Here is a 56292-nt window from a genome sequence, read left to right on the forward strand (position 1 = left end):
GGCGAGGACGTCGCGGACCGCGTCGTACGGGGAGAACAACGCGCCGGTGAGGGCGCACAGCACCAGGACGGCGGCGGTGGCGGCGGTCGCGGAGCGGACCGGGACCGTGGCGGCGACGATCGCGCCGAGGCCCTCGGGCCGGGCGGCCGGGACACCGTGGCGGGAGGCGTGGGTGAGGGCGAGCCGGGCGACGGTCGCGGCGAGGACCGCGCCGGCCGCGCCGTGCGCCCAGCCCTCCTGGTACAGCGCGTACAGGGCGGCGACCTGGGCCAGCAGGACGAGGACCAGGGAGATGACGCCGAAGGGGCCGATGTCGGACTGCTTCATGATGCGCAGCGCGTCCTCGGCGGGCTTGGCGCTGCCGAGGCCGTCGGCGGTGTCCGCGAGGCCGTCCAGGTGGAGGCCGCGGGTCAGCAGGGCCGGGACGGCGGTGGTGACGACGGCCGCGAGGAGGGGGCCCGAGCCGAGCAGCAGGAGCAGGCCGCCGGGCGCGGCGGCGGCGAGACCGACGACCAGTCCCGCGAGGGGCGCGCAGAGCATGCCCGCCCGCGCCGCGTCCCGGTCCCAGCGGGTGATGCGGGCGGGGAGCACGGTGAGGGTGCCGAAGGCGAAGCGCAGGCCGTCCATCCGGGCAGGGTAATCGCCGCCCCCGGGGGGATAGATTGCCCGTACGGTGCATTCGGCGCGAATCGGAACGGGGTGGCATGGGTCACTGGTTCTCCCGCAACATCCTGGAGCCGGGGAAGCTCCCCCTGCTCCTCGCGCTGACCTCGTTCGTCGCGACCTTCCTGGTCACGCGGACGGTGACCCGGCTCATCCGGGCGGGCAAGGGCCCCTTCCGGAACGTCTCCTCCGGAGGCCTCCACATCCATCACGTCGTGCCCGGCGTGGTCCTCACCGTCCTCGGCGGATTCGGCGCGGTCGCCAGTGGCCGCCACGGCGTGGGCGCCGCCGTCCTCGCCGTCGTCTTCGGGGTCGGGGCGGGGCTCGTCCTGGACGAGTTCGCGCTCATCCTCCACCTGGACGACGTGTACTGGACGGACGCGGGCCGCAAGAGCGTCGAGGCGGTCGTCCTCACCGCCTCCCTGGCCCTGCTGGTCCTCGCCGGCTTCTCCCCGCTGGGCGTGGACGACATGACCGCCGAGGAACGGCAGGACCGGGTGGGCTTCGTCCTCACCCTGGTCCTGAACTTCCTCCTGGTCCTGATCACCCTGGTCAAGGGGAAGCTCCGGATGGCGGTCCTCGGGATCCTGGTACCCCTGGTCGCGATCGTCGGCGCGGTCCGCCTCGCCCGCCCCGGCTCCTGGTGGTCCCGCCACTTCTACCGCCGACGCCACCGTGCCCGGGCCCGCTCCCGCGTCCGTACCTACCGGCACGACCGGCGCTGGACCAGGGTGCGGCGGCGGGTTCAGGACCTGATCGGCGGCTTCCAGGAACGCGTCCCGGGCCGGGGCCCCTCCTCCTGACCGCCCGTCCGCGACCGCCTCCGCCACGCCTCGGCGGCCATGAGGGCGAGGACGGCGGCGATGGCCGCGAGGTGCTCCTTGCCGGCCAGGTTCGGCTTGACGACGGCCTCGATCACCATCGCGAGCACCACGGCCGCCCCGGTCCAGAAGGCCCCGTGGCGGTGGCAGACGTACACGGCGAGGCCGACCACCGCCGCCGACGGCCCGGTGTCGACGACCAGCGCGTCCGAGGCGGGCAGGCCGAGCGGGGTGCCGGGTCCGAGCGCGATGCCCAGGCGCGCGTACAGGGTGCCGCCGAGGGTCGCGAGCAGGGCGACGCCGAGCGTCCGCCGGCGCCCCAGGCAGATCTCGGCGATCCCGAACACCAGCAGGATCTGCACGAGCGCGCCCCACACGGGCAGGTCGAGCGCCGGTACGAAGAGGGAGAGCGGGGTCCGCAGCAGCGCGAGCCACCAGGGGTCCTCGGCCCGCACGGAACCGATCTCCTGCACCGGCCGGTAGCCCCAGTCCTGGTTCTGCACCACCTGGAACAGCGAGGTCAGACAGACCGCGGTCAGGGTCAGCGGGACGGCCCGCCACCCCCGGGCGACGAGAGCGGCCCGCACCGTCCCGTACAGCGAGCCCCACTCGCGCCGGGCGAACGCCCGGACAGCCGGGCTCAACGCCCGCTCTCCAGATGCCCGCCGCGCAGCCTCCCGCGCACGGCGCCCCACAGGCCCGGGGCTTCGAGGAAACCCTCGGCGCGGGCGGCGGCCAGGCCGATCCGCGGCAGGTCGGCACTCTTCTCGAACAGCATGAACCGTGGCTCCCAGATCGGCCGGTACTTGGCGTTGGCGCGGTACAGCGACTCGATCTGCCACCAGCGGGAGAAGAAGCCGAGCAGTGAACGCCACAGGCGCAGCACCGGCCCCGCCCCGAGCTTCGAGCCACGTTCGAAGACGGAGCGGAACATGGCGAAGTTCAGCGAGACCTGAGTGATCCCGATCTCGTCGGCGCGCCGCAGGAGTTCGATCACCATGAACTCCACGAGGCCGTTCTCCGAGTCCCGGTCGCGGCGCATCAGGTCCAGCGACAGGCCCTTCGGCCCCCACGGCACGAAGGAGAGCAGCGCGCGCAGTTCACCGGCCGCGTCCGCGCACTCCAGCATCACGCAGCGGCCGTCGCCCGGGTCGCCGAGCCGCCCGAGCGCCATGGAGAAGCCGCGCTCGGTGGCCCCGTCCCGCCACTCGTCGGCCTTGCGCAGCAGCGCCGCCATCTCCCCGGGCGGGATGTCCTCGTGGCGGCGGATGCGGACCTCGTACCCGGCCCGCTTCACCCGGTTGTACGCCTGCCGGACCGTGCGCATGGCCCGGCCGTCCAGGGTGAACTCGCCGGTGTCGACGATCGCCTCGTCGCCCAGCTCCAGGGCGTCCAGACCGTGCCGGGCGTAGACCGTCCCGGCCTCCTCGCCCGCGCCCATCACGGCCGGGATCCAGCCGTGTTCGCGCGCCTCGGCCAGCCACGGCTCGATCGCGCCCGGCCAGGCCTCCGGGTCGCCGATCGGATCGCCCGAGGCGAGCGAGACCCCGCCGAGCACGCGGTAGGTGACGGCGGCCTTCCCGCTCGGCGACCAGACGACGCTCTTCTCCCGGCGCAGCGCGAAGTAGCCGAGCGAGTCGCGGTCCCCGTGCCGGTCCAGCAGGGCCCGCAGCCGCTCCTCGTCCGCGGGGGTCAGCGGGTCCACGGCCCGCCGCGAGCGGAAGGCGGCGAAGAGGACGGCGAAGAGCAGCAGGGTGGACAGGACGTTGATCGTGACGTCCACCCAGCCCGGTGTGGCGATGTCCGGGAAGCGGGAGTCGTCCGCCAGGGTGACCAGCCGCATCAGCCCGTACCGCCAGCGCTCGGGGAAGGACGGGGAGCCGGGGGCGGTGTTGGTGAGGGTGACGAGGCCGGCGGCGAGGAGCGAGGTGACGAGCAGGCCGCCGGCCGCCACGCAGGCGGCCAGGACCGGATTGGAACGGTCGCCCTTCGCGTAGAACTCCCTTCGCCCCAGCAGCAGCGCGAGGACGAAGGCGGCGGTGAGGACCAGCGAGATCCAGTTCTGGGCGTGCCCCCGCACCTCGGGGAAGAGCATGACGAGCGCGAACAGCAGCAGGAACAGGCCGCCGAGCACCAGGTTGAGGATCCAGGCGGCACGCTTCCTGCGGCGCATGGTGACCGCCAGGAAGAGGGTGAAGACCCCCGAGGCGAATCCGGCGGTGAGCAGGTACGGGGTGAAGAAGTCGTCCTCGTTGTGCCGGCGCAGGTCCTGTCCGAACGAGACCCACACGGCGCTCAGGAAGTTGACGAACGTGACGGCGCGCAGGTACCAGACGGCGAACGCGGCGGCGCGCCGTGAACGGGTGGTGGTGCCCCGGGGTGTTCCTTCGGCGGACAAACGGACCTCTCCCATGAAAAGCGATCATATGGGGCATCGCTGGTCATGAAGCGGCTCCGGAAACGGCCCCGCGCGCGTCGCGGGCACGGTGGGTCCCCACCTGCCCGGCCGCGTCACGGGAGCCGTCCCCGGAGCCGGTCGTTCCGCAGGTCCTCCCCGTCAGGCGCCGCTGCCGTCGCCCGCCGCGTCCGGGGTGGTCGGGTCCGGACGCTCGGGCAGCTCCGCGGCGAACGCCGCCGCGGCGCGGACGAGGGGAAGCGCGAGCAGTGCCCCGGTTCCCTCACCCACATGGACGCCGTGGTCCAGCAGAGGGTTGAGCGCCATCCGGTCCAGCGCCTTCGCCTGCGCAGGCTCGCCGCTCACCTGGCCCGCCAGCCACCAGTCCGGCGCCCGGAACGCCGCCCGCTGCGCCACCAGCCCGCAGGCCGCCCCCACCACACCGTCCAGGATCACCGGCAGCCGCCGGACCGAGGCCTGGAGCAGGAAACCGGTCGTCGCCGCGAGGTCCGCGCCGCCGACCGCCGCCAGCAGCTCCAGCTGGTCGCCCAGGACCGGCCGGGCCCGCCGCAGCGCGTCCCGGACCGCCGCGCACTTGCGCATCCACGCCAGGTCGTCGATCCCGGCCCCGCCGCGCCCGGTCACCACCGAGGCGTCCGTGCCGCACAGGGCGGCGATCAGGGTCGACGCCGGCGTGGTGCCGCCCACGCTGAGATCGCCCAGGACCACCAGATCGGTGCCCGAGTCGGCCTCCTCGTCGGCGATCGCCATGCCGAGCCGGACCGCCGCCTCGGCCTCCTCGGCCGTCAGCGCGTTCTCGATGTCGATCCGGCCGCTGCCGCGCCGCACCCGGTGCCGGGTCACCTCCGCCGGCAGCAGCTCCGGATCGCAGTCCAGGCCCGCGTCCACGACCCGTACCGGCACGCCCATCGACCGGGCGAGCACGGCCACCGGGCTCGCGCCCTCCAGGACCGCCCGCACCAGCTCGTGCGCCGTACCCGCCGCCCGGCCCGACACCCCGAGCGCGGCCACCCCGTGGTCGCCCGCGAACAGCACCGCCTTCGGGTGCTCGACCGGCCGGACCTTCACCTCGCCCTGCGCCGCCGACAGCCACTCGCCCAGCTCGTCCAGGCGCCCGAGGGCACCCGGCGGCACGACCAGCCGCTCACGGCGCTCCTCGGCGTCCCGCCGTGTCCCGCCGTCGGCGCGCGCGATCAGATCGGAGAAGTCGTCCAGGTTCACGGTTCCGCCTTGTGACATCAGCGAGGGTCATCGTCCGTACGTGTCGGTCGACCGCACCCTACCCGCGCAGCACCAGCGGCTGACCCGCGGCCACCCACACCACCTGCTCGCACTCGTCCGCGAAGGCCGCGTTCAGCCGCCCCAGCTCGTCCCGGAACCGGCGCCCCGCCGCCGTCCCCGGCACCACCCCCGAACCGACCTCGTTCGTCACCGCCACGACCGTACGGCGGGTGGCCCGCACCGCCGCCACCAGCTCCGCCGTCCGCTCCCGCAGCGCCGCCTGCCCGCCGTCCGCCCACCGCTCGTCGTCCCACGCGCCCACCCGGTCCATGGCGTCCGTCAGCCACAGCGACAGACAGTCGACGAGCAGGGCCGGACCGTCCTCGGCGAGCAGCGGCACGAGGTCGCAGGTCTCGGCGGTACGCCAGGAGCCCGGCCGCCGCTCCCGGTGCAGGCTCACCCGCTCCGCCCACTCCGGATCGCCCTCCCGGGTGCCGCCGGTCGCCACGTACAGCACCTCGGGGAACGACTCCAGCCGCCGCTCGGCCTCCACCGACTTCCCCGACCGGGCGCCACCGGTCACCAGCGTCCGCCGCGGCACCTCCGGCACCTCGTGGTACTCGCCCGCGTACAGCGTCGTGCCGTCCGGCACCGCCCGCGCGCCCGCCGCCGCCAGCCGCCGGTCCAGCTCGGCCCCGGTCGGCGCGTCGTGGTCCAGGTGCGCCGCGATCACCACCGTCGCCGGCCCCACGCCGCCGGCCGCCCGCAGCCGCGCCAGCCCGTCCGGCCGCCCGGTGACGTCGGCGATCACCACGTCGTACGGCCCCCGGTGGTCGTCGGCCAGCCCCGCGGGCGCCCCGCCGGGCGGCAGGTAGAGCAGCCGCTCCCCGTCGGCCGAGGTCACCTCGTACCCCGTCCCGGGGGAGTCCATCGGCACCGCCCGCACCCGGTGCCCGCTGATCAGCGTCAGCTCCCGGCCGTCCGGTACGCGCCCGGCGGCGGGCAGCCCGGCGGGCAGCTCCACCGCGGGACCGTCGTGCGGATGGGACAGCAGCACCTGGCGCACCCCCACGAGCGAGTGCCCCGACCTGGCCGCCGCGAGGGCGGCGCCGGGGGTGAGGTCCAGGAGCAGGGCCCCGTCGACGAGCAGCGCGGTCGCGGCCCGCGCACGGGACCCTCGGGAGAGCGCGCACACGGCGCAGGGGCAGTCGGGGCGGGGCAGCCCCAGGGGGGCGCCGGTGCCGAGCAGAGTCAGTTCCACGCTCAGATCCTCCCGCGCCACCGCGAGGCGTGCGCGCCCGGCTACTCTGCGGGCAGGAAACCGATCATCCGGCGAGCACCAGGAGGCGGACATGGCATGGACGTGGCGGTTCGAGAAGTCCGACGGCACGGAGGTCCAGCCGGTGGTGACCCCTGAGGAGTTCACCACCCAGGGCGACGCCGAGAGCTGGATCGGGGAGCACTGGCGCGACCTCCTCGCGGGCGGCGCCGATCAGGTGACGCTCTCCGAGGACGGCACGAAGATCTACGGCCCGATGCCGCTGGACGCGGAGGGCTGAGAAGCCCGGCGGCCGGTACGGGGGCGGCGGCCCCGCTCCCGTACCGGCCGGTCACATCTCGCCGAGCGTGACCTCCGCGCGGCGCGTCTGCGCGCCCCGCACGTACGTCACCGTCACCTTCTCGCCCGGCCGCCGCGAGGCGAGGGCCTCGGCGAGGGAGGTGATGGTGGTGATCTCGTCGTCACCGATCCGGGTGATGACATCGCCGGGGCGCAGGCCCGCCGCGCCCGCCGCGCCGTCCGCGGGCGCCTCGACGACGGCCACGCCCGCCGGGTCGTAGTCGTCGCTGAGGACCGTCCGCCCGGAGATGTTCAGGGCCGCGCGGCCCGAGTCGGTCACCTTGCCGTCGCGGATGATCTGGTCCGCGATCGTCCGCACCATGGACGCCGGGATCGCGAAGCCGATGCCGGGCGCCGCACCCCCGCCCATCTGGGGGTCGCTCGCCGCGAGCGTCGGGATGCCGATGACCTCGCTCCGCAGGTTCACCAGGGCGCCCCCGCTGTTGCCGGGGTTGATCGCGGCCGAGGTCTGCACCATGTTCCCGATGGTCGCGCCCGTGCCGCCGCCCGCGCGCCCCTCGCTGACCGTCCGGCCGGTCGCCGAGACGATGCCCTGCGTGACGCTGCCGGACAGACCGAGCGGCGACCCCATCGCGAGCACGATCTGCCCCATGTCGACCTTCGCGGAGTCACCGAACCGGGCCGGCTTGAGCCCCTGCGGCACCGAGTCCAGCTTGATCACCGCGAGATCCTGCTCGGGGTACGCGGAGACGAGCCGCGCCGTCACCGGCTGCCCGCCGGTCGCCGCGGTCACCTTGAAGCTCCGCTCCCGGCCCACCACGTGCGCGTTGGTGACGATGTGTCCCTTGCCGTCGTAGACGACCCCGGAACCGAGACCGTTCGTCGCGTCGATCTGCACGACCGAGGGCAGCACGTCCCGGATCACCTGCCGGTAGTCGTCCTCCAGGTCACGGGCGGCGACCGGCGCCGCCGCCTGCGTGGAGCGCTCCGGGGCGGCCGTACCGGAGCCGGCGGGGGAACAGCCGCCGAGCAGCGCGGCGGCGCACACCCCGGCGGCGAGCGGGGGCAGAAGGCGTCGTGCAGCGGATGCGTCCATGTCCGGAGTATCCGATTCCGGAGTCTGCCCGGCTCGGTGGGCGCATCCGATCAGGTGTGGAACGGGCGGGCGGGGGCAAGGCTACGGGCCGGGAGACCGGCCGCCGCCGCCCGCGCGGTGATCAGCCGCGGACGCCGCACAGGTGCAGCAGTCCGGCAACCCGCCGGTAGGGATCCGTTCTTCCGGCCCGGTCCTCGGCGGTCAGCAGCCGGTCCAGATCGTCCGCCGCCGGCAGGCCCCGCTCGGGCGGGATGCCGTCGGTGAAGACCCGCACCCCGTACCAGGCGTGCAGCGGCGCCGCGATCCCGGCGAGCGTCGCCGTCAGCGCCTCCAGCCGGTCCGCCCGCACCTTCACGCCGTCGTCGTTCGTGTAGACGTCCGACTCGAAGCCGGCGAGCGCGCCCGGCCAGTCGCCGGCCAGCCCCGGCCGCATGGCCAGGGCGTCGGCGTTCCGTACGACCAGGGAGAGCAGACCCCCGGGCGCCAGCATCCGGGCCAGCCCGGCGAGCAGCGCGTCCGGCTCGTCGGCGTACATGAGCACCCCGTGGCACAGGACCACGTCGAAGCTCCCCGGCATGAAGTGGACGCCGGTCTCGCGTCCGTCCCCCTCGATCAGCCGGACCCGCTCGCGGATCCCGGCCGGCTCCGTCGCCAGTGACTCACGCGCCGCCTTCAGCAGATCCGGATCGGCCTCCAGGCCGGTCACCGTGTGGCCGGCCCGGGCGAGCCGCAGCGCCTGCGTGCCCGGCCCCATGCCGGCGTCGAGAATCCGCAGCCGCTGCCCCACCGGGTAGCGGGCGGCTATCTGCTCGTCGACCTGGCGGGCGACCAGCTCCTGCCGGACGGTGTCGCGCAGCCCGCCGTGGCCGGACGGCCAGTGTCCGGCGGGCAGCACGGGGCCGCCCCCCTCGGGCGCGCCCCCGTCCGGGGTGACGTGCTCCGGGGCCGACCGGTCGGCGCTCAGGGCCGCTCTCCGCGCTTGACCTGCGGTTTCGGAAGCCGCAGGCGCCGCATCTGGAGCGTACGCATCAGGCCGTACGCCACGGCACCGCGCTTCGGCTCGTTCGGGAAGCGCTCGTTCAGCTGCTTCCGCAGCCGGATCGAGATGCCGATCGAGTCGATGACGATCAGGATGATCACGCCGAGCCAGAGCAGCAGCGAGATGTTCTGCAGCGACCGGTTGGCGTTGCCGAACAGCGACAGCACCAGGATGACGACCGCCATCGGCAGGAAGAACTCGGCGATCGCGAAGCGCGAGTCGACGAAGTCGCGCACGAATCGGCGGACCGGTCCCTTGTCACGGACCGGCAGGTAACGCTCGTCGCCGCTCGCCAGCGCCTCGCGCTGGCGGGCCAGATCGGCCCGGCGCGCCTCGCGCTGACGCTTGGCGGCCTCCTTGCGGTCGAGCGGCGTGGACTGCGCGCGGCGGCGCTGCGACTGGGCCTCACTCCGCTTCGGGGTCGGGCGGCCCTTGGGGGCCTGGGGGTCGCGGGGCTGCTGGGGGGAAAGGTCCGCCGTCACCTTCTCGGTGGGGGCCTTCTCGTCCTTCGAACGGCTACGGAACACAAAACCCAAGGGTACGGGGTGGCGGGCATGGACCCCAGCCCGGGCGGGAACGATCGGCTAACGGAGTGCGTCCTCCTCTCCGCCGGGGACGGCACGGACGCGGGTCCACCCCGAGATCCGTCTACTCCCTGGGCCGGAGGGAGGAGCCGCGCAGTCGTCCTTGGGGAGGAGCGCATCCGGCTCCGAACAGTGCGGTAATGGAGACAGGGCCCGTACTGTGGATCCTGTCGATAGAGCTGGTGCCGAGTCCGTCAGAAGGGGGCGCGCGAAGCCCATGAGCGGTGTCATGAAGCGTATGGGGATGATCTTCCGCGCGAAGGCGAACAAGGCCCTTGACCGGGCCGAGGACCCGCGCGAGACGCTCGACTACTCCTACCAGAAGCAGCTGGAGCTGCTGCAGAAGGTGCGCCGGGGCGTCGCCGACGTCGCGACCTCCCGCAAGCGGCTCGAACTCCAGCTGAACCAGCTGCAGAACCAGTCGGCCAAGCTGGAGGACCAGGGCCGCAAGGCGCTGGCGCTCGGCCGCGAGGACCTGGCACGTGAGGCGCTGTCCCGCAGGGCGGCGCTCCAGCAGCAGGTCGGCGACCTTCAGGTGCAGCACCAGACGCTGCAGGGGGAGGAGGAGAAGCTCACCCTCGCCTCCCAGCGGCTCCAGGCCAAGGTCGACGCCTTCCGCACCCGGAAGGAGACCATCAAGGCCACTTACACCGCCGCCCAGGCGCAGACCCGGATCGCGGAGTCCTTCTCCGGCATCTCGGAGGAGATGAGCGACGTCGGCCTCGCGATCCAGCGGGCCGAGGACAAGACGGCGCAGCTCCAGGCGCGGGCCGGCGCGATCGACGAGCTTCTCGCCTCGGGCGCGCTCGACGACCAGTCGGGCCTGGCCAAGGACGACATCCAGGCCGAGCTGGACCGCCTCTCCGGCGGTACGGACGTCGAGCTGGAGCTCCAGCGCATGAAGGCCGAGCTGGCCGGCGGCTCCTCCGCGCAGCAGCAGGCGATCGAGGGCGGCGCGGCCGGTGCGCAGCAGGCCCCGCAGTCCCAGTCCCACCCGCGGTTCGACAAGCAGTAGCCCCGAGACCGGCCGAGGGCGGGCATCCGCACCGGCGGTGACCGGCCGCTCGGCCACCCGAAGGACGCGACATGATCGTACGGATCATGGGGGAGGGCCAGTGGAAGCTGGCCGACAGCCACGTCGCCGAGCTGAACGCGCTCGACGACGAGCTGCTCGCAGAGATGGAGTCGGGGGACGAGGACGGCTTCCGCCGCACCTTGGGCGCCCTGCTCGACGGGGTCCGCAGGATCGGGGTGCCGCTGCCCGACGACTCCCTCGAACCGTCGGAGCTGATCCTTCCGGCGGCGGGCGCGAGCCTGGACGAGGTCCGCGGGATGCTCACGGACGACGGCCTCTTCCCGGGCTGAACGACCTGTACGGCGGGGCCCCGCCACCCGACGCGGTGGCGGGGCCCCGGGCCGTTCCCCGTACCGTTTCCCGATGTGACCCTCGCCGACCCCGCCCCGACCGGCCCGGCCCCCGACGACCGGTCCGCCCCGGCCCCGACCGCGCCGCCCCGTACGCCCGTGCCCGGCGCCGGGCCCGTACGCCCGCCGCAGACTCCCGCCGGCCGGCTGCGCGCGTGGTTCGCGGCGCATCCGCTCGCCTTCGACGCCGTCCTCGCGTTGGGCGTCTTCGCGTGCATGGTCGCCGCCTCCTTCACCGACCCGCACGGCAGCGCCGTGGCCCCCGCCCCCGAGCGCGCCCCCACCGGCGGGGGCGTGCTCGTCATGGGGGCCGGGGCCGCCGCCCTGGTGCTGCGCCGCCGCAGGCCCTTCGCCGTGCTCGCGTTCACGGTGGCGAGCAGCCTCGTGGAGCTCGCCGCCGACACCCGGCCCGTGCCCGTCACCATGAGCGCCGTCCTCGCGCTCTACACCGTCGCCTCCCGCACCGACCGCCCCACCACCTGGCGCTTCGGCCTGGCCACCATGACCGTGCTCACCGCCGCCGCCATGGCCTTCGGCCCGACACCCTGGTACGCGCAGCAGAACCTCGGCGTGTTCGCCTGGACCGGTATGGCCGCCGCCGCCGGGGACGCCGTCCGCAGCCGCCGCGCCTTCGTGGACGCCATCCGGGAGCGCGCCGAGCGGGCCGAACGCACCCGCGAGGAGGAGGCCCGCCGCCGCGTCGCCGAGGAGCGGCTGCGGATAGCCCGCGACCTCCACGACGTCGTCGCCCACCACATCGCCCTGGTGAACGTCCAGGCGGGCGTCGCCGCGCACGTCATGGACCGGCGCCCCGACCAGGCCAAGGAGGCCCTCGCCCACGTCCGCGAGGCGAGCCGTTCCGCCCTGGACGAGCTGCGCGCCACCGTCGGCCTGCTGCGGCAGTCCGGCGACCCGGCGGCCCCCACCGAGCCCGCGCCCGGCCTCGCCGACCTCGACGGACTGCTCGACGGCTTCCGCAAGGCCGGCCTCCCGGTCACCCTGGCCCGCGCCGGCGGCGAGGTCCCGCTGCCCGCGACCGTGGACCTGGCCGCGTACCGGATCGTCCAGGAGGCCCTCACCAACGTGCGCAAGCACGCCGGGCCCGTCGCCCGCGCGGAGGTGAGCGTGGTCCGGGTGGGCCGTACGGTCGAGATCACCGTCCTGGACGACGGCGCGCCGCCCGCCGGGGGACCCGCCGAGGACGGCGGCGGCCACGGCCTCCTCGGCATGCGCGAGCGGGTCACCGCCCTCGGTGGCACCCTCACCGCCGCACCCCGCTACGGGGGCGGCTTCCGGGTGCAGGCGATACTTCCGGTGACGTCCCGCACGGGGGAGGACACATGACGATCCGGGTACTCCTCGCCGACGACCAGGCCCTGCTGCGCAGCGCCTTCAAGGTCCTGGTGAACTCCGAGCCCGACATGGAGGTGGTCGGCGAGGCCGCCGACGGCGCCGAGGCCCTCGCCCTCGCCCGTGCCGAGCGGCCCGACGTCGTCCTCATGGACATCCGCATGCCCGGCACCGACGGGCTCGCCGCCACCCGCGCCATCACCGCCGACCCCGGCCTTGCGGACGTGCGGATCGTCATGCTGACCACCTTCGAGGTCGACGAGTACGTGGTGCAGTCGCTGCGCGCCGGGGCCTCCGGCTTCCTCGGCAAGGGGGCCGAACCGGAGGAACTGCTCGGCGCCATCCGGATCGCCCACGCCGGCGAGGCGCTGCTCTCCCCGGCCGCCACCAAGGGCCTCATCGCGACCTTCCTCGCCCAGGGCGCCGCCACGGCCGACGACCCCTCCGGCGGCGGCCCGGGCCGCTCCGAACGGCTCGGCGCCCTCACCGCCCGCGAACGCGAGGTGCTCGTCCTGGTCGCGGGCGGACTGTCCAACGACGAGATCGCCGCACGCCTCGACGTCAGCCCGCTCACGGTGAAGACCCATGTGAACCGGACCATGGCGAAGATCGGCGCCCGCGACCGCGCCCAACTGGTGGTCACCGCCTACGAGTCCGGTCTGGTGCGACCCCGGGCCGGGCAGGGCCGGGACTGAGGGACGCCCCGGGGCCGGGTGGTCGTTCCGGCGGAGGCCCGCGTACTCCAGGCGCGGTATGCGCGGCCCGGTGAAGTGGACCCGGGGGGCGAGGAATTCGCGCGGCGGATCCCCGAAGGTGGAGCCGGGGGGTACCGAGGTCGTGCCCGCCCGCCGACGAGTACGCCACGGAAGTGAGTCCCCATGTCCTGGCTGTCCAGATTCAGCCTCGCGCAAAGGGCCCTGATCGGTCTGATGTCCCTCGTCGCGATCGTGTTCGGCGCGATCGCGATACCGCAGCTGAAACAGCAGCTCCTGCCCTCGATCGAGCTCCCCGTGGTCTCGGTCCTCGCCCCCTATCAGGGCGCTTCCCCCGAGGTGGTGGAGAAGCAGGTCGTCGAGCCGCTGGAGAGCGGGCTCAAGGCCGTCGACGGCCTGAAGTCGGTCACCTCCACCGCCTCCGAGGGCAGCGCCGTCGTCATGGCCTCCTTCGACTACGGCGACGAGTCCACCGAGCAGCTCGTCGCCGACGTCCAGCAGGCCGTCAACCGCGCCCGGGCGCAGCTCCCCGACGGCGTGGACCCGCAGGTCGTGGCCGGCTCCACCGACGACATCCCGACCGTCGTCCTCGCCGCGACCTCCGGCAAGGACCAGCAGGCGCTGGCCGACCAGCTGGAGCGGACGGTGGTCCCCGCCCTGGAGGACATCGAGGGCGTCGGCCAGGTCACCGTCGACGGCGTCCAGGACCTCCAGGTCTCGGTCACCCCGGACGAGCGCCGGCTCGCCGCGGCCGGCCTCAGCACCATGAAGCTGGCCGAGGCCCTCCGCGCCGGCGGCGGCACCGTCCCGGCCGGCTCCTTCGCCGAGGACGGCATGAGCCGCACCGTCCAGGTCGGCGGGGGCTACACCTCCCTGCGCCAGATCGAGGACCTGCGCATCCCGCCGGCCGTGCCCGGCAAGGGCAAGGCGGTCCGGCTCGGTGACGTGGCCACCGTGACGCAGGAGGAGGCGCCGCGCGTCTCCCTGACCCGTACCAACGGCAGGCCGAGCCTCGCCGTGGCGGCCACCATGGACAAGGACGGCAGCGCCGTCGCCATCTCCGAGGCCGTCGCCGAGCAGCTGCCCGACCTGCGCCGCGCGCTGGGTCCGGGCGCCGAGCTGACCGTGGTCTCCGACCAGGGCCCGGCCGTCGCCAAGTCCGTCTCCGGCCTGACCACCGAGGGCGCGCTCGGCCTCGTCATGGCCGTCCTGGTGATCCTGGTCTTCCTCACCTCGATCCGCTCGACCCTGGTGACCGCCGTCTCGATCCCGCTCTCGGTCGTGCTCGCGCTGCTGGTGCTGTGGAGCCGGGACCTCTCGCTCAACATGCTCACCCTCGGCGCGCTCACCATCGCCATCGGCCGGGTCGTCGACGACTCGATCGTGGTCCTGGAGAACATCAAGCGGCACCTCGGGTACGGCGAGGAGCGCAAGGCCGCGATCCTCACCGCCGTGCGCGAGGTGGCCGGCGCGGTCACCTCCTCCACCCTCACCACCGTCGCCGTCTTCCTGCCGATCGCCTTCGTGGGCGGCATGGTCGGTGAGCTGTTCGGCTCCTTCTCGCTGACGGTCACCGCCGCCCTGCTCGCCTCGCTGCTGGTCTCCCTGACGGTGATCCCGGTCCTGTCGTACTGGTTCCTGCGCGCCCCCAAGGGCACCTCGCAGGACCCGGAGGAGGCCCGCAGGCTGGCCGAGGAGAAGGAGGCGAAGGGCCGGCTCCAGCGTTTGTACGTACGGGTGCTGCGGTTCGCGACCCGCCGCCGCCTCACCAGCGTGGCCATCGCCCTCGTCGTCCTGGTGGGCACCTTCGGCATGACGCCGCTCCTCAAGACGAACTTCTTCGACCCGGGCGAGCAGGAGGTCCTCACCGTCCGCCAGGAGCTGGCGCCCGGCACCTCCCTGGCCTCCGCCGACGCGGCGGCGAAGAAGGTCGAGCAGGTCCTCGCCCGCACCGAGGGCGTCCGGGACTACCAGGTCACGGTCGGCTCCTCGGGCCTCATGGCCGCCTTCGGCGGCGGCACCGGCGCGAACCAGGCCTCGTACCGGGTCGCCCTGGAGGACTCCGCCTCGTACGAGGCGACGCGGGACGCCCTCGACACGGCGCTCGGCGCCCTCGACGGCATCGGTGACACCACCATCTCGGCGGGCGACGGCTTCGGCAGCCAGGACATCGGCGTCACGGTGAAGGCGGGCGACCCGGAGGTCCTGAAGAAGGCCGCCGAGCAGGTCCGGGCCGCCGTCACCGGCCTGAAGGACGTCACCGACGTGCAGAGCGACCTGGCCCGGTCCGTCCCGCGGATCTCCGTACGGGCCGATCGGCGGGCGGCCGAGGCCGGCTTCGACAACACCTCCCTCGGCATGGCCGTGGCCCACGCCGTCCGCGGCACCCCGGCCGCCAAGGCGGTTCTCGGCGACACCGAGCGGGACGTCGTCATCACCACGGCGAAGCCGGCCACCACCCTCGCCGAGTTGCGGGCCCTGCCGCTCGGCCCGGTCAAACTCGGCGACGTCGCCTCGGTGGAACTCGCCCCCGGCCCGGTCTCCATGACCCGGATCGACGGCGCCCGCGCGGCGACCGTCACCGCCAGGCCGACCGGCGACAACACCGGCGCCGTCAGCGCCGCGCTGCAGGCGAAGCTGAAGGAGCTGGACCTGCCCGAGGGCGCCACCGCCACCATCGGCGGGGTGACCGAGGACCAGTCGGACGCCTTCGCCAACCTGTTCCTGGCGATGCTCGCGGCGGTCGCGCTGGTGTTCATGCTCCTGGTCGCGACCTTCCGGTCACTGATCCAGCCGCTGATCCTGCTGGTGTCCATCCCGTTCGCGGCCACCGGCGCCCTCGGCCTGCTGGTGCTCACCGACACCGCGATGGGCGTCCCGGCGATGATCGGCATGCTGATGCTCATCGGCATCGTCGTGACGAACGCGATCGTCCTGATCGACCTGGTCAACCAGTACCGCGCCCAGGGCCTCGGCGTCGTCGAAGCGGTGGTCGAGGGCGGGCGGCACCGGCTCCGGCCGATCCTGATGACCGCCCTGGCGACGATCTTCGCTCTGCTGCCGATGGCCCTCGGCATCACCGGCGAGGGCGGTTTCATCGCCAAGCCGCTGGCCGTCGTGGTGATCGGCGGACTGATCTCCTCGACGCTGCTGACCCTCCTGCTCGTGCCGACGCTCTACGCGATGGTGGAGCTCCGCAAGGAGCGCCGCGCGAAGAAGAAGGCGGCGAAGAGGGGCGCGAAGGTGACCCTGAAGAAGGACGGCAGGAAGCGGAAGGACGGCGACCGGACGGACGACCCGGAGCAGCCGGACGTCACCCCGGTGGACGCGACCCTGCTGGACCTCCTGGACTGAGCCCGGGAGCCGGTACGCGAAGAGGGGCGCCCCGCGAGTCTCGCGGGGCGCCCCTCGGCGTCGTACGGGGTGGAGAACCGTTACGGCAGCGCCAGCATCCGCTCCAGGGCGAGCTTGGCGAAGCTCTCCGTCTCCTTGTCGACCTGGATCTGGTTGACCAGCTTGCCCTCGGCCAGCGACTCCAGGGCCCACACCAGGTGCGGCAGGTCGATCCGGTTCATGGTCGAGCAGAAGCAGACCGTCTTGTCGAGGAAGACGATCTCCTTGCCCTGGTCGGCGTAACGGTTCGCCAGCCGGCGGACCAGGTTCAGCTCGGTGCCGATCGCCCACTTCGAGCCGGCCGGAGCCGCCTCCAGGGTGTTGATGATGTACTCCGTCGAGCCCACGTAGTCCGCCGCGGCGACGACCTCGTGCTTGCACTCGGGGTGCACCAGGACGTTGACGCCGGGGATGCGCTCGCGCACGTCGTTGACCGAGTCCAGCGAGAAGCGGCCGTGCACCGAGCAGTGCCCCCGCCACAGGATCATCCTGGCGGCCCGCAGCTGCTCGGCGGTCAGCCCGCCGTTCGGCTTGTGCGGGTTGTAGACCACGCAGTCGTCCAGCGACATGCCCATGTCGCGGACGGCGGTGTTGCGTCCCAGGTGCTGGTCCGGCAGGAACAGGACCTTCTCGCCCTGCTCGAAGGCCCACTTCAGGGCCCGCTCGGCGTTGGACGAGGTGCAGATGGTGCCCCCGTGCTTGCCGGTGAAGGCCTTGATGTCGGCCGAGGAGTTCATGTACGAGACGGGCACGACCTGCTCGGCGATGCCCGCCTCGGTCAGCACGTCCCAGCACTCGGCGACCTGCTCGGCGGTGGCCATGTCGGCCATCGAGCAGCCGGCCGCCAGGTCCGGCAGCACGACCTTCTGGTCGTCGCCGGTCAGGATGTCCGCCGACTCGGCCATGAAGTGCACGCCGCAGAAGACGATGTACTCGGCCTCCGGCTTCGCGGCGGCGTCACGGGCGAGCTTGAAGGAGTCACCGGTGACGTCAGCGAACTGGATGACCTCGTCGCGCTGGTAGTGGTGGCCGAGCACGAAGACCTTGTCCCCGAGCTTCTCCTTGGCCGCGCGGGCGCGCTCCACCAGGTCCGGGTCGGAGGGCGACGGCAGGTCGCCCGGGCACTCCACGCCGCGCTCGCTCTTGGGGTCGGCCTCACGGCCGAGCAGCAGCAGGGCGAGCGGCGTCGGCTGGACGTCCAGGGGGGTCTGGGCGGTGGTCACGTCACGCACCCTTTCTAGGGGGAACCTTTTCGTCTAAATGACGCTATCTATCATAACCGGTTCACGTCAGATTGACGATGTCCATAGTGTCGATGTGACGCATTCGCCTTCCGCTCCTCTGGACAGGGTGTGCGAGCATGAAAGGAGAAAGACCCCGCTCGCCCCGGAATGAATCCGGGACACCGCCGGTTGCAACCGTCGGCAAGCAGTCTCCGTACAACCCGGGAGAGAAGCAGATGTCCGTATCGGACGAGAAGACCACTGTCAGCGACGGCATCCTCCTGTCCGACGCCGCCGCGGCAAAGGTCAAGGCCCTGCTCGACCAGGAAGGCCGCGACGACCTGGCCCTGCGCGTCGCCGTTCAGCCCGGCGGCTGCTCGGGCCTGCGTTACCAGCTGTTCTTCGACGAGCGCTCGCTCGACGGGGACGTCGTCAAGGACTTCGGTGGCGTCAAGGTCGTCACCGACCGCATGAGCGCCCCGTACCTGGGCGGCGCGTCGATCGACTTCGTCGACACCATCGAGAAGCAGGGCTTCACGATCGACAACCCGAACGCCACGGGCTCCTGCGCCTGCGGCGACTCGTTCAGCTAAAGCGTGCGTGCGTGAGGGCGGCGGCCCGGGACCTCCCGGGCCGCCGCCCTCACGCGTGCTCCGCCACAGCTCAGCGGCGCGGCACGGCCTGACCGCTCTCCGCGTCCACCACGGCCCGGCCGCCCAGCGGCGCGTCCAGGGTCACCGTCAGGCTGATCTCCTTGGCGACCATGACGCACATCCGGTCCGGGTCGATCGGCTTCTCGGAGATCCGCACCGCGACCTTCCCGCCGGTCTCCTCGGCCGTCGCCGTGTAGGTGCTGCACACCCCGCCCCAGAAGGTGACGGTCAGCTTCCGGCCGCCGGCGTCCGTCCGGTACGACTCCACCTTCCGCACCGGCGCCGTGCCCTCCTCCGGCGCACCCGTCGCGGGCGGCTCCGCCCGCTCCGGGACCACGGCCGACCGCGTGACGGTGTACGGCGCCGCGTCCGCCGGGTCCGCCGTGAACAGCCAGGTCGGCACCAGCAGCCGCTCGCCCGCCTCGTCCTGCGCCGCCAGGCCCAGCACCGCACCCGTCACCGGCACCTCCCGGGGTGCGACGGGCTCCGAGGGCGGACACGGCACGGCCGGCTCGGCCCGCCCGTCGTCCGCCACGGCCGGCGGGTCGGTCGCGCAGCCCCCGATGCCGACCGGACCGGACCCCTTCGACGCCTCGTTCAGCTGGGCCAGGGCCTTCTCCGCCGGCACCACCGGCCGCGTCTCGCCCCGCACCGGTTCCTTGAGCGTCCCGCTGCCCGCGACCGGCCGTCCGTCCGGCCCGATGTGCAGGCCCGTCGACCAGCCGTACGTCGGCAGCCCGCCCACCACCGGATCGGCGTTCACCACGCGCACCGAGCCGTCCATCACCTGCGTCGCCCGCACCTTGGCGTCGTCCTGCCCGAGCGCCTTCAGGACCGGGGCCGCCGCGGCCTTCGCCGCCGCCTCGCTCACCGGCTTGCCCCGGCCGATCGGCGCATGTCCCTCGCCCGGCGGCGGGCAGGCCGGGCCCTTCAGGCAGGCGTCGCCGACCGGACCGCCGTGCTGCCAGGAGTACGTCCAGCTGCCGGGGGCCTCCCGGGTCACGTCCAGGCGCGGCCCCGTGGCGTCCTTCTCCGGGCGTACCGTCCAGACCTTCCCCTCCAGGACGGGGGTGCCGGGCACGCCGAGTGCCGCGGCCAGCCTGGTCACCTCCGCCGAGGTGACCAGGCCCTCGGGCCGGTGGACCGCGGCCGAGGAGGGCCCCTGGGGGAGTGGGCCCTTGGCTGTGTAGACGGTGCCCGCGGGGCCGCCGCCCGGGTCGGGCTCACCGGGGGCGATCCCGGACGCGCCGTCCGAACCTCCCGGCGTACCGCCGCCGCCCGCCGTCCCCGGTGCCGGGGACGCGGCCGGACGGGAGTCCTCACCGGCGGCGGAACCCGCCAGGTACACGCCACCGCCACCGGCCAGCAGCACACCCGCCGCCACCGAGGCGGTGAGCAGCGTCCGCCGCCTCCGCCCGTTCTCCGTATCGCTCACCGCAACGCTCCCTCGTGTCGATCGGACACCGGTGGGACGGAGCGGCCGCGCCGGCGGTTCCGTCAGTCGCCGTACTCGGCGGTCGCGCCGATGAGCCGCGCCGAGGCCGCCGGCACGTCCACGCCGTGAATGAGGGCGGGGGAGACCGGCGCGGGCGCGGGCGCGGCGGGGGTCACCCAGTGCGGGGCCATCCGGGCGCCGGCTCCGCGCAGCTCGGCGAGGCTCAGCTCGGACTCGTGACGCTCACGGGAAGCGGGGTACGTCGTCATGGCCGCACCGTATGCACCACGACTGCCCGGAGAAAAGACCTACTCTGGGGTAGTTTCCACTGTTCGGCAGGACCGTTCCCACCCGGTAGCGTGAACTGTCATTACCGCCTTCCCGCAGGAGCACCCCGCCGTGCGTATCGCAGTCACCGGCTCCATCGCCACCGACCACCTCATGACCTTCCCCGGCCGGTTCGCCGACCAGCTCGTGGCCGACCAGCTCCACACGGTGTCGCTCTCCTTCCTCGTCGACAACCTCGACGTCCGCCGCGGCGGCGTCGGGCCGAACATCTGCTTCGGCATGGGCCAGCTCGGCGGCCGCCCGATCCTCGTGGGCGCCGCCGGCTACGACTTCGACGAGTACCGCGCCTGGCTCGACCGCCACGGCGTCGACACCGACTCGGTGCGCATCTCCGAGGTCCTGCACACCGCCCGCTTCGTCTGCACCACCGACAAGGACCACAACCAGATCGGCTCCTTCTACACGGGCGCCATGAGCGAGGCCCGGCTGATCGAGCTCAAGGCCGTCGCCGACCGCGTCGGCGGCCTCGACCTCGTCCTCATCGGCGCCGACGACCCCGAGGCGATGCTCCGCCACACCGAGGAGTGCCGGGCCCGCGCGATCCCCTTCGCCGCCGACTTCTCGCAGCAGATCGCGCGGATGAACGGCGACGAGATCCGCATCCTCCTCGACGGCGCCACCTACCTCTTCTCCAACGAGTACGAGAAGGGCCTCATCGAGTCGAAGACCGGCTGGACCGACGAGGAGATCCTCTCCCGCGTCGGCCACCGCGTGACCACCCTCGGCTCCCGCGGCGTCCGCATCGAGCGCGCCGGTCAGACCCCCATCGAGGTCGGCTGCCCGGAGGAGAAGGCCAAGGTCGACCCCACCGGCGTCGGCGACGCCTTCCGCGCCGGCTTCCTCACCGGCCTGTCCTGGGGCGTCGGCCTGGAGCGCGCCGCACAGGTCGGCTGCATGCTCGCCACCCTGGTGATCGAGACCCTCGGCACCCAGGAGTACACGCTCCAGCGCGCCCACTTCATGGAGCGCTTCACCAAGGCGTACGGCGACGAGGCCGCCGCCGAGGTCCGGGCGCACCTGGCCTGACGGAGGGGTTCCCCCTCTCGCCCGCACCGGTCCCCCCAGGGCGAAACCCCGGGGGGACACGGGACGGCGGCCTTCGCGGCGCCTCCGCCCCCGGTGCCCGCCCGCACCACGAGCGCGGCGCCCTGCCCGGCGGTCACGTCAGGCGGCGCACCACGTAGGCCGCGCCGCCCCGGGGGGACGGCTCCTCGCCCACGTACTCCTGGCCCCGCATCTCGCACCACGCCGGGATGTCCAGCCGCGCCGCCTCGTCGTCCGCGAGCACGGTGACCGTACCGCCCACGGGCACGTCACCGATCACCTTGGCCAGCTCGATCACCGGGATCGGGCAGCGCTTCCCGAGCGAGTCCACGACCAGCGGGCCGGGCCCGGCCACCGGGGCCGGGGCGGCGGCCGGGGCGCCCAGCCGCTCCCGTACCCCCGCGACCACCCCCGGCAGCACCGCCAGGAACCGGTCCACGTCCTCCTCCGCCGTCCCGGCCGGCAGCGACACCCGTACGTTGCCCTCGCTCAGCACCCCCATCGCCCGCAGCACATGGCTGGGCGTCAGCGTCGAACTCGTGCACGACGAACCGGACGAAACGGAGAAACCCTCCCGGTCCAGCTCGTGCAGCAGCGTCTCCCCGTCCACGTAGAGACAGGAGAAGGTGACGAGATGGGGAAGCCGGCGCACCGGGTCGCCGACCACCTCCACGTCCGGCACCAGCTCCGGCACCCGCGCCCGGATCCGGTCCACCAGCGCCCGCAGCCGCGCCCCCTCGGCCGCCGCCTCCGCCCGCACCGCCCGCAGCGAGGCCGCCGCCGCCACGATCGCCGGCAGGTTCTCGAAGCCCGGTGCCCGGCCCGACTCACGCTCGTCCGAGGGGCCTTGCGGGGCGAACCGGACACCCTTGCGGACCGCGAGCAGGCCCACACCCGCCGGCCCGCCCCACTTGTGCGCGCTCGCCGCGAGCAGCGACCAGCCCGCCGCCACCGGCCCCCAGGCCAGCGACTGGGCCGCGTCCACCAGCAGCGGCACCCCCGCCACCCGGCACGCCTCCGCCACCTCGGCCACCGGCTGCTCGGTGCCCACCTCGTGGTTCGCCGACTGGAGACAGGCCAGCGCCGTCCCGCCGTCCAGGGCCGCCGCGAACGCGCCCGCGTCCACCGCCCCCGACCGGTCCACCGGCACCTCGGTCACCGACCCGCCGGCCGCCGCGTGCGCCTCGGCCGCGTGCAGGACGGAGGAGTGCTCCACGGCCGAGACCACGAGCCGGTTCCCGACCCGCCGACGCCCGGCCAGCGCCCCCGACACGCCCGTGTGCACCGCGCGGGTACCCGAAGGAGTGAACACGAGCTCGTCCGGGCGGCACCCGACCGCCTCCGCCGCCGCCTCCCGCGCCGCGTCCAGCAGCATCCGGGCCCGCCGCCCCTCCCGGTACAACCGGGCCGGATCGGCCCACCCCTCGTCCAGGGAGGCCAGCAGGGCCTGGCGGGCGACGGGGTGCAGCGGGGCGGCCGAGGCGGCGTCGAAGTACGGCATCCGCCCACCGTAGAGCCTAGGCGCCCCCGGCCCCGCCCCACCCGGTGAGTCCGCGTCAGGCCGCCCCCGCGCGGCGTCGGCAGGGGCCCGGCGGACGTGCGGGACCCCCTCCCGGAACCCCGGAGTCCACCCCTTCGGGGAGTCGGACGGCGCGTTGGGCACCCTCCCCGCGCGACCCCAAATAGCGTCCAGTAGGGTTTGGTCCGCATAAACATCCAAACCCCTGCCCGCGGCACGGGGCGGCGACCGACCAGCGAGACGGACGGCCGTGGCCGACCAACGCGGGCCGAGACTCTCGGGAAGGCGCTACGTGAGTCCCAACGGCTCCGACCGCTCGTCGCGGCGCCCGATGCGGCGGAAGCTGCCGCAGGTGCTGACTGCGGGCCTGATCCTGGCGACAGCCACCGGCTGCTCGTACAACTGGGAAGACTTCCCCCGCCTTGGCATGCCCACCCCCGTCACGGAAGAGGCGCCTCGGATCCTCTCCCTGTGGCAGGGCTCCTGGGCGGCCGCGCTGCTCACCGGAATCCTGGTGTGGGGCCTGATCCTCTGGGCCACCATCTTCCACCGGCGCAGCCGCACCAAGGTCGAGGTACCTCCGCAGACCCGTTACAACATGCCCATCGAGGCGCTGTACACGGTCACTCCGCTCATCATCGTCTCGGTGCTGTTCTACTTCACCGCACGCGACGAGTCGAAGCTCCTCGAGCTCTCCCCCAAGCCGGCCCACACCATCAACGTGGTCGGCTACCAGTGGAGCTGGGGCTTCAACTACATCGAGAACGTGCCCGGTGTGAAGGGCGACGCCAAGAAGGACAAGAACCTCGCCTCGATCCCGGACAAGTTCCTCAACGACTTCCCGGAGAACGCGGGAGGCGTCTACGACGCGGGCATCCCGGGCGACCGGAACCCGCAGACCGGCAACCCGGGTCCGACCCTGTGGCTGCCCAAGGGCGAGAAGGTCCGGTTCGTCCTGACCTCCCGTGACGTCATCCACTCCTTCTGGGTGGTCCCCTTCCTCATGAAGCAGGACGTCATCCCGGGTCACACCAACGCCTTCGAGGTGACCGCGACCCAGGAGGGCACCTTCCTCGGCAAGTGCGCCGAGCTGTGCGGTGTCGACCACTCCCGGATGCTCTTCAACGTCAAGGTGGTCTCCCCGGAGCGCTACCAGCAGCACCTGAAGGAGCTGGCCGAGAAGGGGCAGACCGGCTACATCCCGTCCGGCATCGAGCAGACGGACCCGGCCAGGAATGCGGAGAAGAACCAACTGTGAGCATCCCCAACGAAACCCAGGGTGCCGCCGCAGCTGAGGACTCGTACGAGAACGAGCTGCCCGTACGGCGCAAGCAGCCCGGCAATGTCGTGGTGAAGTGGCTGACCACCACCGACCACAAGACGATCGGCACGCTCTACCTGGTCACGTCGTTCGTCTTCTTCTGCATCGGCGGTCTCATGGCGCTCTTCATGCGCGCCGAGCTGGCCCGTCCGGGTACGCAGATCATGTCGAACGAGCAGTTCAACCAGGCGTTCACGATGCACGGCACGATCATGCTGCTGATGTTCGCGACGCCGCTGTTCGCCGGCTTCGCGAACTGGATCATGCCGCTGCAGATCGGCGCGCCCGACGTGGCGTTCCCGCGGCTGAACATGTTCGCGTACTGGCTGTACCTCTTCGGCTCGATCATCGCGGTGGCCGGCTTCCTCACCCCGCAGGGTGCGGCCGACTTCGGCTGGTTCGCCTACTCCCCGCTGTCGGACGCCGTCCGCTCGCCGGGTGTCGGCGCCGACATGTGGATCATGGGTCTGGCCTTCTCCGGCTTCGGCACGATCCTCGGCTCGGTCAACTTCATCACCACGATCATCTGCATGCGCGCTCCGGGCATGACGATGTTCCGCATGCCGATCTTCACCTGGAACGTGCTGCTGACCGGTGTCCTGGTCCTGCTCGCCTTCCCGGTCCTGGCGGCCGCGCTGTTCGCCCTGGAGGCGGACCGCAAGTTCGGCGCGCACATCTTCGACGCGGCCAACGGTGGAGCGCTGCTCTGGCAGCACCTCTTCTGGTTCTTCGGCCATCCCGAGGTGTACATCATCGCGCTGCCGTTCTTCGGCATCATCTCCGAGGTCATCCCGGTCTTCAGCCGCAAGCCGATGTTCGGCTACATCGGTCTGGTGGCCGCGACCATCGCGATCGCCGGTCTGTCCGTGACCGTGTGGGCGCACCACATGTACGTCACCGGTGGCGTGCTCCTCCCGTTCTTCTCCTTCATGACGTTCCTCATCGCCGTACCGACCGGCGTGAAGTTCTTCAACTGGATCGGAACGATGTGGAAGGGCTCCCTGTCCTTCGAGACACCGATGCTCTGGGCCGTCGGCTTCCTGATCACCTTCACCTTCGGTGGTCTGACCGGCGTCATCCTGGCCTCGCCCCCGATGGACTTCCACGTCTCGGACTCGTACTTCGTCGTGGCGCACTTCCACTACGTGATCTTCGGCACCGTCGTCTTCGCGATGTTCTCCGGCTTCCACTTCTGGTGGCCGAAGTTCACCGGCAAGATGCTCGACGAGCGCCTCGGCAAGATCACCTTCTGGACGCTGTTCGTGGGCTTCCACGGCACCTTCCTGGTGCAGCACTGGCTCGGTGCCGAGGGCATGCCGCGACGTTACGCGGACTACCTGGACGCCGACGGCTTCACCGCCCTGAACACGATCTCGACGATCTCCTCGTTCCTGCTCGGCCTGTCGATCCTGCCGTTCTTCTACAACGTCTGGAAGACCGCCAAGTACGGCAAGAAGATCGAGGTCGACGACCCGTGGGGCTACGGCCGCTCGCTGGAGTGGGCGACCTCCTGCCCGCCGCCGCGGCACAACTTCCTCACGCTGCCGCGGATCCGTTCGGAATCCCCGGCGTTCGACCTGCACCACCCTGAGATCGCGGCTGTCGACCAGCTCGAGAACAGGCCTCACGAGGCTGAGGCCCTCACCGGCGGCAAGGAGGCCGGCAAGTGAAGATCCAGGGCAAGATGTTCATCTGGCTGAGCATCTTCATCCTCGCCATGGCGATCCTCTACGGCGTGTGGTCGAAGGAGCCGGTCGGTACGACGGCGCTGTTCCTGGCCTTCGGCCTGGCGATCATGATCGGCTACTACCTGGCCTTCACGGCCAAGCGGGTCGACGCCATGGCGCAGGACGACAAGGAGGCCGACGTCGCGGACGAGGCCGGCGAGCTGGGCTTCTTCGCCCCGCACAGCTGGCAGCCGCTCTCGCTGGCCGTCGGCGGCTCGTTCGCCTTCCTCGCCGTCGCGATGGGCTGGTGGCTGCTGTACTTCTCGGCGCCGCTGATCCTGGTCGGTCTCTTCGGCTGGGTGTTCGAGTTCTACCGCGGTGAGAACCAGAACCAGTAACACCGGCGGTACCCCGCACCACCCCGAGGGGCCCGGACGCTTCGTCACCGAAGCGTCCGGGCCCCTCGTTTGCAGCACTCGGCGCGCCCGGCCCGGAGATTGTCCTTAGCGTGAGGTCATGAACGACACGCCGCGCATCCGGACTGTTCTGAGCTGCACGCTTCTGGTCCTCGCCGTCACCGCCGGCGCCACGTCCTGCGCGGGCCCCGACCGGCATCCGCTGTCGGCGAGGCCCTTCGACGCGGCGGAGCAGGTCGTGTTCAACACGCCCTCCGGCAGCGCCAAGGCGAACCCCGACAAGCCCCTGGAGATCACCGCCAAGGGCGAGGACGGCCGGATCACCGATGTCACCGCCACCGACGAGGCGGGCCGCCACCTGGCGGGCGAGCTCTCCGCCGACGGCCGCCGCTGGCGCTCCACGGCCGCCCTGGCGGCCGGGGCCCGCTACACCGTCCGCGTGGCCACCGAGGACGGGGACGGCGCTCCAGGAGCCCGTACGTTCACGTTCGGGACGGCCCCGGCGAAACGGGCCCTCACCGTCACCTTCGGGCCGGAGGCGGGCACCTACGGCGTCGGGCAGCCCATCACGGCGGACCTCAGCCTGCCCGTCAAGGACCGGGCCGCCCGCGCGGTCGTCGAGCGGGCCCTGAAGGTCCGCTCCACCCCCGCCGTGGAAGGCTCCTGGTACTGGGTGGACGACAAGAAGCTCCACTTCCGGCCCAAGGAGTACTGGCCCGCCGGCGCCCTCGTCTCCGTCAGCGGCAACCTGAACGGCCTCAAGGTCGGCGACAAGCTGTACGGCGGCGCGTCCAAGCCGCTCCGGCTGAAGATCGGCGACCGCGTCGAGGCGATCGCCGACGCCGGCAGCCACTACATGACCGTCAAGCGCAACGGAGAAGTGATCAACACCATTCCGGTGACCACCGGAAAACCGGGCTTCTCCACCCGTAACGGGATCAAAGTGGTCCTCGGCAAGCAGTACTACGTCCGTATGCGCGGCACCAGCATCGGCATCGCCGAAGGCAGCTCAGAGTCGTACGACCTGCCCGTCTACTACGCCACCCGGGTGACATGGAGCGGCGAATACGTCCACGCCGCCCCCTGGTCCGTCGGCTCCCATGGCGTGGCGAACGTCAGCCACGGCTGCGTCGGCATGTCCACCGGAAACGCGGCGTGGTTCTACGAGACCGTCCGCGCCGGCGACATCGTGAAGACCGTCAACAGCTACGGCGACACGATGGACCTCTTCGGCAACGGCTTCGGCGACTGGAACCTGCCCTGGGAGAAATGGCGCCAGGGCAGCGCCCTGGTGGCCGCCAAGGGCGATCCGACGGCCACCGAGGACGCCAAGGCCCGCCTGCGGCCGACGCTCCCGTAGGGGCCCGGGCCGGGCCCCCGCCTTCGCCGGAGGAGCCCCTGCGGGCGCCTGCGGCGCGCGGCGCCCCTCGGCCGGCTCGCCGGTGCGGAGCGCTACGCTCCGATCGCGAGGCGGGAGCGGAGCAGGGCCGCCAGGGAGGCCGCGAACTCGACAGGTTCCACCGGAAGGGTGACGGCCGCGTCCGCGCGGCTCCAGGTGGCCAGCCAGGCGTCCTGCGGGCGCCCGATCAGCAGCAGGACCGGAGGGCAGTGGAAGACCTCGTCCTTGATCTGCCGGCACACCCCCATGCCGCCAGCCGGCACCGCCTCGCCGTCCAGCACGCAGACGTCGATCCCGCCCTCCTCCAGGGCCTTCAGGACCGCGGGCAGCGTGGCGCACTCCACGAACTCCACCGGGGGAACGTCGGCGGCGGGCCTGCGCCCTGCCGCCAGCCGGACCTGCGCGCGGGTGTTCGCGTCGTCGCTGTAGACCAGGACCGTGGCACTCGACTGCATCGTTCCTCCGTCTGGAAGGCGGGGTGGTCGTCGTCGACCGGTGCGCCGGATGCTACTCCGCTCCACTGCCCGTCAACACCCGTTCAACACCTGTTCGAAGGGTGCCCCGAGGCCCTTCCGATGGGCCGTTCGGGCTGGACACGGGCCCCTGACACTCCGAACGGCACCCCCCGGAGTGAGGGCGGGATAAGCGACCGACATAATGTCGGTCGTGGCGACAGTAACGACAGTAGATACCGGGCACGCGCACCCGTCGGTCAATCGACCGAACCTCACCAGCGTCGGAACCATCATCTGGCTGAGTTCCGAGCTGATGTTCTTCGCGGCCCTCTTCGCGATGTACTTCACCCTGCGATCGGTGACGGGTGCCGAGTACTGGGCGGAAAAGGCTTCGGCCCTCAACTTCCCGTTCTCGGCGACCAACACCACGATCCTGGTGCTCTCCTCCCTCACCTGCCAGCTCGGCGTCTTCGCCGCCGAGCGGGGCGACGTGAAGAAGCTCCGGACGTGGTTCATCATCACGTTCGTGATGGGTGCGATCTTCATCGGCGGCCAGGTCCTGGAGTACACCGAGCTGGTCAAGCACGAGGGCCTCTCGCTCTCGTCGGACCCGTACGGCTCCGTGTTCTACCTGACCACCGGCTTCCACGGACTGCACGTGACAGGCGGTCTCATCGCCTTCCTGCTGGTCCTCGGCCGGACATACGCCGCCAAGAGGTTCACTCACGAGCAGGCAACCGCCGCCATCGTCGTGTCCTACTACTGGCACTTCGTCGATGTCGTCTGGATCGGCCTCTTCGCCACGATCTACATGATCAAGTAATCGGGCCCGCTCGGCGGACCCGAGACATCCAGCAAGCATCGACGCAGAAGATCCTGACACCGGGGTAATCCGTGAAAAAGCTCTCCGCACGACGACGCCATCCGCTGGCGGCGGTCGTCGTCCTACTTCTCGCGCTGGCGGCCACTGGGGGGCTGTACGCCGCGTTCGCGCCCGCGGGCACGGCGAAGGCCGATGAAACCGCCCAGTCCCTCGCCATCGAGGAGGGCAAGAAGCTCTACTCCGTCGGCTGCGCCAGCTGCCACGGAACCGGCGGTCAGGGCACCACTGACGGCCCGTCCCTGGTCGGCGTCGGTTCGGCCGCCGTCGACTTCCAGGTCGGCACGGGCCGCATGCCGGCCCAGCAGCCGGGCGCCCAGGTTCCGAGGAAGAAGGTCATCTACACGCAGGCTGAGATCGATCAGCTCGCGGCGTACGTCGCCTCCCTCGGCGCCGGCCCGATCACGCCGACGGAGGGCCAGTACAGCCCTGACGGTGCCGACGTCGCCAAGGGTGGCGAGCTGTTCCGCACCAACTGTGCCCAGTGCCACAACTTCACCGGTGAAGGCGGCGCGCTGACCCACGGCAAGTACGCCCCCAGCCTCGAAGGCGTGAGCCCGAAGCACCTCTACGAGGCCATGCAGACCGGCCCGCAGAACATGCCCTCCTTCCCGGACACGACCATGCCGGAGAAGGAGAAGAAGGACATCATCGCGTACGTCCAGGCCGTCAACAGCGAGAAGGCCGACAATCCGGGCGGTCTCAAGCTCGGTGGCCTCGGCCCCGTCAGCGAGGGCCTGTTCGCCTGGATCTTCGGTCTGGGTGCGCTGATCGCAGTTGCCATCTGGGTCGCGGCCCACACCGCTAAGGCCAAGAAGTCATGAGTACCCAAGAGATTCCAGAAGAGAACCTGCCGGCTGGGCAGGACGCCGCGCACGGCGCGGTGAAGGTCGCCGACGACCCGTTCGCCGACCCGGGCCTCCCGCCCCACAAGCCGCGTATCCAGGACATCGACGAGCGGGCCGCCCGGCGGTCCGAGCGCGCGGTCGCCCTCATGTTCACGCTGTCGATGCTGGCCACCATCGCCTTCATCGCCTCGTACGTGATCTTCCCGGTCGACCAGATCGTCTACATCTGGCCGTTCGGCCGGGTGTCGGCGCTCAACTTCGCCCTGGGCCTGACCCTCGGCGCGGCCCTCTTCTTCATCGGCGCGGGCGCGGTCCACTGGGCCCGCACCCTGATGTCCGACGTCGAGGTCGCCGACGAGCGTCACCCGATCGCCGCGTCGCCCGAGGTCAAGGCGCAGGTCATGGCGGACTTCGCGGCGGGTGCCGCCGAGTCCGGCTTCGGCCGCCGCAAGCTGATCCGCAACACGATGTTCGGCGCGCTGTCGCTCGTCCCGCTCTCCGGCCTCGTGCTGATGCGTGACATGGGCCCGCTGCCCGAGAAGAAGCTCCGGACCACCATGTGGGCCAAGGGCAAGCAGCTCATCAACATGAACACGCACGAGCCGCTGCGTCCCGAGGACGTCGCGGTCGGTTCGCTGACCTTCGCGATGCCCGAGGGCCTCTCGGAGCACGACCACCACTTCCAGACCGAGATCGCCAAGGCCGCCCTGATGATCGTCCGGATCCAGCCGGAGGACATCAAGGACAAGCGCGAGCTCGAGTGGTCGCACGAGGGCATCGTCGCCTTCTCGAAGATCTGCACCCACGTGGGTTGCCCGATCTCGCTGTACGAGCAGCAGACGCACCACGTGCTCTGCCCGTGCCACCAGTCCACCTTCGACCTCTCCGACGGCGCCCGCGTCATCTTCGGCCCGGCCGGTCACGCCCTCCCGCAGCTGCGGATCGGCGTGAACGACAAGGGCTTCCTCGAGGCGCTCGGCGACTTCGACGAGCCCGTCGGTCCTGCCTTCTGGGAGCGCGGATGAGCACTGTGACGGATACGAAGAAGGCACCCGCCGGTGAGCGGGTCGCCGACTGGGCCGACGGTCGCCTGGGGATCTACACGCTGGCCAAGGCCAACATGCGGAAGATCTTCCCGGACCACTGGTCCTTCATGCTGGGCGAGATCTGCCTCTACAGCTTCATCATCATCATCCTGACGGGCGTCTACCTGACGATGTTCTTCCACCCGTCGATGAACGAGGTGGAGTACGCGGGACCGTACGTCCCGCTCCAGGGACAGCTGATGTCCGAGGCGTTCAACTCGACCATGCACATCTCGTTCGAGGTGCGCGGTGGTCTGCTCATCCGGCAGATCCACCACTGGGCGGCGCTGATCTTCCTCGCCGGCATGTTCGTGCACATGATGCGCGTCTTCTTCACCGGCGCGTTCCGCAAGCCGCGTGAGATCAACTGGCTGTTCGGCTTCCTGTTGTTCTTCCTGGGCATGTTCACCGGCTTCACCGGTTACTCGCTCCCGGACGACCTGCTCTCCGGCACCGGTGTCCGCTTCATGCAGGGCGCGATCCTGTCCGTGCCGGTCATCGGCACGTACCTGTCGATGTTCCTGTTCGGCGGGGAGTTCCCCGGCGGCGACTTCGTGGCCAGGTTCTACTCGGCGCACGTGCTGCTGCTGCCCGGCATCATGCTGGGCCTGATGGTCGCGCACCTCATCCTGGTGTTCGTCCACAAGCACACGCACTTCGAGGGCCCCGGCCGCACCAACAAGAACGTCGTCGGCATGCCGCTGCTGCCGGTGTACATGGCCAAGGCCGGAGGCTTCTTCTTCCTGGTCTTCGGTGTCATCGCGATCATCGCGGCCATCGCCTCGATCAACCCGATCTGGGCGCTCGGCCCGTACCGCCCGGACCAGGTGTCCACCGGCGCCCAGCCCGACTGGTACATGGGCTTCGCCGAGGGTCTGATCCGTGTCATGCCGGGCTGGGAGATCAACCTCTGGGGCCACACCCTGGTCCTGGGCGTCTTCATCCCGCTGGTGATCTTCCCGCTGGTGCTCGGCGCGATCGCGGTCTACCCGTTCATCGAGTCCTGGATCACCGGCGACAAGCGCGAGCACCACATCGCGCAGCGCCCGCGCAACGCTCCGACGCGCACCGCCTTCGGTGTCGCCTGGATCACCGCGTACATGATCATGCTCGTGGGTGGTGGAAACGACCTCTGGGCGACCCACTTCCACCTGTCGATCAACTCGATCACCTGGTTCGTCCGGATCTTCTTCTTCGCCGGACCGGTCATCGCGTTCATCATCACCAAGCGGATCTGCCTCGGCCTCCAGCGCCGCGACAGGGACAAGGTGCTGCACGGCCGCGAGTCGGGCATCATCAAGCGCCTCCCGCACGGTGAGTTCGTCGAGGTCCACGAGCCGCTCAGCCAGGGCGAGCTGTACAAGCTCACCGCGCACGAGCAGTACGAGCCCGCCGAGCTGCCGCCGGCCGTCGACGAGAACGGTGTCGAGCGCAAGGTCGGGCGCATGGAGAAGCTGCGGGTCAAGCTCAACAAGGGCTACTACGGCGAGGACAGCCAGATCGCCAAGCCCACCGTCGAGGAGTACAAGGAGATCCAGAGCGGCCACGGCCACCACTGATCACCTGACCTCCTCCCCCTGAGGCCTCGCCCCGGGGGACCCCAGAAGGTCGCCACGGCGAGAGCCCCGTCCATTCGATGGACGGGGCTCTTTGCCGTTCCCACCGGTCGATAGGGTGACCCTGTATCCGTCACGTGACGACCACCAGGAGCTGCCATGAGCGCTGCGACCCCCGCTGGAGGACCGACCACGGCGGGCCGCTCCTGGCCCGTCGTCCTGGACGGCCTCCTCACCGGACGCGACCAGAGCGCCGACGACACCGCCTGGGCGATGGACCGGATCCTCCGCGGCGAGGCCACCGACGCCCAGATCGCCGGCTTCGTCGTCGCCCTGCGTGCCAAGGGGGAGACGGTCGAGGAGATCACCGGCCTCGTCCGCACCATGTACGCGCACGCCAACACCATCGACGTGCCCGGCGAGACCGTCGACATCGTCGGCACCGGCGGCGACGGCGCCAAGACGGTCAACATCTCCACCATGTCGGCGATCGTCGTCGCCGGCACCGGCGCCAAGGTCGTCAAGCACGGCAACCGCGCCGCGTCCTCCGCGTCCGGCGCCTCCGACGTCCTGGAGAAGCTCGGCGTCAACCTGGAGCTGACCCCGCGCCGGGTGGCCGAGGTCGCCGAGGAGGCCGGGATCACCTTCTGCTTCGCCGTGAAGTTCCACCCGGCGCTGCGTCACGTGGCCATGGCCCGCAAGGAACTGGGCATCCGCACCGTCTTCAACTTCCTGGGCCCGCTCACCAACCCGGCCCGCGTCCGCGCCCAGGCCACCGGTGTCGCCGACGCCCGGATGGCCCCGATCGTCGCCGGCGTCCTGGCCGAACGCGGCTCCTCCGCCCTGGTTTTCCGCGGCGACGACGGACTCGACGAGCTGACCACCACGGCCACGTCGCGGGTCTGGTTGGTCCGCGACGGCGCCGTACGGGAGGAGGCCTTCGACCCGAGGGACGTGGGTATCGGCCTGGTGCCCGTGGACGCCCTGCGCGGCGCCGACGCCTCGTACAACGCCGACGTGGCCCGCCGGCTGCTCGCCGGGGAGACCGGTCCGGTGCGGGACGCGGTGCTGCTCAACTCGGCGGCGGCGCTCACCGCCCTCCGACCGGGCGACGGCACCCTCGCCGAGCAGATCCGCGCGGGCATCGAACAGGCCGCCGAGTCCATCGACTCCGGCGCCGCCCGGCGCGTCCTGGAACGCTGGATCGCCGCCAGCCACGCCTGAGCCCCGCGCCGCCTCAGCGGCGACGGCCCCGGTCCCAGCATGCGGACCGGGGTCTTGCGTTTCGGCGATCATGTGGCAGGATGCGTGGCAGGTCATGAGTGACAGCTGTGAAGCCCCGGCTTGCTGTCCGGCAACCCTCCGTCCGTGGCGGGGTGCCCCGGGTGAAGACCAGGCCGTAGGCAGCGAGGTCTACGGCAAGCGCGGGCCCCTCGACACCAGGGGTCCTGGTCTCTCGAGGAGCGTTTTTCCGTGAGCAAGCGAATGCGATAGGGCGAATCCGCCCCTTCTTCACCCTCGGACACAGGGTCACTTCCGCGTACCCGCACGCAGGTCCGCGCGCGTCCGCGTCCCCCTGAGCCTCCGAGGCAGCACCCGTACCCCGCCGTGCCCGGCCGCGTACGGGAACCACCGAAGCCATTCCGCACTGCCCCGCCGGGAGATACCGCCATGTCCGCACGCCCGAACGCCGCCGCCACCGCCGCTGTTTCCGCTTCCGTCCCCGCCGCCACCGCCGAGTCCGCCGACCCCTGCTGCGAGGCCCCGCTCCCGGTCCTCGGCCGCGACGTCACCGTCCCCCTCGTCACCGGCGGCGAGGTGACCTACGCGGCGCTCGACTACGCCGCCAGCGCCCCCGCCCTCCAGCGCGTGTGGGACGACGTCGCCGCCTACGCCCCGTACTACGGCAGTGTCCACCGCGGGGCCGGGTACCTCTCGCAGCTCTCCACCGACCTCTTCGAGAACAGCCGGACCACCGTCGCCGAGTTCCTCGACTGCCGCCCCGGCGACCAGGTCGTCTTCACCCGCTCCACCACCGACTCGCTCAACCTCCTCGCCCGGGCGCTCCCCGCCGGCTGCCAGGTCTTCGTCTTCGAGACCGAGCACCACGCCTCGCTGCTGCCCTGGCAGGACGCCCGCGTGACCTACCTCGACGCGCCCCGCACCCCGGCCCAGGCCGTCGAGACCCTGGAGCGGGCGCTCGCCGACCGCGACCCGTACGGCCCCGCCCTGGTCTGCGTCACCGGCGCCTCCAACGTCACCGGCGAACTGTGGCCGGTCCGTGAACTCGCCGCCGCCGCGCACGCGCACGGCGCCCGGATCGTGCTCGACGCCGCTCAGCTCGCCCCCCACCACCCGGTCTCCGTCACCGGACTCGACGTCGACTGGGTCGCCTTCTCCGGGCACAAGCTGTACGCGCCGTTCGGCTCCGGCGTCCTCGCCGGTCGCGCCGACTGGCTCCAGGACGCCGACCCGTACCTCGCGGGCGGCGGCGCCTCCCGCACGGTGGCCCGCCGGGCCGACGGCGGTGTGGAGGTGGAGTGGCACACCACCGCGGCCCGGCACGAGGCCGGCTCCCCGAACGTCATCGGGGTCTACGCCGTCGCCTCCGCCTGCAAGGCGCTCACCGACGCCGGCTTCGAGAACCTGGTCGCCCGCGAGCGGCACCTCATCGAGAAGGTGCGCACCGGCCTCGCCGGCGTCCCGCAGGTGAAGGTGCTCTCCCTCTTCGGCGACGACGCGCCCCGCGTCGGCGTCCTCTCCTTCGTCGTGGAGGGCTGGAACAGCTCCCACTTCGCCGCCGCGCTCTCCGCCGAGTACGGCATCGGCGTCCGCGACGGCCTCTTCTGCGCCCACCCGCTGGTCCGCACCCTGCTCGGCAGCGACCCGCAGGACGTCGGCGCCTGCGGCGCCCCCGAGGCGCGGCCGGGCGAGCGCTCCCTCAACGCGATCCGGGTCAGCTTCGGCGCCGGCACCCCCGACGAGCACGTGGACCGGTTCGTCGGCGCGGTGAAGGAGCTCGTGCGGGACGGCGCCCGCTGGTCGTACCGCACCGAGGACGGCCGCTGCGTCCCCGACCGCGGCTGACCCGTACCCCGCTGGTCACTCACTCGTACGGGTGAAGGGGGCCTCCCGTCCCGGGAGGCCCCCTTCACCGTGCGGTCCGAGGGCGCTCAGGACTCCAGGCCGATGGCGAAGGCCGCCTCCAGGTCGTGCTGGGAGTACGTCCGGAACGCGACGTGCGTGTCGGTGGCCTCCACGCCCGGGATCCTGCTGATCCGGCCGGGGATGACGTCCGCCAGGTCGTCGTGGCGCGGTACCCGCACCATGGCGATCAGGTCGTAGGTGCCCGTCACCGAGAAGACCTCGCTGACGTTCTCCAGGGCGGCGATCGACTCGGCGATCTCGGGGATGCGGTCCACGCTGGTCTTGATGAGCACGATCGCGGTGATCACGGCTGGCTTTCTCCCTCGGTCGCCGCGGCTGGGGCTTTCACTCTATCCCCACCGCGGTAGCGCCCCCAGGCGTACAGGAAGCCGACGGAGAAGCCCACCACATGGGCCAGATAGGCGACGCCCGGACCGGCTCCGGCCGACCGCGCGGCCAGCCACTGGATCACGAACCAGAAGATCAGCACGATCCAGGCGGGGAAGCGCAGCGGCAGGAAGAAGAGGAAGGGGAAGAGGCTGGTCACCCGGGCGCGGGGGAAGAGGAAGAGGAAGGCCCCGAGCACCGCGGAGATCGCCCCAGAGGCCCCGACCAGGGTCTGCTCGCTGTCCGCGTGCGCCACCGCGTACCCGAGCAGCGCCAGGTAGCCGGTGACGAGGTAGAAGAGGGCGTAGCCGAACCGGCCCATCCGCTCCTCGGTCATCGCCCCGAAGACGTACAGGAACAGCATGTTCCCCAGCAGGTGCAGCCAGCTGCCGTGGACGAAGAGGGCCGTCAGCGGGGTGAGCAGGGCCCGCGGCTCACCGCTGATCAGCTCGGCCGGGACGACCCCCCACTCGCGGAAGTAGGCGCTCTGCGCGGCGAGCAGCGCGTCCCCGGTGCCGTACCCCGGATGGAGCCCGGACACCGGGCCGATCGCGAAGAGGAGACAGCACGCGGCGATCAGCGTGTAGGTCACCGCGGGCCCGTGCCGGGCGCCGTGCCACGCTCCCCGGGCCGCTCGTCGCCAGTCGATCATGCGGAGATGATGACGCAAGACGGGCGAAGTGGACAGAGTGCCTCGCCGTGCCGCGGCGTACCGGGGAGGCCGTAGGGTTACGGGCAGTACAACCGCAGTTCGACGGCGCACCGCGGCTCCCGCACCTGGTACCACCGCAACAGGAAGAAGGACGGCACGATGACGACGGTTCCCCTGCCGACCGCCGAGACCCGCTGGCGCTGCACGCTCTGCGGCAATCTGACCCGCTTCGACGTGACCCGCTCGTCCAAGGTCGTGGAGTACGTCCATCTGGACCTGGCCGGGGAGCCGACGGTCGAGGAGCGTCAGGTGGTCAGTGAGACCATCGAGTCGGTCCGCTGCCGCTGGTGCAACGCGGTGGACCAGATCGAGCTGGTGGACAGGCCGGGCGCCGCCTCCTGAGGGACGGCGCGGACGACATAGGGGTGACGGATCGTGGAGCAGCCCGCGCACGGTGGTGAGCCGGCCGGCGCGGCAGGTGACGCTGCCGAGACGCTCGACCACCCACTGCCGGAAGGTGTACGGCGGCGGGTCGTCGCGCTGGTCGCGGACGCCTTCGGCGGGCTGACCGTCGCGGAGCTGCCCGCACCCCTCCGCCAGTACGCCCGGTTCACCGCGAGCCGCCGGGCCAGGTTCGCCGGCAACGCGATGGCGACGGCCCTGGAGACCGACCCTCTCTTCCGGCAGCGGATCGGCGAACGGTTCCGCACGGCCCAGCCGGACCTCGCCGCCGCCGTCGAGTCGGGCGCCCCGCCCGCCGCCGTCGACCCGGTCGAGGTGGCCGCCGCAGCGTACGTGCTGCGCCCGCCCGGCTGGGTCAAGCTCGTCGCCGCGGCGGGCGAGGAGGCCGTGCGCGCGGACGCGGAGCGCGCCGACGAGGCCGGCCGGCGCGAGCTGGAGCGGCTGCGCGGGGAGCTGGCGGCCGCCCGGGACCGGGCCAGGGCCGAGACCGAGCAGCTGCGCCACGACCTGGAGGCGGCCCGCAAGGAAGCGGAATCGGTCCACCGCAAGCTGCGCAGTGCCCAGAGCGACGTCAAGCGCGGCGAGGCGGCCCTGCGCCGCGCCCAGGCCGAGACGGACGCCGTACGGGCGGAGGCGGCCGCGCAGGTCTCGGCCGCGGAGAGCGAGAGCCGGCGGCTCAAGGCGCGGCTCGGCGAGGTCGAGGCCGCCCTGGAGGCGAGCCGGCGGGCCGCCAGGGAAGGGCGCTCGGTGGAGGACATGCGGCTGCGGCTGCTGCTCGACACGGTCCTCGACGCGGCGCAGGGCCTGCGGCGCGAACTCGCCCTGCCCCCGGTTTCCGTGCACCCCGCCGACACCGTGGACGCGGTCGCGCCCGGCCGGATGTCCGCCAAGGACATCGCCGCCCGGGCGCTGTCCGAGACCGACCCGGCCCTGCTCGACCAGCTGCTCGCCCTGCCGCAGACGCATCTGGTCGTCGACGGCTACAACGTCACCAAGACCGGCTATCCGACGATGCCGCTGGAGAAGCAGCGGTTGCGGCTGCTCGGCGGGCTCTCGGCCCTCGCGGCCCGCTCCGGGGCCGAGGTCACCTGTGTCTTCGACGGGGCGGAACTGGCGGCCCCGGTGCTCCTCGCGCCGCCGCGCGGGGTGCGGGTGCTGTTCTCCAAGCCGGGCGTGACGGCGGACGAGCTGATCCGCCAGCTGGTGCGGGCGGAGCCGCCGGGGCGGCCGGTCGTGGTGGTCTCCACCGACCGCGAGGTGGCCGACGGGGTGGCGAAGGCGGGTGCCCGGCCCGTGGCGTCCGCCTTGTTGCTGAAGCGCCTTTCGCGGCTCTCGTGACACCTGTCAACTCACGGGCGCTATGCCCGAATTATGGGTGGCTTATCGTCAAGTGGCCATCACCGCCCGTGGACTGTGTGTAAATAAAGTGGTGCGTGGGCGAGATTTTTGCCAGTGGGATTTGAACTGATCACAAGATGGTCACTAGGGTCAGGCCTCGAACCTTCGCGCGGTTGATCACCCATCCGGGGTGACAGCGAAGGAACCGCCCGCCCCTCCCCGGTCGGGCGGCGCTCGAGGAAGAAGGAGCCGCCTTCGTGGCGTCCCACCGTCGACCCAAGCAGCCGAGCCGTACCCGCGTGACCGTGCTCACCGCGACCGCGGCCGCAGCCGTCGCGCTCTCCGCACAGTCCGGCGCCCAGGCGGCTCCCAAGCCCAAGATCGACGAGGTCAAGTCCAAGGTCGACGCGCTGCACCACGAGGCCGAGGAGGCCACGGAGCAGTACAACCTCGCCGAGGAACGCCGCGGAAAGCTCCAGCAGGAGATCGGGGACCTCCAGGACAAGGTCGCGCGCGGCCAGCAGGAGCTCAACACCCTGCGGGACCAGATCGGTTCGGTCGCCAGCGCCCAGTACCGCTCCGGCGGCATCGACCCGGCCCTCCAGCTCTTCCTCTCCGCCGACCCGGACACCTACCTCGACAAGGCGTCCGCGATCGACCAGCTGAGCGCCCAGCAGGCCGACGTCCTCACCACCATCCAGGGCAAGCAGCGCTCCCTCGCCCAGCAGCGGGCCGAGGCCACCGCGAAGCTCGCCGACCTCGAGGACGTGCGCAAGACCCTCGGCGCCAAGAAGAAGAAGTACCTCGGCAAGCTCGCCGAGGCGCGCCAGCTGCTCAACACCCTCACCCAGGAGGAGCGCGAGCGCCTGGAGCAGGCGGAGCGCGCCAAGGAGCAGCGCGCCAGCCGCGCCGCCGGCGAGCGCATGGACCTCGGCAACGAGGTGCCCGCCTCCGGCCTCGGCGGCGCCGCCCTGGCCGCCGCCGCCACCCAGATCGGCAAGCCGTACGTCTCCGGGGCCGAGGGCCCCAACTCGTACGACTGCTCCGGTCTGACCCAGTGGGCCTACCGCCAGGCCGGCGCCCGGCTCACCCGCACCACCTACACCCAGCAGAACGACGGCGTGAAGATCGGCCGCAGCCAGCTCAAGCCGGGCGACCTCGTCTTCTTCAACGGCCTGTCGCACGTGGGCCTGTACGCGGGCAACAACACGATCCTGCACGCTCCCAAGCCGGGCGCCAACGTCCGCTACGAGTCGATGGACTACATGGGCACCTTCCAGTTCGGCGTCCGTATCGGCGGCTGAAACCCGCCCGACCGCTTCGGACTGCCGCCCAATCGGGTGGTTCGCCCCGCACCACGCTGACCTGACGCCCCGCCGGTGACCTGTGTTCTCCGGCGGGGCGTCACTGTGCGTGCCCTCCGGGTTCGTTGGACACGGCGTCACTTGCGGCTACTGTCTGCCGCGCTGTCCGCGTCGATCCAACGGAGCGTGTTACGTGGCGTCCCACCGCCGACCCACGAGGGTCACCGTGCTGACCGCCGCCGCGGCCACCGCGGCGGCGTCCTTCGGGGCCGTCCCCGCGAGCGCCGACCCGGGGGCCACCCCGGAGGCGACCCGCGCCACCGTCGACCGCCTCTTCGAGGAGGCCGAGCGGGCCACGGAGGCGTACCACCGGGCCGACGAGAAGGCGGACGCGCTGCGGACCGCGGTCACCCGCGCGCAGGACGGCCTCGCCCGCGGCCAGGAGCGGATCAACCGCATGCGGGGCGTGCTCGGTTCGGTCGCCGGCGCCCAGTACCGCTCCGGCGGCATCGACCCCGCCCTCGCCCTGCTGCTCTCCGCCGACCCGGACAGCTACCTCGACCGGGCCTCCGCCCTCGACCGGGTCACCGCCCGGCAGGGCGTCGCCCTCGGGGAGCTGCGGCGCGAGCAGCGCCGGCTCCACCAGGTGCGCGCCGAGGCCGGGAAGGTCCTCGCGGAACTGGAACGCAGCCGGGCCGAGGTCGCCCGCCACAAGCGGACCGTGGAGGGCAAGCTGGCCCGGGCCCGCCGGGTGCTGGCCGCCCTGACCGCCGAGGAGCGCGCCGACTTCGAGCGGGCCTCCCGCACCGGCGGCCGCGCGGACGGACCGGCCGCGGCGACCGCCTCCGAGCCACCGCCCTTCACGGGCGCCGCCGCCGGCTCCTCGCGGGCCGCCGCCGCCGTCCTCGCCGCCCGCAGCGCCGTCGGCAAGCCGTACGTGTGGGGCGCCACCGGCCCCTCCGCCTTCGACTGCTCGGGCCTGATGGTCTGGTCGTACCGCCAGGCGGGCATCAGCCTGCCCCGTACCTCGGCCGCGCAGCGGTACGCGGGCCGTCAGGTGCCGCTCTCGCAGGCGCGGCCAGGGGACCTCGTGACCTACCGGGGCGACGCCAGCCACGTCGGCATCTACGCCGGCAACGGCCAGGTCATCCACGCCCCCTACCCCGGGGCCACGGTCCGCTACGACCCGGTGAACATGATGTCGCACGTCACCGTGACCCGCGTCTGACCGGCCTCCGCCCCGGAGGCCCGCCGTCCCACCCGTACGATCGGGCCGTGGCGGGCCAGGACGGTGGTGCGGTGCGGCGGACGGCCGCGGCCTGCCTGGCCGCCCTGCTGCTCGTCCTCACGGGCTGCGCGGAGCCCGGCCCCGGCGCCCCGGCGCGGGCGGAGGCGCAGGCCCTGCTCGACCGGTACGCGCGGGCCCTGCTCGACCGCGACGAGGCCGCCTACCGGCGCACGCTCGACCCGGCCGGCTCCCCGGACACCCGCGCCGCCTTCCACCGCCTCGCCGAGGTCCCGCTCGGCACCCTGCGCTACCGGGTCACCGGCGTGGACCCGGCGGGCACCGGCCGCGCCACCGTCCGGGCCGAACTCGCCCACCGGATCGAGGGGTACGACTCCGGGGCCGCGACCGGCGACCGGGTCGTCGACCTCACCGAACGGGACGGCCGCTGGTACGTGAGCGGCGACCGGCCCGCCGCCGGCGCCCCCCAGCAGCTCTGGCAGCAGGGCGAGGTCCGGGCGGCGACCGGGCGGCACAGCCTGGTCCTCGGGGTGGGCCAGGACCCGGAGCGGCTGCGGCGGATCGCGGCGGAGGCCGACCGGGCGGTGCCCGCCGTCTCGGCCGCCTGGGGCCGTGACTGGGCCGGCCGGATCGTGGTCCTGGTGCCGGCGACGGTCGGCGCCATGGGCGGGCTGCTCGGTGCGCCGGCCGACACCTACCGGGGCATCGCGGCGGTCACCACCGGCCGGATCGGGGGCGGGCCCACGGCGCCGGCGGACCGGGTGATCGTCAATCCGGAGGCGTACGGCGCCCTGGGAGCCTTCGGCCGGCAGTTCGTCCTCACCCACGAGACGGTCCACGTCGCCACCCGGACCCGGACCTCGCCGGCCACCCCGGTCTGGCTCTCCGAGGGCTTCGCCGACTGGGTGGCCGACCGGGGCACCGGTCGCACCGCCGCCGAGGCCGCCCCCGAACTGCACCGCGCGGTCCGGGCGGGCCGGCTCCCCGCCCGCCTGCCCGAGGACGGGGACTTCGCCTTCGACGGCGACCCGGAGGCGCTGGCGCGGGCGTACGGGAGCGGGTGGCTGGCCTGCGAGCTGATCGCCGAGCGGTGGGGTGCGGAGGAACTGACCGCCTTCTACCGCGCGGTGGGTGCCCAGCGGCGGCGCGAGGGCGCGGTCGAGAAGGCGCTCGGCGAGGTGCTGGGCGTCACGGAGGCGGAGTTCACACGGCGCTGGCGGGCGTTCGTCGCGGAGCGGCTCGGCTGAGCGGGGCGCGGGGGCGCCCGGTTCCGTGACGGGGTCCCCGGCCTACGGGAGGTCCGCCCTGCGGAGGAGCAAGACGCCCTCCCGGTGCTCGACGAGCCGGTAGCCCGTGACCCCGCCCGTCCTCTCCAGGGCCGTACCGGTGGGGCAGTCCGGGTCGGACCGGTCGGCGTTGTCGTAGATCAGCCACTCGGCGGGTTCCCTCGGCGGGAAGGACCGGGGGAAGAGGCACACCTCGCTGACCGTGGCGCGGTCGGCGAGCTGGGCGGCCAGCTGGTTCGAGGCGGCCACGGTCGCGCCGTCCGGGATCCTCTTCAGGAGGTCGTCCGCCGCCCTGACCTGGCTGGTCTCGCGCCAGAGCTGGGGGGTGACCACCTCGTGCAGCGGGTGGGTGAAGAGGGTGACGCAGGTGGTCACCGCCCCCACCACGCAGGCCGGAAGGAGCCTGCGCGCCTCGATGCCGCCCTTGGCGACGGCGTGCACCGCGGCGGCGAAGGCGATGGGCATGATCACGGCGCTGTAGTGGAAGTCGGTCCCCCAGTGGAAGGGGTTGGGGGAGGTGAAGCGCCAGGCGAGCGTCGGCAGCGCGATGAGCACGAGCGGCGAACGCAGTGCGAGGAAGCCGGTCGGTGCGGCGATCATGAAGACCGTGAGCCACTTGACCGGCGGCCAGAAGGCGCCGACCGCCTGGGCCGCCAGGCTCGGCTCCGCGGCGGTCTCCGGCGGCCAGTAGGCGAACTGCCCGATCGGGTTGAGCTCCGGCAGGATCACCAGCATCTCCAGGGCCGTGGCCCCGGCCCCCAGAACCGCGAGGAGGAGTCCCGTCACGCGCGGCCCCTTCCAGGCCACGTACAGACCGATCGCCGCCACCGTGAGCCCGAGATCCTCCTTGACCAGGACCAGCGGGACCGCCCACGCGACGGCCGCTCCCCACCGGCCGCGCCCCGCCGCGCAGAGCGACAGCGCGAGGAGCGGGACGGCGAACGCCACTTCGTGGAAGTCGAAGGAGATGAGCTCCGCCAGGCCCCAGGACGCCCCGTACGACAGGCCCGCCCAGAGGGCGAACCGGCGGCCCCTGACCTCCTCGGCCCAGCGCATCAGCGGCACGGCGGAGAAGGCGGTGAGCGCCGCCTGGCAGACCAGCAGGGTGTAGCTCGAAGGGAAGACCTTGTACGCGGGCGCGAGCAGCACGAGGATCGGGTGGAAGTGGTCCCCGAGCGCGTTGTAGTCGGGCCCCTTGAGGGGGGAGTACGGCAGCGAGAACCGCGCGTACGACTGCACGATCTGCGTGAAGATGCCGAGGTCGTAGCCGGTCGAGAGGTTGACCGCGTGACGCCGTGCCGACAGTGTCAGATAGACCAGGAAGAAGACTCCGGCCACCAGCAGCGGCGTCCGCCAGGAGGCCCCTTTCGGGGTCCGTGCCCCGTCTCCCGCGCCGTCGCCCTCCGCTCCGGTGCGCCGCTGACGGGGATCGGCCGGAAGCTTCAGGTCAGTCATGTCAGCAGGAGAACCTAATCAGGAGGGAGGAGGCCCCTCAGGGTAGCAGCGCCGCCCCAGGGCGCCCGGGGCCGTGCGGATCGCGGCCGGGGGCCTCAGGACGAGCCGGTGAGCACCTTGTCCCGCTCCGCCGGTGCCGCCGGGACCGGGATGCGCACGGTGCCCGCCTCGGTCACCGTGTGGCGCCACAGGATCCGGCACGCGTGGAGCGTGGCCGCGACCAGGAGCCCGTTGCGCAGGAACAGCACCGTCATGCCCAGGAGATCGCTCTGGGTGACGTGCGAGAACCACACGGGGAACTCGAACTGCGTCACCGCCGTGGCCCACAGCACCAGATGCGCGGGCCGCCGCATCCGGCTCGACCGGTAGGCGAGGCAGACCGCCGCCAGACCGGCCAGCCACATCATGTACTGCGGCGAGATGACCCGGCTCGTCGTGGTGAAGAGGAGCACCGCCACGAACGCCGCGTCCGCCGTCGTGGAGGTGACGAAGCGCCGGGCCCGCAACCGCCACAGCACCAGCCAGCCGAAGGCGGCGACGGTCAGCGTCATCGACGCGGTCGTCACCCACGACACGTACGGGCCGAGGAACTCCATCGAGCCGTAGTTCATCCGCGCCCCGCCCTCCCAGCCGAAGTGCCGGGCCACGTGGAAGACCGTCGCCCCCAGCGACTCGACCTCGGTGCCGCGTTCGCTCTGGTACGACAGGAAGGTCAGCGAGCCCGGCATCCACAGGGCGCAGAGCAGCAGCACCCCGCTCGCCGCGCCCGCCGCCACCGGCCAGGAACGCCAGGTGGCCCGGCCGTTCGCGGTACCCACCAGCAGCAGCGCCGGCCACACCTTCAGGATGGCGCCGAAGCCCGCGAGGGCGCCGAGCAGCCGGGGGCTGCGGATCGCGGACAGCAGCGCCGCCACCGCGACGGCCGTGACCATGATGTCGTACCGCGCGTACGCGGTGGGGCCCAGCAGCGGGACCGCCGCGAGCCACAGCCAGGCGCCCCGCGTCGACCGGCCGGGACGGCGCCCGGTGTGGAGGAGCAGGCCGAGGACGAACGCGTCGCACAGCAGGGCCAGGGCGAAGAAGCCGGCGGTGTAGTCGAGGAACGGCAGCAGCGCGGGGGCGAGGATGGGCAGTGCCGCGCCGGGCGGGTACTGCCACGTCACGTCCGACTCGGGGTACGTCCCGGTCTTCAGGACGTCGAACCAGCTCCGGTAGATCTGGTCGACCTCGACCGCCACGTCCGGGCCGGGGACGACCACCACGCGCAGCACACAGAGCAGGAGGACGATCCGGGTCAGCCCCCACAGGGCGAGCGGCAGCCGCAGACCGGGTAGCCGCCGGTCAGGTCGCCGGGGAGCCGGAAGTCGCCGATCCATGGGGGAGCCCCGTCGCGCCGCACCCGTCATACCTGTGGGGTTCCTGTCCTGTCGGTCCGCTCGCGCGGAGGATGGTGGTGCCGGGCGAAGGGTGCGATCGCGTACTGTCGGCCGGGATGGCCACGATGCACAAGACCCTGATCGTAACCAACGACTTCCCGCCCCGCCCCGGCGGAATTCAGGCATTCCTGCACAACATGGCGCTGCGTCTGGATCCGGAGCGGATCGTCGTCTACGCCTCCACCTGGAAGCGGGGCCGCGAAGGGGCCGAGGCGACCGCCGCGTTCGACGCGGAGCAGCCTTTCACGGTCGTACGGGACCGCACCACCATGCTCCTGCCGACCCCGCGCGTCACCGCCCGCGCCACCGCCCTGCTGCGCGAACACGGCTGCGAGGCCGTCTGGTTCGGCGCCGCCGCCCCCCTCGGCCTGATGGCTCCCGCGCTGCGCAGGGCGGGGGCCCGGCGGCTCGTCGCCACCACCCACGGCCACGAGGCCGGCTGGGCGCAGCTCCCGGCCGCCCGGCAGCTGCTGCGCCGCATCGGCGAGGGCACCGACACGATCACCTACCTCGGTGAGTACACCCGCTCCCGTATCGCCACCGCCCTCACCCCGGCCGCCGCCGGGCGCATGGCGCAGCTCCCGCCCGGCGTGGACGAGAAGACCTTCCACCCCGGCTCCGGCGGCGACGGGGTCCGCGCCCGCCTCGGCCTCAGCGACCGCCCGGTCGTCGTCTGTGTCTCCCGCCTCGTCCCGCGCAAGGGCCAGGACACCCTGATCCGGGCCATGCCCGCGATCCTGCGCCGGGTGCCCGACGCCGTGCTGCTGATCGTCGGCGGCGGCCCGTACGAGAAGGAGCTGCGCCGCCTCGCCGCCACGACCGGGGTGGCCGGGTCCGTACGGTTCACCGGCGCCGTGCCCTGGGCCGAGCTGCCCGCGCACTACGGGGCCGGTGACGTCTTCGCCATGCCCTGCCGGACCCGGCGCGGCGGGCTCGACGTCGAGGGCCTCGGCATCGTCTACCTGGAGGCCTCCGCCACCGGACTGCCCGTCGTCGCCGGGGACTCCGGAGGCGCGCCCGACGCGGTCCTGGACGGCGAGACCGGCTGGGTCGTTAGGGGCGGCTCCGCCGAGGAGACCGCCGACCGCGTCGCCACCCTGCTCCTCGACCCCGAACTGCGGGCGCGGATGGGGGAGCGGGGCCGTGCCTGGGTCGAGGAGAAGTGGCGCTGGGACCTTCTGGCGGAGCGGCTCAGGGAACTCCTCCAGGGCCAGGTGTAGCGCTTCCCTCCGGCGAGCGGCGGAGGAACGGCCCGCAGGCGCGGAGAAGGGCCGGGGCCCCGCCGATGAGCGGGGCCCCGGCCCTCTTCCACGCCCGCCCACGGCTCAGGCCCGGTAGATCGCCTCGATCTCGTCCGCGAAGTCCTTCGCCACCACGTTCCGCTTCAGCTTCAGGGACGGGGTGATGTGCCCGGCCTCCTCCGTGAACTGGGCCGACAGGACACGGAACTTGCGCACCGACTCGGCCTTGGACACGGCCGCGTTGCCGTCGTCGATCGCCCGCTGCACCTCGGCCAGCAGGTCGGCGTCCTCGCGCAGCGTGGCCGCCGTCGCGCCGGACGGCTTGCCGTGCTCCGCCGCCCAGCGGCCCAGGAACTCCTCGTCCAGGGTCACCAGGGCGCCCACGAACGGGCGGCCGTCGCCGACCACCATGCACTCGGCGACCAGGGCGTGGGCGCGGATCCGGTCCTCGATGACGGCCGGGGCGACGTTCTTGCCGCCCGCCGTCACCAGGATCTCCTTCTTGCGGCCGGTGATCGCGAGGTAGCCGTCCTCGTCGAGGGTGCCGATGTCCCCGGTGTGGAACCAGCCGTCCGCCAGCGCCTCGGCCGTCGCGGCCTCGTTGTTCCAGTACCGCGAGAAGATGTGCTCACCGTGCAGCAGCACCTCGCCGTCGTCGGCGATCCGCACCACCGAGCCCGGCAGCGGCTGCCCCACCGTGCCGATCTTCGGACGGTCCCACGGGTTGAAGGCGGTCGCCGCGCACGACTCGGTCAGGCCGTAGCCCTCCAGGACGGTGAAGCCGATGCCCCGGAAGAAGTGGCCGAGCCGCTCGCCCAGCGGCGCGCCGCCCGAGATCGCGTACTCGCCGCGGCCGCCGAGCACCGCCCGCAGCTTCGCGTACACCAGCTTGTCGAAGATCCGGTGCTTCAGCTTCAGGCCGAAGGACGGCCCCTGCGGGGTGGCGAGCGCGCGGCTGTAGGCGATGGCCGTGTGCGCGGCCTTGTCGAAGATCTTGCCCTTGCCGTCGGCCTGCGCCTTCGCGCGCGCCGAGTTGTAGACCTTCTCGAAGACGCGCGGCACGCCCAGGATCAGCGTCGGCCGGAAGGAGGCCAGCTCGTCGGTGAGCGTCTTGATGTCCGGCAGACAGCCCAGCCGGATCGGCGCCATCACGGAGGCGACCTCGATGAGCCGGCCGAAGACGTGCGCGGCCGGGAGGAACAGCAGCACCGAGGACTCGCCGGTGCGGAAGAGGGGCCCCAGCCGCTCGACCACGTTGCCGCACTCGGCGAAGAAGGCCCGGTGGGTCAGGACGCAGCCCTTGGGGCGGCCCGTCGTGCCCGAGGTGTAGACGATCGTCGCCGGGTCGTCCGCGTGCGCCGCCGACATCCGCTCATCGAGCAGTTCGTCGGAGACGTCCGCGCCCTCGGCGGTGAGCCGCGCGACCGCGCCCGCCTCGATCTGCCGCACGCCCCGCAGCTCCGGCAGGTTCGCCCGTACGGACTCCACGGCGGCCTCGTGCCCCGCGCTCTCCACCAGCGCCAGGGAGGCGCCCGAGTCCCCGAGGATCCACTGGATCTGCTCGGGGGAACTGGTCTCGTACACCGGCACGGTCACCGCGCCCGCGCTCCAGATCGCGAAGTCGAGCAGCACCCACTCGTAGCGGGTGCGCGAGAGCAGCGCCACCCGGTCGCCCACCCCGACCCCGGCGGCGATCAGGCCCTTGGCGACGCCGCGGACCTCGGCGAGGAACTCCTTCGCGGTGACGTCGGTCCAGACCCCGCCGTCCTTGCGCCCCATCACGGCGACGTCTGGGTGCTGGGAGGCGTTGCGGCGGATGAGATCCGTCAGGTTGCCGTCCGTGGGGACCTCGTACAGGGCCGGAAGGCTGAACTCGCGCAAGACTGCTGCTCCTCATCGGGCGCCGGCGCCACGGCTCTGTGTGATGCACCGGTGTAGTCCAAGGTCGGGCAGGTGCTCAGTGGGGGTGAGCACGACTGGACTGCCCGGACGTTACCCATCAGTACGGGGTTCCCGATAGGGGGTCCTGGCCAGATGTTCCGTGCGTCACACATGCGTGGCGGTGCTCTGCGCACAGTAGTCCACCGGTTTTCCGACTCCCAAGTAACCGCAGGTCCGACGCCCTAAGGTGGTCCCCATGCGAGTCCATGTGGTCAGCGACGTGCACGGCAACGCCGGCGACCTCGCCGCGGCGGGGAAGGGAGCCGACGCCCTGATATGTCTGGGCGACCTCGTCCTCTTCCTCGACTACGCCGACCACAGCCGCGGCATCTTCCCCGACCTCTTCGGCGTCGAGAACGCCGACCGGATCGTGGAGCTGCGCACCGCCCGCCGCTTCGACGAGGCCCGCGAGCTGGGCCGCCGCCTCTGGGCCGGGCTCGCCGTCGACCGGGAGGCCGCGATCGAGTCCGCCGTACGGCGGCAGTACGCCGAGCTGTTCGCCGCCTTCCCCACCCCCACCTACGCCACCTACGGCAACGTGGACATCCCCGCCCTCTGGCCCGAGTTCGCCGGGCCCGGCACCACCGTCCTGGACGGGCAGCGGGCCGAGATCGGCGGCCTCGTCTTCGGCTTCGTCGGCGGAGGCCTGCGCACCCCCATGCGCACCCCGTACGAGATCGGGGACGAGGAGTACGCGGCCAAGGTGGAGGCCCTCGGCGAGGTCGACGTCCTCTGCTCCCACATCCCGCCCGAGGTCCCCGAACTGACCTACGACACCGTCGCCCGCCGCTTCGAGCGCGGCAGCCGCGCCCTGCTCGACGCCATCCAACGGGTCCGGCCCCGCTACGCCCTCTTCGGCCACGTCCACCAGCCGCTGGCCCGGCGCATGCGGATCGGCGCCACCGAATGCGTCAACGTGGGCCACTTCGCCTCGACCGGACGGCCCTTCGCCCTGGAGTGGTGACCGGCACGTCACCGGGGCGCGATAGCCTTCCCCTCGAGTTCTCGCCGGACCGCACACTGGAGGAGCCACCGCGATGGCCGAACACACCAGCTCGAGCATCACCATCGAGGCGGCACCGGCCGACGTCATGGGTGTGATCTCCGACTTCGCGCGCTACCCCGAGTGGACCGGCGAGGTGAAGGAGGCCGAGGTCCTCGCGACCGACGCCGCCGGCCGCGCCGAGAAGGTCCGCCTGCTGCTCGACGCCGGGGCCATCAAGGACGACCACACCCTCGCCTACACCTGGACCGGCGACAACGAGGTCAGCTGGACCCTGGTCAAGTCCCAGATGCTGCGCTCCCTGGACGGCTCCTACCTGCTGCGCCCGGTCGGCGGCGACCGCACGGAGGTCACCTACCAGCTGACCGTCGACGTCAAGATCCCCATGCTGGGCATGATCAAGCGCAAGGCCGAGAAGGTCATCATCGACCGCGCGCTGGCGGGCCTGAAGAAGCGCGTCGAGTCCGGCGCCTGAGCGCACGGCCGCCCCGGGCCCCCGGCCGGGGCGCCACGGCGGCGCGGTAGCGTCGCCCGCATGCGGATCATCCTTGTCACCGGAGCCGGCGGCGCCGGGCGCACCACCGTCGCCGCGGCGACCGCCCTCGCCGCGGCGCACGCCGGACAGCGCGTGCTGCTGGTCTCCGACGACGCGGACGCCGTCCCCGGCGGCACCGGGCCGCTCACCGTCCTGCGCCCCGACCCCGGCGCCGACTTCCGGCGCGAGTTCCTCACCCTCCAGGCCCGCTCCGGCACCGCGTTCGACCTGCTCGGCGCCGCGCCCTTCGAGGAGGCCGAGCTCACCGAACTCCCCGGCGCGCGCCCCTTCGCCCTCCTGCGGGCCCTGCGGGAGGCCGCCGCCGGCGGCCACGACCTCGCCGTCGTGGACCTCCCCCCGCTCACCGAGGCCCTCGCCGTCCTCGCCCTGCCCGAGCAGCTCCGCCGCTACCTGCGCCGCCTGCTGCCGCCCGAACGCCAGGCCGCCCGGGCCCTGCGCCCCATGCTCGCCCAGCTCGCCGGCGTCCCCATGCCGGCGCAGTGGCTGTACGAGACCACCGCCCGCTGGGCCGAGGAGCTCGCCGCCGTCCAGGCCCTGATCGAGGACCCCGGCACCACCGTCCGCCTCGTCCTGGAGCCCGGCCCCGCGGCCGCCCCCGCCCTGCGTTCCGCCCGCCTCGGCCTCGCCCTCCAGGGCCTCGCTCTCGACACCGTGGTCGCCAACCGGGTCCTGCCGGCCACCTCCGAGGACCCCTGGCTCGCCGCCCTCGCCGCCGAGCAGCACCGGCACCTGGAGACCCTCCGTACCGGCGCGGGCGGCCTGTTGCGCGAGCTGCCGCACCTCGGCCGCGACCCGCGCGGCCCGGAGGACCTCGTCCTGCTCGCCCCCGCCCCCGCGGACGCCGGCCCGGCCGCGCCCGCCGCGCCCCGGGTGGAGGACCGGCGCGCGGAGGACGGCGTCCTCGTCTGGCACCTGCCGCTTCCCGGCGCCGTCAAGGAGGAGCTCTCCCTCGTCCGCCGCGGCGACGAACTGCTCCTCGCGGCCGGCCCCTTCCGCCGGGCCCTGTCCCTGCCGGGCGCCCTGCGCCGCTGCGCCGTCACCGGCGCCGGCCTGGTCGACGGGGAGCTGAGGGTCCGGTTCGCGCCGGATCCGGGACTGTGGCCCGCCGGCTCCTGAAGCCCCCTGCTCCGGGCCCCGCCGGGCGTGTACCGTCGAAGTACCAGCCACTGAGGAGTACGCCATGAGCGATCCGGACGCCTGGGCCGAGGCGTGCGCCGAGGACCTGGAGGCGGAGAAGGCCCGTCGCCGGGCCGAGCGCGGCCCCGAGACGGGTTCCGCCGCCGAGGAGTTCCGCAAGCTGTTCGAGGCCGTCGCCGACAAGGTGTCCGGCGGCATCGCCGCCCCGCTGCTCGGCGGCCAGGCGGCCCGGACCGTCAAGGACCTCGTCGACCAGGCGCGCAGCGCCGTCGAGCCCGTCATCGAGCGCAACCCGCAGGTCTTCGACCACCTCGCCGCCGCCGGGAACGAACTGCTCGCCGCCTACCGCTCGGCCGTCGGCGGCCACGAGGCCCGCTGGACCCGCGACGAGCCCGCGGCCCCCGGTGCCACCCCCCGCGCGGAGGCGGACGAGCCCGGCCCGGCCGGACCCCCCGGGGACGAGCCGCGCAAGGACGACGAAGGCCCCGGAACGGGCCGCCGCATCGACCTGGACTGACCGGGGCGCGTCCTGCCCTCGGGTACGGTGGGCCCTAGCGGGGCTCGACCGAAAACTGAGGGACACATGGGACTCACCATCGGCGTCGACATCGGCGGCACGAAGATCGCGGCCGGCGTGGTCGACGAGGAGGGCAACATCCTCGACACCCACACGGTGCCCACCCCGCCGACCCCCGAAGGCATCGTCGACGCGATCTGCGCGGCGGTCTCCGAGGCCGGCAAGGGCCACCGGATCGAGGCCGTCGGCATCGGTGCCGCCGGATACGTCGACGACAAGCGCGCCACCGTCCTCTTCGCGCCGAACATCGACTGGCGGCACGAGCCGCTGAAGGACAAGGTCGAGCAGCGGGTCGGTCTGCCGGTCGTCGTCGAGAACGACGCCAACGCGGCCGCCTGGGGCGAGTACCGGTTCGGCGCGGGCCAGGGCCACGAGGACGTCATCTGCATCACCCTCGGCACCGGCCTCGGCGGCGGCATCATCATCGGCAACAAGCTGCGCCGCGGACGCTTCGGCGTGGCCGCCGAGTTCGGCCACGTCCGGGTCGTCCCCGACGGCCTGCTGTGCGGCTGCGGCAGCCAGGGCTGCTGGGAGCAGTACGCCTCCGGCCGCGCCCTCGTCCGGTACGCCCGGCAGCGCGCCGCCGCCACCCCCGAGAACGCCCAGCTGCTGCTGGGGCTCGGGGACGGCACCCCCGAGGGCATCCAGGGCCGGCACGTCAGCGAGGCCGCCCGCGCCGGGGACAAGGTCGCGATCGACTCCTTCCGCGAGCTGGCCCGGTGGGCGGGCGCCGGTCTCGCCGACCTGGCCTCGCTGTTCGACCCCTCGGCGTTCATCGTCGGCGGCGGCGTCTCCGACGAGGGCGAGCTCGTGCTCGACCCGATCCGCAAGTCGTTCCGGCGCTGGCTGATCGGTGGCCAGTGGCGCCCGCACGCGCAGGTCCTCGCGGCCCAGCTCGGCAACAAGGCCGGTCTGGTCGGCGCGGCCGACCTCGCCCGCCAGGGCTGAACCGCCGGTCTCCCATACGGCCTTGCCGGTGCCCGTCGTGCCCTCCGGGGCGCGGCGGGCACCGCGCTTAATCTGGGCGCATGGTGACGACCGACGCGACCGGCGAGCTGCCCGACTCCCGTACCGAGAGCGACGGTTCGGCCGTCGTCCGGGTCCTCGGCTACAACATCCGCTCGATGCGCGACGACGAGGACGCCCTCGCCCGGGTCATCCGGGCCTGCGCCCCCGACGTGGTCCTGGTCCAGGAGGCGCCGCGCTTCTTCCGCTGGCGCAAGCACGCGGCCCGGCTCGCCGCCAGGAGCGGCCTCGTCGTCCTCGGCGGCGGCGCCACCGCCGCGGGACCGCTGCTGCTCTGCTCGCTGCGGGCCACCGTCGAACGGACCGAGGACGTGCTGCTGCCGCTGACCCCCGGCCTCCACCGGCGGGGCCTGGCCACCGCGGTCGTCCGCTTCGGCCGGGCCAGGCTGGGGCTCGTCAGCTGCCATCTGAGCCTGCGGGCGGACGAGCGGTACGCCCAGGCCGGGATGGTCCTCGACCGGGTGGCCGCGCTCGGCACCCCGTACACGATCGTCGGCGGCGACCTCAACGAGCGGCCCGGCGGGCCCGCCTTCTCCCGGCTGACGGCCGAGCTGCGGGACGGCTGGGCGGTACGGCCCTGGGGCGGGGAGCACACCTCGACGGCCGCCGATCCGCACCAGCGCATCGACGCGATCCTGGCGACCCCGGGCGTCGAGTTCCTCGGCTGCGGGGTCCCGCCCGGCCTGGACCCCGCGGACCTGCGGGCCGCCACCGACCACCTGCCGGTGCTGGCGGCGGTCCGTCTCCCCGCGGGCGAGTGACCCGCGGGGCGGACGTCCGGGGACCGGCTCAGACCACGGCGCCGCGGCCCGGGTCGCCGAAACCGTCGTCGTCCTCGTCGTCGTGCTTCATCCGCGCCACCAGGGTGACGAAACCGCCGAGGAAGCCGCCGACGCACAGCGTCGTCAGCCACCAGGTCATGTCCCACCGCAGCAGCACGGCCAGCAGCATGAGGACCGGGCCGCCGACGACGCCGAGCCAGGCGAACTTGGTGGTGGCGTCCGCCTCCGGCAGCGGGGGCGGCTCCGGCGGCACGAAGTGGCCCTCGTCGTCCGAGGGGGCCGGGGTGTAGTCACGGGGGCCGCTCGGCCCGACCCCGGGGGCGAAGACCACCGAGCTGCCCAGCGCCGGCCGGCCCGCGCCGGGCGCGGGGCCGTCCCCGTCCTCCTGTGCCGCCTCCGCTCCCGCGTCACCCGCGGACCCGGCTCCCGCGCCGGACGCCTTCGGGTCCGGCACCGGGTTGACCTCCGCCACGGCCTTCGGGTCGCCCAGGGACTTGGGGTCCTTGACCGGCTTGGCCCCGGCACCCGGCCGCGACTCGCCGCCCGTCTCCGGTTCGGGCTCCGGCAGGGCCAGGTTCTGGATCGGCCGGAACGGCCGTGCCTCCGGAGGGTCCGCGGGCTCCTCGCCGTACGCGGCGACGATCGCGGCCCACGCCGCCTCCTCGTCGATGGGCTGCGGTTCCCGCTCTCCGCCGTCCTGCTGATCAGCCACCGCTCCTGCTTCCCTTCCCGCCGACGAGTCCCGGGGCGAGACGCTCGACGAAGGCCAGGCTCTCGTCGAAGATCCGCTCCGCGTCATGGTCCAACGTCGCGACGTGGTAGCTCTGTTCCAGCAGGACCTCCCGGACGTCCGTGGAGGAGATCCGGCCGAGGATCCGCGCCGAGTCGGCCGGCGGGACCACATGGTCCTCGGGGCTGTGCAGCAGCAGCACCGGCTGCGTGACCTGCGGAAGCTCGGCGTCGACCGTACGGAAGAACTGGCGCAGCGAGTACGCGGCGTGCAGCGGCACCCGGTCGTAGCCGATTTCCCGCACACCGGACTTCGCGATGTCGCTGGCGATCCCGTTCGCCGAGGGGACCAGGTGCCGGACCACCGGCAGCGCGTGCGCGGCCACGCCGTGCACCTTGTTGCCCGGGTTCACCAGGACCAGGCCCCGTACCGCGTCCCCGTGCTTCGCGGCGAGCCGCAGGGACAGCGCCCCGCCCATCGACAGGCCGAAGACGAACACGGTGGCGCACCGCTCCCGCAGCTCGCGCAGGGCCCGGTCCACCTCCGCGTACCAGTCGTGCCAGGTGGTGAGCTGCATGTCCTGCCAGCGGGTGCCGTGCCCCGGCAGCAGCGGGAGCGACACGGTCAGTCCGCGCTCGGCCAGGAACTCGGCCCACGGGCGCAGCGACTGGGGGGAACCGGTGAATCCGTGACAGAGAAGGACGCCGACCTCTCCGCCCTCGTGGCGGTACGGCTCGGCTCCGGGAAGGACCGGCACCGGGGTCTCCTGTTCGGTTTCGACTTCGGGGGCGCCGAAGCGGCGGGTACATGGGGAAGGACCTTCACGGTACGCGACCGGACCGACACCGACCAGGGCCGTAGCGGGGGCCGTACGCCGGTACGGGATAAAGTCGTGACGACGGCACACGGAAGGCATGGCGAGTTGATCTACGGCGCAATGAAGTTCTCCCTCGGGGGCTCCCTGAAGCTCGCCTTCCGGCCCTGGGTGGAGGGTCTGGAGAACATCCCCGCCGAGGGTCCCGCGATCCTGGCGAGCAACCACCTGTCGTTCTCCGACTCCTTCTTCCTGCCCGCCGTGCTCGACCGCAAGGTCACCTTCATCGCCAAGGCCGAGTACTTCACCACCCCGGGCGTGAAGGGCAAGCTCACCGCCGCCTTCTTCAAGGGCGTCGGCCAGCTCCCCGTCGACCGCTCGGGGGCGCGCGGCGCGGGCGAGGCGGCCATCAAGGCCGGCATCGAGGTCATCGAGAAGGGCGGTCTCTTCGGCATCTACCCGGAGGGCACCCGCTCGCCCGACGGCCGGCTCTACCGGGGCAAGCCCGGCGGGCTCGCCCGGGTGGCGCTGGCCACCGGCGCGCCCGTCATCCCGGTCGCGATGATCGACACCGAGAAGATCCAGCCGCCCGGCAAGATCGTCCCCAAGCTGATGCGCCCCGGCATCCGGATCGGCAAGCCGCTCGACTTCAGCCGCTACCACGGCATGGACGGCGACCGCTTCATCCTGCGCTCGGTGACCGACGAGGTCATGTACGAGATCATGAAGCTCTCCGGTCAGGAGTACGTCGACATCTACGCGACCGCCGCCAAGCGGCAGATCGCCGAGGCCGAGAAGGCCGCCAAGGAGGCCGTGAAGGCCGAGATCGCGGCCCGGGAAGAGTCCGGCGCCTGACCCTCCCCTCGGGAGGCGGGCACCGGTGGGGGTGGGGGAGATGGCCGTACGCGAACGTGTCGTGCGCATGTCGGTCGAGCAGCCGCTGTGGCGCGCGCTGACCGGCTACCGCGTCATGACCCTGCTCTACGCGATCCTCGTCTTCGCCGCCGGCCGTGAGCGGTACGAGCGGCCCGCGATCGCCGTCGCCTATCTGGCGGTGCTCGCCGTCTGGACCCTCGCCACCCTGCCCAAGGTGGCGAACGCGGCCAGCTGCACCACCCGCTTCCTCGTCGCCGACCTCACCCTCGCCCTCACCGGCATCCTCCTCACCCCCCTCGCCGACGCCCACGCCCAGTCCGTCGACGGCCCCACCCTGCCGACGATATGGACGGCGGGCTCCGTCCTCGCCTACGCGATCAAGGGCGGCTGGCGCTGGGCCGGAGTCGCCTCCTCCCTCGTCGCCGTCGCCAACATCATCGAGCGCGGCCACCCCACCCGCGACACCGTCCACAACGTCATCCTGGTCTGGGTGGCCTCCATCGCCATCGGCTACGTCGTGGAGGTCGCCCGCGCCTCCGAGCGCACCCTCGCCCGCGCCCTGGAGATCGAGGCCGCCACCCGCGAACGCGAACGGCTCGCCCGGGACATCCACGACAGCGTCCTGCAGGTCCTCGCCATGGTCCAGCGGCGCGGCACCGCCCTCGGCGGCGAGGCCGCCGAGCTCGGCCGGATGGCCGGGGAGCAGGAGGTCGCCCTGCGGACCCTCGTCGCCGGCGGCCTCACCCG

Annotated in this window: 53 protein-coding genes and 1 riboswitch (2 of these 54 running past the window's edge); of the genes, 33 read left to right on the forward strand and 20 right to left on the reverse strand. The window is 72.7% G+C overall.

Translation table 11 applies throughout. The features are described 5' to 3' along the window. Positions 1-627, reverse strand: partial view of an adenosylcobinamide-GDP ribazoletransferase gene (locus ACFY60_RS12795; protein ID WP_388611193.1) — the 5' portion only. Its footprint begins 138 nt before the window's first position; 627 of the gene's 765 nt are visible here — the first part of the coding sequence; its start codon is at positions 625-627; its stop codon lies off the left edge, out of view. Positions 628-704: 77 nt separating this feature from the next. Between ACFY60_RS12795 and ACFY60_RS12800 the strand changes: the two genes are divergently transcribed. Further along, positions 705-1466, forward strand: a complete 762-nt coding sequence (locus tag ACFY60_RS12800; RefSeq protein ID WP_388611194.1) for a hypothetical protein — start codon at positions 705-707, stop codon at positions 1464-1466. Here the strand turns inward: ACFY60_RS12800 and ACFY60_RS12805 are convergent. The 4 genes from ACFY60_RS12805 to ACFY60_RS12820 form a co-directional block, all read right to left on the reverse strand. Beyond that, on the reverse strand, positions 1409-2128 hold the full coding sequence (locus tag ACFY60_RS12805; protein WP_388611196.1) for a hypothetical protein: 720 nt from the start codon (positions 2126-2128) through the stop codon (positions 1409-1411). The genes ACFY60_RS12800 and ACFY60_RS12805 overlap by 58 nt on opposite strands. Then, complete coding sequence (locus ACFY60_RS12810) at positions 2125-3897, reverse strand: phosphatidylglycerol lysyltransferase domain-containing protein (RefSeq protein ID WP_388611198.1); 1773 nt, start codon at positions 3895-3897, stop codon at positions 2125-2127. The genes ACFY60_RS12805 and ACFY60_RS12810 overlap by 4 nt, the downstream gene beginning before the upstream one ends. Before the next feature lie 144 nt (positions 3898-4041). Continuing rightward, positions 4042-5121, reverse strand: coding sequence for a nicotinate-nucleotide--dimethylbenzimidazole phosphoribosyltransferase (gene cobT / locus ACFY60_RS12815; protein ID WP_388611199.1), 1080 nt, complete (start codon positions 5119-5121; stop codon positions 4042-4044). A 58-nt stretch (positions 5122-5179) separates the two neighbouring features. Continuing rightward, positions 5180-6382, reverse strand: coding sequence for a bifunctional adenosylcobinamide kinase/adenosylcobinamide-phosphate guanylyltransferase (locus ACFY60_RS12820; protein ID WP_388611201.1), 1203 nt, complete (start codon positions 6380-6382; stop codon positions 5180-5182). Between the two features lie 91 nt (positions 6383-6473). On the opposite strand from ACFY60_RS12820, the gene ACFY60_RS12825 reads away from it, so the two are divergent. Further along, positions 6474-6680 (forward strand): hypothetical protein, encoded by a 207-nt coding sequence (locus tag ACFY60_RS12825; protein ID WP_309051419.1) that lies wholly within the window; start codon positions 6474-6476, stop codon positions 6678-6680. Positions 6681-6731: 51 nt separating this feature from the next. On the opposite strand, the gene ACFY60_RS12830 is transcribed toward ACFY60_RS12825, so the two are convergent. The 3 genes from ACFY60_RS12830 to ACFY60_RS12840 all read right to left on the reverse strand — a co-directional run bounded on the left by ACFY60_RS12830 (position 6732) and on the right by ACFY60_RS12840 (position 9362). Continuing rightward, complete coding sequence (locus ACFY60_RS12830) at positions 6732-7796, reverse strand: S1C family serine protease (protein WP_388611203.1); 1065 nt, start codon at positions 7794-7796, stop codon at positions 6732-6734. Positions 7797-7917: 121 nt separating this feature from the next. Continuing rightward, complete coding sequence (locus tag ACFY60_RS12835; protein ID WP_388611204.1) at positions 7918-8691, reverse strand: class I SAM-dependent methyltransferase; 774 nt, start codon at positions 8689-8691, stop codon at positions 7918-7920. A 65-nt stretch (positions 8692-8756) separates the two neighbouring features. Then, the gene (locus ACFY60_RS12840; RefSeq protein ID WP_345285777.1) at positions 8757-9362 is read right to left on the reverse strand and encodes a DUF3043 domain-containing protein; all 606 of its coding nucleotides are present in this window, start codon (positions 9360-9362) and stop codon (positions 8757-8759) included. A gap of 274 nt (positions 9363-9636) precedes the next feature. On the opposite strand from ACFY60_RS12840, the gene ACFY60_RS12845 reads away from it, so the two are divergent. From ACFY60_RS12845 to ACFY60_RS12865, 5 genes are all read left to right on the forward strand, one after another. After that, positions 9637-10434, forward strand: coding sequence for a PspA/IM30 family protein (locus ACFY60_RS12845; protein ID WP_388611206.1), 798 nt, complete (start codon positions 9637-9639; stop codon positions 10432-10434). Positions 10435-10505: 71 nt separating this feature from the next. Beyond that, positions 10506-10784 (forward strand): hypothetical protein, encoded by a 279-nt coding sequence (locus tag ACFY60_RS12850; RefSeq protein ID WP_388611207.1) that lies wholly within the window; start codon positions 10506-10508, stop codon positions 10782-10784. Positions 10785-10943: 159 nt separating this feature from the next. Further along, entirely contained in the window at positions 10944-12188 is a 1245-nt protein-coding gene (locus ACFY60_RS12855; protein WP_388611716.1) for a sensor histidine kinase, read from the forward strand. After that, positions 12185-12889 (forward strand): response regulator, encoded by a 705-nt coding sequence (locus ACFY60_RS12860; RefSeq protein WP_388611208.1) that lies wholly within the window; start codon positions 12185-12187, stop codon positions 12887-12889. The genes ACFY60_RS12855 and ACFY60_RS12860 overlap by 4 nt, the downstream gene beginning before the upstream one ends. 183 nt (positions 12890-13072) lie before the next feature. Next, a complete protein-coding gene (locus tag ACFY60_RS12865; RefSeq protein WP_388611210.1) occupies positions 13073-16261 on the forward strand; it encodes an efflux RND transporter permease subunit in 3189 nt (1062 codons plus the stop codon). Between the two features lie 80 nt (positions 16262-16341). On the opposite strand, the gene nadA is transcribed toward ACFY60_RS12865, so the two are convergent. Beyond that, positions 16342-17532: a quinolinate synthase NadA gene (gene nadA, locus ACFY60_RS12870; RefSeq protein WP_388611212.1), complete on the reverse strand. Its 1191-nt coding sequence runs from the start codon at positions 17530-17532 to the stop codon at positions 16342-16344. A gap of 227 nt (positions 17533-17759) precedes the next feature. Between nadA and ACFY60_RS12875 the strand changes: the two genes are divergently transcribed. Next, positions 17760-18116 (forward strand): iron-sulfur cluster assembly accessory protein, encoded by a 357-nt coding sequence (locus ACFY60_RS12875; protein WP_019885637.1) that lies wholly within the window; start codon positions 17760-17762, stop codon positions 18114-18116. Positions 18117-18186: 70 nt separating this feature from the next. On the opposite strand, the gene ACFY60_RS12880 is transcribed toward ACFY60_RS12875, so the two are convergent. Together ACFY60_RS12880 and ACFY60_RS12885 are read right to left on the reverse strand one after the other, a co-directional pair. Continuing rightward, on the reverse strand, positions 18187-19611 hold the full coding sequence (locus tag ACFY60_RS12880) for a hypothetical protein (protein WP_388611214.1): 1425 nt from the start codon (positions 19609-19611) through the stop codon (positions 18187-18189). 62 nt (positions 19612-19673) lie between these two features. Further along, entirely contained in the window at positions 19674-19880 is a 207-nt protein-coding gene (locus ACFY60_RS12885; RefSeq protein WP_309054688.1) for a hypothetical protein, read from the reverse strand. Positions 19881-20010: 130 nt separating this feature from the next. On the opposite strand from ACFY60_RS12885, the gene ACFY60_RS12890 reads away from it, so the two are divergent. Beyond that, positions 20011-20985, forward strand: coding sequence for a carbohydrate kinase family protein (locus ACFY60_RS12890; RefSeq protein ID WP_388611216.1), 975 nt, complete (start codon positions 20011-20013; stop codon positions 20983-20985). 133 nt (positions 20986-21118) lie between these two features. On the opposite strand, the gene ACFY60_RS12895 is transcribed toward ACFY60_RS12890, so the two are convergent. Continuing rightward, entirely contained in the window at positions 21119-22504 is a 1386-nt protein-coding gene (locus ACFY60_RS12895; RefSeq protein ID WP_388611217.1) for a cysteine desulfurase/sulfurtransferase TusA family protein, read from the reverse strand. A 310-nt stretch (positions 22505-22814) separates the two neighbouring features. Here ACFY60_RS12895 and coxB point away from each other — a divergent pair, with 310 nt between their 5' ends. From coxB to ACFY60_RS12915, 4 genes are all read left to right on the forward strand, one after another. Continuing rightward, the gene (coxB, locus tag ACFY60_RS12900; protein ID WP_309049712.1) at positions 22815-23780 is read left to right on the forward strand and encodes a cytochrome c oxidase subunit II; all 966 of its coding nucleotides are present in this window, start codon (positions 22815-22817) and stop codon (positions 23778-23780) included. Next, positions 23777-25513: a cytochrome c oxidase subunit I gene (ctaD, locus tag ACFY60_RS12905; protein WP_388611219.1), complete on the forward strand. Its 1737-nt coding sequence runs from the start codon at positions 23777-23779 to the stop codon at positions 25511-25513. Before coxB ends, ctaD begins: the two co-directional genes overlap by 4 nt. Then, positions 25510-25908 carry a cytochrome c oxidase subunit 4 gene (locus tag ACFY60_RS12910; protein WP_309049710.1) on the forward strand — a complete coding sequence of 133 codons (399 nt, stop codon included), beginning with the start codon at positions 25510-25512 and terminating at the stop codon, positions 25906-25908. Before ctaD ends, ACFY60_RS12910 begins: the two co-directional genes overlap by 4 nt. 118 nt (positions 25909-26026) lie before the next feature. After that, complete coding sequence (locus ACFY60_RS12915; protein ID WP_388611222.1) at positions 26027-27286, forward strand: Ig-like domain-containing protein; 1260 nt, start codon at positions 26027-26029, stop codon at positions 27284-27286. A gap of 92 nt (positions 27287-27378) precedes the next feature. On the opposite strand, the gene ACFY60_RS12920 is transcribed toward ACFY60_RS12915, so the two are convergent. Further along, positions 27379-27780: a hypothetical protein gene (locus ACFY60_RS12920; RefSeq protein WP_309049708.1), complete on the reverse strand. Its 402-nt coding sequence runs from the start codon at positions 27778-27780 to the stop codon at positions 27379-27381. A gap of 202 nt (positions 27781-27982) precedes the next feature. Between ACFY60_RS12920 and ACFY60_RS12925 the strand changes: the two genes are divergently transcribed. The 6 genes from ACFY60_RS12925 to ACFY60_RS12950 all read left to right on the forward strand — a co-directional run bounded on the left by ACFY60_RS12925 (position 27983) and on the right by ACFY60_RS12950 (position 35236). Beyond that, complete coding sequence (locus tag ACFY60_RS12925; protein WP_309049707.1) at positions 27983-28603, forward strand: heme-copper oxidase subunit III; 621 nt, start codon at positions 27983-27985, stop codon at positions 28601-28603. A 71-nt stretch (positions 28604-28674) separates the two neighbouring features. Beyond that, complete coding sequence (locus ACFY60_RS12930) at positions 28675-29484, forward strand: c-type cytochrome (protein ID WP_388611224.1); 810 nt, start codon at positions 28675-28677, stop codon at positions 29482-29484. Continuing rightward, a complete protein-coding gene (locus ACFY60_RS12935; RefSeq protein WP_309049705.1) occupies positions 29481-30533 on the forward strand; it encodes a Rieske 2Fe-2S domain-containing protein in 1053 nt (350 codons plus the stop codon). The genes ACFY60_RS12930 and ACFY60_RS12935 overlap by 4 nt, the downstream gene beginning before the upstream one ends. Further along, positions 30530-32152 (forward strand): cytochrome bc complex cytochrome b subunit, encoded by a 1623-nt coding sequence (locus tag ACFY60_RS12940; RefSeq protein WP_388611226.1) that lies wholly within the window; start codon positions 30530-30532, stop codon positions 32150-32152. Before ACFY60_RS12935 ends, ACFY60_RS12940 begins: the two co-directional genes overlap by 4 nt. Positions 32153-32308: 156 nt before the next feature. After that, the gene (trpD, locus tag ACFY60_RS12945) at positions 32309-33373 is read left to right on the forward strand and encodes an anthranilate phosphoribosyltransferase (RefSeq protein ID WP_388611228.1); all 1065 of its coding nucleotides are present in this window, start codon (positions 32309-32311) and stop codon (positions 33371-33373) included. A 90-nt stretch (positions 33374-33463) separates the two neighbouring features. Further along, positions 33464-33580: riboswitch (SAM riboswitch) on the forward strand. A 240-nt stretch (positions 33581-33820) separates the two neighbouring features. Further along, a complete protein-coding gene (locus ACFY60_RS12950) occupies positions 33821-35236 on the forward strand; it encodes an aminotransferase class V-fold PLP-dependent enzyme (protein WP_388611230.1) in 1416 nt (471 codons plus the stop codon). Between the two features lie 86 nt (positions 35237-35322). On the opposite strand, the gene ACFY60_RS12955 is transcribed toward ACFY60_RS12950, so the two are convergent. Together ACFY60_RS12955 and ACFY60_RS12960 are read right to left on the reverse strand one after the other, a co-directional pair. Continuing rightward, positions 35323-35604 (reverse strand): Lrp/AsnC ligand binding domain-containing protein, encoded by a 282-nt coding sequence (locus tag ACFY60_RS12955; protein WP_309049701.1) that lies wholly within the window; start codon positions 35602-35604, stop codon positions 35323-35325. Beyond that, complete coding sequence (locus tag ACFY60_RS12960) at positions 35601-36335, reverse strand: rhomboid family intramembrane serine protease (RefSeq protein WP_388611232.1); 735 nt, start codon at positions 36333-36335, stop codon at positions 35601-35603. Before ACFY60_RS12960 ends, ACFY60_RS12955 begins: the two co-directional genes overlap by 4 nt. A gap of 159 nt (positions 36336-36494) precedes the next feature. On the opposite strand from ACFY60_RS12960, the gene ACFY60_RS12965 reads away from it, so the two are divergent. The 5 genes from ACFY60_RS12965 to ACFY60_RS12985 all read left to right on the forward strand — a co-directional run bounded on the left by ACFY60_RS12965 (position 36495) and on the right by ACFY60_RS12985 (position 41932). Further along, positions 36495-36737: a hypothetical protein gene (locus ACFY60_RS12965; protein WP_015033005.1), complete on the forward strand. Its 243-nt coding sequence runs from the start codon at positions 36495-36497 to the stop codon at positions 36735-36737. A gap of 33 nt (positions 36738-36770) precedes the next feature. Next, positions 36771-38135: an NYN domain-containing protein gene (locus ACFY60_RS12970; RefSeq protein ID WP_309049698.1), complete on the forward strand. Its 1365-nt coding sequence runs from the start codon at positions 36771-36773 to the stop codon at positions 38133-38135. A 257-nt stretch (positions 38136-38392) separates the two neighbouring features. Next, positions 38393-39439: an NlpC/P60 family protein gene (locus ACFY60_RS12975; protein WP_388611234.1), complete on the forward strand. Its 1047-nt coding sequence runs from the start codon at positions 38393-38395 to the stop codon at positions 39437-39439. 193 nt (positions 39440-39632) lie between these two features. Further along, positions 39633-40667, forward strand: coding sequence for an NlpC/P60 family protein (locus ACFY60_RS12980; RefSeq protein ID WP_388611236.1), 1035 nt, complete (start codon positions 39633-39635; stop codon positions 40665-40667). A gap of 47 nt (positions 40668-40714) precedes the next feature. Beyond that, entirely contained in the window at positions 40715-41932 is a 1218-nt protein-coding gene (locus ACFY60_RS12985; protein ID WP_388611238.1) for a hypothetical protein, read from the forward strand. Between the two features lie 42 nt (positions 41933-41974). On the opposite strand, the gene ACFY60_RS12990 is transcribed toward ACFY60_RS12985, so the two are convergent. Further along, on the reverse strand, positions 41975-43426 hold the full coding sequence (locus ACFY60_RS12990; RefSeq protein WP_388611239.1) for a DUF2079 domain-containing protein: 1452 nt from the start codon (positions 43424-43426) through the stop codon (positions 41975-41977). A 95-nt stretch (positions 43427-43521) separates the two neighbouring features. Beyond that, positions 43522-44802 carry a glycosyltransferase 87 family protein gene (locus tag ACFY60_RS12995; protein WP_388611240.1) on the reverse strand — a complete coding sequence of 427 codons (1281 nt, stop codon included), beginning with the start codon at positions 44800-44802 and terminating at the stop codon, positions 43522-43524. A 125-nt stretch (positions 44803-44927) separates the two neighbouring features. Between ACFY60_RS12995 and ACFY60_RS13000 the strand changes: the two genes are divergently transcribed. Next, entirely contained in the window at positions 44928-46082 is a 1155-nt protein-coding gene (locus ACFY60_RS13000) for a glycosyltransferase family 4 protein (protein WP_388611717.1), read from the forward strand. Positions 46083-46187: 105 nt separating this feature from the next. Here the strand turns inward: ACFY60_RS13000 and ACFY60_RS13005 are convergent, their stop codons facing one another. Next, entirely contained in the window at positions 46188-47984 is a 1797-nt protein-coding gene (locus tag ACFY60_RS13005; RefSeq protein ID WP_388611241.1) for an AMP-dependent synthetase/ligase, read from the reverse strand. Positions 47985-48240: 256 nt separating this feature from the next. Between ACFY60_RS13005 and ACFY60_RS13010 the strand changes: the two genes are divergently transcribed. The 6 genes from ACFY60_RS13010 (at position 48241) to ACFY60_RS13035 (ending at position 53104) form a co-directional block, all read left to right on the forward strand. Beyond that, positions 48241-49008, forward strand: a complete 768-nt coding sequence (locus ACFY60_RS13010) for a metallophosphoesterase (protein ID WP_388611242.1) — start codon at positions 48241-48243, stop codon at positions 49006-49008. A 73-nt stretch (positions 49009-49081) separates the two neighbouring features. Next, positions 49082-49522, forward strand: a complete 441-nt coding sequence (locus ACFY60_RS13015; RefSeq protein WP_309050754.1) for an SRPBCC family protein — start codon at positions 49082-49084, stop codon at positions 49520-49522. 60 nt (positions 49523-49582) lie between these two features. Beyond that, entirely contained in the window at positions 49583-50719 is a 1137-nt protein-coding gene (locus ACFY60_RS13020; protein ID WP_388611243.1) for an ArsA family ATPase, read from the forward strand. A 64-nt stretch (positions 50720-50783) separates the two neighbouring features. Beyond that, positions 50784-51257 (forward strand): DUF5304 domain-containing protein, encoded by a 474-nt coding sequence (locus tag ACFY60_RS13025; RefSeq protein ID WP_388611244.1) that lies wholly within the window; start codon positions 50784-50786, stop codon positions 51255-51257. 66 nt (positions 51258-51323) lie between these two features. Then, on the forward strand, positions 51324-52265 hold the full coding sequence (locus tag ACFY60_RS13030) for an ROK family glucokinase (protein ID WP_345281190.1): 942 nt from the start codon (positions 51324-51326) through the stop codon (positions 52263-52265). 80 nt (positions 52266-52345) lie between these two features. Beyond that, a complete protein-coding gene (locus ACFY60_RS13035) occupies positions 52346-53104 on the forward strand; it encodes an endonuclease/exonuclease/phosphatase family protein (protein ID WP_388611246.1) in 759 nt (252 codons plus the stop codon). A 28-nt stretch (positions 53105-53132) separates the two neighbouring features. On the opposite strand, the gene ACFY60_RS13040 is transcribed toward ACFY60_RS13035, so the two are convergent. Continuing rightward, positions 53133-53837, reverse strand: coding sequence for a hypothetical protein (locus ACFY60_RS13040; RefSeq protein WP_388611248.1), 705 nt, complete (start codon positions 53835-53837; stop codon positions 53133-53135). Beyond that, positions 53830-54612 carry an alpha/beta fold hydrolase gene (locus ACFY60_RS13045; RefSeq protein WP_352058808.1) on the reverse strand — a complete coding sequence of 261 codons (783 nt, stop codon included), beginning with the start codon at positions 54610-54612 and terminating at the stop codon, positions 53830-53832. Before ACFY60_RS13045 ends, ACFY60_RS13040 begins: the two co-directional genes overlap by 8 nt. Before the next feature lie 180 nt (positions 54613-54792). Here ACFY60_RS13045 and ACFY60_RS13050 point away from each other — a divergent pair, with 180 nt between their 5' ends. Further along, positions 54793-55524 carry a lysophospholipid acyltransferase family protein gene (locus tag ACFY60_RS13050; protein WP_309050764.1) on the forward strand — a complete coding sequence of 244 codons (732 nt, stop codon included), beginning with the start codon at positions 54793-54795 and terminating at the stop codon, positions 55522-55524. A 40-nt stretch (positions 55525-55564) separates the two neighbouring features. Further along, positions 55565-56292: the 5' portion of a MacS family sensor histidine kinase gene (gene macS / locus ACFY60_RS13055; protein ID WP_388611250.1), read on the forward strand. The gene runs 505 nt beyond the window's last position; the window shows 728 of its 1233 coding nt (coding positions 1-728); it begins with the start codon at positions 55565-55567; its stop codon lies beyond the right edge, outside the window.

The sequence above is a fragment of the Streptomyces sp. NPDC012827 genome (genome assembly GCF_042900905.1).
Classification (GTDB): Bacteria; Actinomycetota; Actinomycetes; order Streptomycetales; family Streptomycetaceae; genus Streptomyces; species Streptomyces gulbargensis.

Coding starts and splice junctions, on each gene's coding strand:
- ACFY60_RS13010 (WP_388611242.1), top strand. CDS start 48,241: ATGCGAGTCCATGTGGTCAGCGACGTGCACGGCAACGCCGGCGACCTC.
- ACFY60_RS13020 (WP_388611243.1), top strand. CDS start 49,583: ATGCGGATCATCCTTGTCACCGGAGCCGGCGGCGCCGGGCGCACCACC.
- ACFY60_RS12895 (WP_388611217.1), bottom strand. CDS start 22,504: ATGCCGTACTTCGACGCCGCCTCGGCCGCCCCGCTGCACCCCGTCGCC.
- ACFY60_RS12860 (WP_388611208.1), top strand. CDS start 12,185: ATGACGATCCGGGTACTCCTCGCCGACGACCAGGCCCTGCTGCGCAGC.
- ACFY60_RS12995 (WP_388611240.1), bottom strand. CDS start 44,802: ATGGATCGGCGACTTCCGGCTCCCCGGCGACCTGACCGGCGGCTACCC.
- ACFY60_RS12885 (WP_309054688.1), bottom strand. CDS start 19,880: ATGACGACGTACCCCGCTTCCCGTGAGCGTCACGAGTCCGAGCTGAGC.
- ACFY60_RS12845 (WP_388611206.1), top strand. CDS start 9,637: ATGAGCGGTGTCATGAAGCGTATGGGGATGATCTTCCGCGCGAAGGCG.
- ACFY60_RS13035 (WP_388611246.1), top strand. CDS start 52,346: ATGGTGACGACCGACGCGACCGGCGAGCTGCCCGACTCCCGTACCGAG.
- ACFY60_RS12920 (WP_309049708.1), bottom strand. CDS start 27,780: ATGCAGTCGAGTGCCACGGTCCTGGTCTACAGCGACGACGCGAACACC.
- ACFY60_RS12935 (WP_309049705.1), top strand. CDS start 29,481: ATGAGTACCCAAGAGATTCCAGAAGAGAACCTGCCGGCTGGGCAGGAC.
- ACFY60_RS12965 (WP_015033005.1), top strand. CDS start 36,495: ATGACGACGGTTCCCCTGCCGACCGCCGAGACCCGCTGGCGCTGCACG.
- ACFY60_RS12950 (WP_388611230.1), top strand. CDS start 33,821: ATGTCCGCACGCCCGAACGCCGCCGCCACCGCCGCTGTTTCCGCTTCC.
- ACFY60_RS13050 (WP_309050764.1), top strand. CDS start 54,793: ATGAAGTTCTCCCTCGGGGGCTCCCTGAAGCTCGCCTTCCGGCCCTGG.
- ACFY60_RS12960 (WP_388611232.1), bottom strand. CDS start 36,335: ATGATCGACTGGCGACGAGCGGCCCGGGGAGCGTGGCACGGCGCCCGG.
- ACFY60_RS12800 (WP_388611194.1), top strand. CDS start 705: ATGGGTCACTGGTTCTCCCGCAACATCCTGGAGCCGGGGAAGCTCCCC.
- ACFY60_RS13025 (WP_388611244.1), top strand. CDS start 50,784: ATGAGCGATCCGGACGCCTGGGCCGAGGCGTGCGCCGAGGACCTGGAG.
- ACFY60_RS12940 (WP_388611226.1), top strand. CDS start 30,530: ATGAGCACTGTGACGGATACGAAGAAGGCACCCGCCGGTGAGCGGGTC.
- ACFY60_RS12810 (WP_388611198.1), bottom strand. CDS start 3,897: ATGGGAGAGGTCCGTTTGTCCGCCGAAGGAACACCCCGGGGCACCACC.
- ACFY60_RS12990 (WP_388611239.1), bottom strand. CDS start 43,426: ATGACTGACCTGAAGCTTCCGGCCGATCCCCGTCAGCGGCGCACCGGA.
- ACFY60_RS13030 (WP_345281190.1), top strand. CDS start 51,324: ATGGGACTCACCATCGGCGTCGACATCGGCGGCACGAAGATCGCGGCC.
- ACFY60_RS12850 (WP_388611207.1), top strand. CDS start 10,506: ATGATCGTACGGATCATGGGGGAGGGCCAGTGGAAGCTGGCCGACAGC.
- ACFY60_RS12875 (WP_019885637.1), top strand. CDS start 17,760: ATGTCCGTATCGGACGAGAAGACCACTGTCAGCGACGGCATCCTCCTG.
- ACFY60_RS12830 (WP_388611203.1), bottom strand. CDS start 7,796: ATGGACGCATCCGCTGCACGACGCCTTCTGCCCCCGCTCGCCGCCGGG.
- ACFY60_RS12865 (WP_388611210.1), top strand. CDS start 13,073: ATGTCCTGGCTGTCCAGATTCAGCCTCGCGCAAAGGGCCCTGATCGGT.
- ACFY60_RS12825 (WP_309051419.1), top strand. CDS start 6,474: ATGGCATGGACGTGGCGGTTCGAGAAGTCCGACGGCACGGAGGTCCAG.
- trpD (WP_388611228.1), top strand. CDS start 32,309: ATGAGCGCTGCGACCCCCGCTGGAGGACCGACCACGGCGGGCCGCTCC.
- ACFY60_RS12925 (WP_309049707.1), top strand. CDS start 27,983: ATGTCGGTCGTGGCGACAGTAACGACAGTAGATACCGGGCACGCGCAC.
- ACFY60_RS13015 (WP_309050754.1), top strand. CDS start 49,082: ATGGCCGAACACACCAGCTCGAGCATCACCATCGAGGCGGCACCGGCC.
- ACFY60_RS13000 (WP_388611717.1), top strand. CDS start 44,928: ATGCACAAGACCCTGATCGTAACCAACGACTTCCCGCCCCGCCCCGGC.
- ACFY60_RS12915 (WP_388611222.1), top strand. CDS start 26,027: ATGAACGACACGCCGCGCATCCGGACTGTTCTGAGCTGCACGCTTCTG.